Origin of the sequence: Chitinophaga niabensis (assembly GCF_900129465.1) — a bacterium.
Lineage (GTDB): Bacteria > Bacteroidota > Bacteroidia > Chitinophagales > Chitinophagaceae > Chitinophaga > Chitinophaga niabensis.
The window spans coordinates 2,361,767-2,417,527 of record NZ_FSRA01000002.1; the positions used below are offsets into that span (position 1 = coordinate 2,361,767).

Below are 55,761 nucleotides of genomic sequence, written 5' to 3' on the forward strand. Positions count from 1 at the left end.
GCCGCTGAATGGAGCTGTGCTGGGAACATTAAGCAGGTATGTTTCCTATTATGCTAACGTTGGATATAGCTATAACAAACGATACGACTTTACATTGAGTGGAAGAAAAGATGGGGCGAACCTGTTTGGTGTGAAAGCAAATGAGAAGATCACGCCACTTTGGTCTGTTGGTGCGGGATGGGAGATGAACAGGGAGATGTTCTACAGTATCACCTGGTTGCCCTATCTGAAGTTAAGGGCTTCTTATGGTTTCAACGGCAATGTTTACAATGGATCAGCTTACCTGACAGGAACTAATTTCACTAATCCTTTGACCGGGGCTTCTTCCATTATTGCACTGAGTCCGGCTAATGATCAATTAAGATGGGAGAAGGTGAAACTTTTGAATTTGGGGGTTGATTTTAGTACGAAGGGAGCCAGGCTTTCCGGTACAATTGAGTATTACAGGAAAAATGGAATTGATCTGGTTGAGAAAGCAACATTGGCGCCACAAACCGGATTTTCTTCAGTGAATAAGAACTCTGCAAGTACATTGACCAAAGGTTGGGATATATCTGTTACAGGAAGAATCATGAGAGGAGGCCTAAAATGGAATTCCACCTTGCTGCTGAATGTTTTGCATGATAAGATCACGGCATATTCTTTTAAGCCAACTATCAGTTCTGTGATCACGAAGGATCCGGAAATTTTATTGTATGTAGTTGGAAGACCATTGAGAGGTATTTTAAGCTATAGATGGGCAGGCTTAGATCCTAAAACAGGTGATCCACAGGGCATGCTCAATGGACAAATAAGCAAGGACTATAATGGGATCATAAGGAACGCCAGCCCGGATAGCCTGGTGTATCATGGATCTGCCACTCCAACCTATTTTGGTTCTCTCAGGAATGATCTGGCATACAAGAATTTCTCCTTGTCTTTTAACATTATATATAAGCTGGGGTATTATTTCAGAAGACCAAGTGCTAATCTGAATTATCTGATTACACTGAATGCTTATATGAATCGCGATTATGCAGAGAGTTGGAAGCAACCAGGTGATGAGCTTAGAACAAGCGTACCGTCCCTTAGCTACCCCACTAATACGCAACGAAATGATTTTTATCAATATTCTGAATTATTGGTAGAGCGGGCAGATCATGTGAGATTACAGGATGTTAGGATTGGATATACATTTGGGGATTCGGGGCCATTCAGGACCAGGTTTAAAAGGATCCAGATCTATTCTTACCTGAATAACCTGGGTATTATCTGGCGGGCGAATAAATTTAAGATTGATCCGGATGTATATCATATTCCCGGTAGCCATAACCTGCCTAATCCTTTTACTTTTTCCTTAGGCGTTCAAGCTAATTTTTAAAATGTGAGGAAATGAAACCTGTTTTAAGCGTATTTTTTGTTTGTGCACTTGCTTTTTGTGCTTGTAAGAAGCAAAATGAATGGTTGGATGCGAAAAGGCAAATAACCGATAATGTGCCCGAAACATTAAAGGATTTTCAGGCAATCCTTGATAACAGCATAATAATGAATGCAGGTTATCCCACACTGGGCCTATTGGGAGCAGATAATTATTATTTTCCAGATGCTGCCGTACAAGTAATAAATGCTATGGACAGGAATAGTTATCTATGGAATAAAGATATTTTTGGAGTTGAAGCTTCAATAGAGTATAACACAGCGTACAATATCATTGCCAGTGCCAATGTTGTACTTGAAGGGGTTGCAGCTATTGATATCGCTACTGACAAGCTTGCTGAATATAATAATGTCAAAGGGCAGGCATTGTTTTTCAGGTCAATGCTTTTCTCTGAACTCGCAGCAGTGTTTTGTAAGCATTATAATGCAAGTACCGCCGCCAATGATCTTGGTATTTGTATTAGAACAAAATCAGATGTTCATCATCTCGAGCCGCGATCTTCTATTGAGCAGACCTATAAACTAATCATCGATGATTTGAAACTTGCGGCTTCACTATTGCCAGTAACGGCTGTATATAAAACCCGCCCTTGCAAGTCTGCTGCATTTGCATTGTTGGCCAGAACCTATCTTCAAATGGGTAGCTATACAAACGCGAAGAGTTTCTCTGATTCTGCATTAACCTATTCTGCCAGATTATTGGATTTTAATGACGAAATTATTTCGATTACTAAACCCTATAGGTTTCCCGACTTTAAATTGGAGAATCCGGAGATTGTATTTTATGCAACCGGATATCCACATGCAGGAATTGCACCTAGCGCTTCGTTTAACAGGTCTTTTGTTGATAGTTTATTATTTCAGTCTTATGACGATAATGATCTTAGGAAAACATACTTCTTTGCTACTGATAATGTTGGAAGGGCCAAGTATAGAGGAGGCTACACAGGTAATGATCTGATCTTTGATGGTATAGGAATTAATGAGGTCTTTTTGATCAGAGCAGAGTGTAATGCAAGAATGAATAATATAGTTTCAGCAACGGATGATCTGAATAAATTGTTAAAGAACCGATACAAAAAGGGTGCCTATACCGATTTCGTGGCTACGGATGGTGATGTTGCATTAGTTAAAATACTTGAAGAGCGAAGGAAGGAATTACCTTTTACAGGACAGATCAGATGGCAGGATTTGAGGAGACTCAATAAAGAACCCCGTTTTGCGCGTGTTCTCAAGAGATTGTATAATGGCACTTTGTATGAAATTCAACCTAATGATAAAAGATACATCTATCCTTTCCCTCAGAACGAAATTGATCTAGCTGGTATACAGCAGAATGAACGATAATGAATCATAGTTTAGAAGGATTACTTCAAGGTTTTAACTTGAAGTAATCCTTCTTTTTTGTTGGCATTAATTGTACAGTGTAAAAACGACAGCTTCTGAAGCTGGAATGAATTGTCCTGAAGTGTAACCAAATGAAGCAACAACTGTGCAAACCAATTCAGCATTGCCAACACAGCCTTCGGAGGGAGGTGTTGATGCTACCATATAGCTTGTTGCCCACGGTGATGTGTTTGGTGCAATGTAATAAAGCGTATTATTCGCCTTGTAGTTCCCATAGGCGCCTACGGCGCTAATAAACATAACTAACGCTAATGATGCGAGCTTGAGCTTTTTCATAATAGTTGATTTTTAATAGAATTGGTCTAATGTATGGATTGGCCATTTGACCCAGGTATGGCCATTTCACCTGTCATAAATATAGTTTTGTGCTTTGCTTTAAGACAAACTCATTGTATTAAACTGCCGGGATTGCAGACCCCTTCTTTCCAGAAGGATCCCAACGATGCTAATACCCATGAAGAATAAATTGAAGAAAAGATGTTTCGTCCAGGTCAGATCTTTTAGTACTCCTCCGCAGGAACAAGGAATTGTTCCATAATAATTGAGCTTAACTAAAACGATGTAACCTGTGAATAAAGTAAGCAGAAATAAAGATGCCCACAGCCCCTTTAGCAGGGTTCTTTTGAAAATGAGCATACCGGCCACGATGAACTCAGCGATAGGTATCCCCAATACAAGAAAAGGGGTATACTTGTTGTCAAATGGCTGAGCATTCATTTGAAATACGGTGGCGTTGTAATTGATCAGCTTGCTCCCTGCAGTATAGATATATAGAATGAACAGCAGTAGCAGAATGGTCTCCATTATCCATTTACGACGTGACATAGTAATAAATTATTCTGATGACAGGATTTAGATATGGATTAACTAAAGGATGGAAAGCTACTTTTCTCGAACGAAAAAATAAATAAAGATGGAGTTTGGCGGATGAATAGTAGATGATGCGATACTCTTTCAGTTACAGGCCATGTAATGCACTCTCATATCAAATGTAAAAATTCTGCTGTAAAAATCGCGATCATTTTTTGAGCTTCCGTTGCCGTTATGAAAAGAATCTTTGCAAGGAAATTTTAACTCGCTTTTCTATATGATTTGCGGTAGTCCGTGGGAGATTGCCTAAAGGTAAAGGTAAATACCCGTGTAAATCCCGCAGCGGATTCATATCCTACTTCCCAGGCAATTTCATGTACCGGCATTTCTGTTTCCAACAGCAATACTGTTGCCCGGTGTAACCTTTCCGTACGTATATATTCCCACATCTGTTGTTTAAATACCTGCAAATAAGTTCTCCGCAACTGGGCTGGGGGAATAGCGAATTTCCGGGCCAGCATGGGAACAGAGAGTTTTTTATCGATATTCTCCTTGATGTATACCTGTACTTTTACCATCCGCTCGTAATCCGGATGCAGCTGGAATGGTTGTTCTTTTTGCAAAGGAATGCCTATCTCATCCAGCGATCTAAAGAACAGGTCAAGGATAAGTACTTCTCTTTTTAAACGCCATAGCTCCCCACCATAATTGTCACGCTGTACATCCTCAATCAATTGCTGGCAGGTTTGGTTAATGAGCTTGGCTTCTACTTTCGGCCGGATTGAATATTCCTCCGGAACTATCCTGAGGTCGGTTACCGGGGAAACATAAGGCGGATGGAAAAGCAGCAGGAGTACCTTGCAATAACCCGGGTCCATCACTAAGGTGTGCTGCCCTGGCTGAAGAGAGAGTGGGCTGTAGCTTTTTTCCTTCAGTTTCAACTGGTGAGACTTACAGATGCTAAGGGTAGATCTGCCGTTTAGGTTATAGAGCATAGCTGCAGATACCTTTGGCAGTATTACCGTTAATTCCTCTTCTTTGACCAATTCCATGTCATACACCCAAACGGTGTAGTTCTGGTCTGAGAAATACATCGGCCGAATGTTAATGAACTGGCCCTGATTGATGGTGGAGTCTGATCCTTTCAGAATAAGTGGTCCCGTTTCTCCAGGTGCGCTACGGACGTTTGTAAAGCATCCCCCCTGGAAAACACTACGCATGTTTTTCATTGACATTACGAAAAATTGAAGGTTTAATAATAGGTACTAAGCTAGTTGGCGATAATTAAGCTAGTTGGGATAAATGTTTGTTCTCGAACACAATGTAAAAGACTAATATAGAAACAAAATCTGGTAAGGTTTGTTCCATTTCTATGTGAATTTTCAACAACTCGTAGGTGCGTTTCCGTAGTCTTAAATACTCAATTTATTATGAACTGAGAAAGACGATTTTTCACGTTAAATGAATATATATTTTTTGAAAACCTAATATTAGGCGCGTTTGAGCTGTGTCATGATATTGTCATGTTGATTAGATGATTTTATGCCTTTCGATCTGAAAACCATTAAATGCTTGTTTAAAAACCCCGCCTTTTGTGTCATGGGAGAGGCTATTCATTCAGTAAGGGCTAATATTTTGTTATTGGAGGATAGTTGGGTGTCATGGTACTTTCACATTAAAAAGCAGGAGAAACGTTTAGCAAGCTACAGGCATTATCTTGTGCCTGTTGTGCGTATGCACATTTTACTCAACCCGAGTCTTTACTTTTTATTGTTTTGTTTCGTTTTTATTGTTTTGTATGTGATTTCATACTGTTTTCCAAACAACTATAATATTCGCGTGAGTATTATCAACAGCGTTTTGCTGAGGGATATCTGCGTAAAATATCTATTTGAATAGGTGTTACTCTTTATTGTATTGTATTTATACCCCCCGGAAAAGCAGCCTGAAAAGCACAGAAACAATCTGTCAACAGCCTTCGCACTTGCGGAGGCTGTTTTTTTATATTACATTTATATCAATATAAAAACAAACATACCAAAATGAAATGCAGAATATTCTCTTTCCTCTTGTTATTATTGGCTTCTTTTGCAAAGGCGCAGGATGTGAAGCTGGCTTCCGGAAAAATTGAAGGGTTGAAGGGAGTGGATACCTTTCATATTGTATTTGATTATACTAAACTTTCTGTGGGGGATGCCGGCCGGGAGGCAAATTATATCAGGCTGAAAAGGGCGGAGGCAGAGAAAAGGGCACCAGGCAGTGCATACGCATGGGAGGAGAAATGGACGAATGATAAAGCCAAACACTACGAACCGAAGTTTGTTGAACAGTTTAAAAAGGCTTCTGATATTCAGCTGGGAGATTTCCCTGATGCCCGCTACCAGCTTATCTTTAAACCGATGCTCCTGGAGCCGGGTTATAATATTGGCATTAAGAACAAACCTGCGAAGCTGGATGCAGAGGCATGGATCGTGGAAAGCAGCAATCCTAAAAAGGCGATCGTGAAGATCAGGATCGAGGATGCATCTGCCAAAGGGAAGTATGATGAAGATCCGGCACTCCGGATTGCAGATGCATATGGTGATGCGGCGAGAGGTTTGAGCAGGTTCCTGGGAACGGCGTTGAAGAAATAGTTTAAGTGATGCCTGAACAGCATTGCAGTAATGGTAGCTTTGAGAGGCTTAAGCCTTACACCAATTGCTTGAACTGGCTGCGGATCTTCTCGCGGTGCATGGTGCCCCATATCCTTAAGGCATCCACTACCTGGCCCAGCGAGTTGCTGTATTCCGTTAATTCGTATTCTATCATCACAGGGGTGGAAGTATATACATGGCGTACTACAAAACCATTCAGCTCCAGTTCTTTCAATTCATGGGATAATACTTTGGCAGCTATGCCCTTCACCGTTTTCTGCAATTCATTAAAACGTTTGTTGCCGCTGCTCAGCGCTACAATAATTGGCAGCTTCCATTTGCCATTTAAAACGTATAATGCATCCTGAACGGCACTGAGGGCTGTACAAGCTTCCCACTCTGCTGAAATAGTTTGTAACTTTAACATAGCATATCTTTATAAGGAATATATAACTTACCTTAAAGTAACCACTTACCTTCAGGTAACCGCTTACCAATTGTAAGCAAATGTACATAAGTTTGCAAACCTGTTAAAAATTAAACAAACAGATTTTATGAAAAAGATTACCCTCTTTATCTTCCTGCTGGCAGCATCCGCAACTAGCTTTGCTCAATCAGCCTGGAAAGTAGACAAAGCCCATGCACAACTGAAATTTGATGTGCAACATATGGGTCTTTCTACCGTTTCCGGTTCTTTCACTGACTTCGACGCTACGATCACATCTGATAAACCTGATTTCAGCGATGCAAAGTTTGAACTGACCGCTCAGGCAACTTCCATCAATACAGGTGTTGGCCAACGTGACGATCATTTGAGAAGTCCTGATTTCTTCGATGTTGCCACTAACCCTACTGTTTCTTTCAAAAGCACTTCTCTGCAAAAAGTAAGCGAGGGTAAATATAAAGTAACAGGCGACCTGACCCTGCATGGCGTAACTAAACCTGTGACCCTGGACCTCTGGTACCGTGGTACAGCTAACAGCCCAATGACTAAAAAGCCCGTAGCTGGTTTCCGCGTAACCGGTTCCATCAAACGCAGCGACTTTAACTTCGGTTCCAAGTTCCCTGCCGCCGCCCTGAGCGAAGAAGTGACCATTACTGCTGACGGCGAGTTCAATAAGCAATAATTTTAAACTTTTTTAAATAGAGAAACCCGCTCGCAGAGCGGGTTTTTTCGTTTATTTACATAAAGTCTACCGGATTAGTAGGATAATAGAAAAATATCCCTATCTTTACATCAGAATATCACCCGTTTTTAAGATCATTATACCAACAACATTAAAGAAAACATATGCGTACTACTAATCGATATGCGGACTTTTTGCCCCAATTCTACGAGATCAGGAACACTAAACCATTAGACAGAACAAAGATCAAACCGATTGTTACCGGAAGTACTTTTCCATTGTTCCACCTGCATAAGGATGATTTTGTAGTACCATTTTCTTTCCTGCGCCAGGAGAGCAGCTACATAGTAGGTAGCGAGTTACTGAACCAACCACTGGTATTGGCATTTTATTCCATTCACTGGAATGATTATGGTGTGAATTACCTGGAACAGCTGGAATCATTACATGCAGACATCCAGGTAATGGGTGGCCAGTTGCTGGTGGTTTCTGCAGATGACAGGAAAGAATTGGAAGCGGAGCTTGCCAAACATAATTATACTTTCCCCATAGCAATTGACCATAATCATCAGATTGCACGCGGTGCAGGCATTTATGCAGAAACAGATCCGCTTTGGGACCGTGTTTCAGGTATCGAAGAAAATGCACCATTACCTGCAGTATATGTGATCGGCCAGTCACAAAGATTAACCTATACTTTCATTGATCATTACTTTGAAAAAGAGATCAATGTGCGGGAATTATTATCAGAAGTGTATAGCGCAGGGCAGGCACAGGCTTTGAGCCGTGCGATCGCTTAAAGGAATTGCTTCATTTCGTCTTCAATATCCTTACGAAGGTCCATCAGCCGGTGGGCATATTTTTCCATACTCAGTTCATCTTCAGTTTGCGGCACCCATTTTGGGATGGGTATTGTTTTGCCCTGATCGTCGATAGCCGCAAATACCATGATGCAGTGCGTGGTTTTTACTTTCTCTGTTTGCCTTGGGTTACCTGCATATACATGGATAGAGATATGCATACTGGTATTACCGGTATAGATAATTGAAGCAGAGATCTCTACCAGGTCCCCGATAGAGATAGGTTTATAGAAACGAATTCCTCCTACATATACTGTTACACAATACTGGCCACTCCAATTTGCCGCACAGGTAAAACCAGCCTGGTCTATCCATTTCATCACGGAGCCACCGTGTACCTTTCCACCAAAATTCACATCAGAGGGTTCTGCCAAGAAGCGCAGTGTTACAGTATGTTGCGGTGTTTTCATACTGCTATATTAATACATTTCCGGGAATGCAGTATATTGTTGTATTCTTTATACCAATGGAAAGTTTCTATAAAAAGTTCCGCCTTGTATTTGTTCCTTACCTGGTTACGCTGGTGGTTTGCGCGGCAGCTTATTCTTTTTTCAACTGGCATTTTTATCTGCTTCATCCTTCAGGTTGAAGTGGACGATCACCGGAACCCTGATCACCATAGGATCCCTGTTATTGGTATTTGTGATCTTTGAATGGAATAAGGAACGTTTGGAGGCCTTCGAGAATAAGGACCGGATCTGGTAAGGCCAATTTATCTTTTGAATTTCTTTTTCCGCCAATCCCAGGGGGCTACGGGATGCGCATCTTTCCATAATCCATTTCCTTCCTTTTTTGCTTTCAACGCAGCAGCAGCCCATGTTTCATTTTTGGAGAAATTGGTATAGTGCCAGGCAAAACCAGCCTGCAACAACCGGTAATTGAGAGAGCTGTTATCCGGCAAAAATACTTCTGCCACTATACGCCGGTATTGGTCCCTGCTTTTTTGTACAGCTTTTACCACTTTCCCGAAACACTGATCTGCCGTGAACTGCCGGGATTTTTCCCCGAACGGTTGCCCTTTTTCCGGGGCATCTACTCCAAAGAGCCTTATCCTGATGGGTTTGCCGTTCACCAGCATTTCAATCGTATCCCCGTCCTTTACGGCGGTCACTTTTCCGGTATAGGTCTGGCTAATGGAAGCAGTAGATATAAAAAGGAGAAGGGTGGTCAGGAAAACTCGCATGGGCGCAAGTATAGAAAAAAATCCTTGCTTAATTCAATCCGTTTGGTATTTTTATCCTCTGTGATGCAAACGTTTGCATCCTAACCACGTTCACAGTCAATAAAATACAGTCTCCCATGAGATCCACATTAGGAAAACTAGCGCTAATCCTCGTTCTGCCATTCAGCGCAATGGCCCAGCAGCCCTCCAAAAAGCAAATGCAGCAGCTGATAGATGAGAACATGCAATTTGCCGTGAAGCAATATAAAGTACTGCAGGACAGTACGCCTGCCAACAGGATGCCCCGTACCTTTGCAAAAGGGCGGTCTGTTACTTCTGATACAGAATGGTGGTGCAGCGGTTTTTATCCCGGCACACTCTGGTACCTGTATGAGTATACAAAAGACGCCAATGTAAAAGCTGAAGCCGAGCGCAGGCTCGCCATCCTGGAAAAGGAAAAGCGCTACACGGGCAATCACGACATTGGCTTCATGATCTATTGCAGCTTTGGAAATGCTTACCGCATTACCGGGGACAAGAAATATAAAGAAGTGATCGACACGGCAGCTGTTTACCAGATCACCCGCTACAGGCCCTCCATTCATTCCATCCAATCCTGGAATAAAAGCAAGAACCTGAACTGCCCCGTGATCATCGATAACATGATGAACCTGGAGCAATTGCTCTGGACGGCTGAAAAGGGTGGGGATAAAAAGTTCCGTGAGATTGCGATCACCCATGCGAACACTACTTTAAAGAACCACTACCGCCCGGATCACAGTACTTTTCATATAGTGGATTACGATCTTTCCACCGGCGGCATCATTAAAAAGGTGAACGGACAGGGGGCACATGATACGTCTGCCTGGAGCAGAGGGCAGGCCTGGGGGCTTTATGGTTATACCATGATGTACCGTTTTACAAAAGACAAAACTTACCTGGACCAGGCTCAGGGTATTGCAGCATTTATCCTGAACCATCCTAATCTGCCAGCTGATAAGATCCCCTACTGGGATTACAATGCTCCCCAAATACCTACTTCCCGGGATGCTTCTGCGGGTGCTATCGCAGCGTCTGCTTTATTGGAACTGGGGCAGTATGTGGGTAAGGCAGATAAAGCGAAGTATGTGGATGCTGCTGTTGTGATGCTTCAGTCTTTGTCGTCTGATGCGTACAGGGCAAAACTGGGGGAGAACGGTGGTTTTCTGTTGAAGAACAGCGTGGGGCATTTCCTGGCGAACTCGGAAGTGGATGTGCCATTGACCTATGCGGATTATTATTTCCTGGAAGGGTTGCTTCGTTATAAGAAGTGGTATCTATAACCTTTGCTCAGAGGGTCAAATCATATACTTTGAGCCTATCTCAAGCCTATGTCAAGCCTATCTTAGATATATAAAAGAAGAGGGTGCCCTTATGGAGCACCCTCTTCTTTTTACAAGGAGGCGGCTACCCGGGGCAGCCGTTTTGTGGCAGGCTTTACCTGTTTGCCGGACTTCTTCTTTCGTTTGCCCCACCAGATATAGAACCCGGTGATGGGTAAACTGGCACAAATTAGGCTGGCAAAGAAAGCAATGAACTTGCCCGTCAGGCCCAAAACGGCACCAACGTGTATGTCGTAGTTCATCCGGTAGATCTTTTCTCCGGTAGAAGCGTCTGCAAATTTCTTTCCATAAATGCCGCCGCCTTTAAGTTCTGCTAAAGAATACCTGTCGAAATACCTGAACTCCCTTTTGTAGTAAGTTCCTTCTGCCGGATTATAGATCACGGCGATGGGATCAGTAGGTAAATACGCAAACTGTACCTGTGTGGTACCTGTTTGCTCAGGGTGTTCTTTTTGCATCTGTGCCCATACTTTGTCTTCCGGAGACACCAGTACTGCAGTCTTTGCCAATAAGGTATCTGAAACGCCTTTTTGGAATTTGGGGAGGGTTTTTCCTCCTGTGAGCGTATAATAATAAGATTTTGAAAACCACTGGAAGCCCCAGACAAGCCCTGTAAGCCCAATCACCAGTGCAATGACCATGGCATAAAAGCCCAGTACATTGTGCAGATCGTAATTGATCCTCTTGGGACCAGCGTTTGTTTTAATCTTGAAGCTTTTATTCCTGTTGGCTTTGTTCCATTTTTTAGGCCACCACATAATGAGACCGGTGATGAGCAGCACAACAAATATGAGTACACCTATAGCTACAATGGGTTGGCCGATCTTTCTGGGCAGCCACAACTGAAAATGCCCTTCCAGTATAAAACGGAAGAAATCATGCTTGAGGGCTGTTTTCTTCAGTACGTTACCATTGTAGGGGTTGATGTAGATCATGGTATATCCGTCTTTCTTATCCATGAAAGTAGCCAGGGCTGCTTTATCCGGACTGCCGTAGGATATGCCTGTGATCTTGTTGATGCCGGTATCTCTTCCGGCACCAAAGGCTTCTTTTGCAGCAATTGCTTTCAATTGAGAAGGAGAGAGGTAAGGTTTGGCCTCTGCTTCCACGAATTTGTAGCGTTGGGTGAGATCAGACAATTCGTGCTGGAAGGCATACAGGCAGCCTGTAATGCTTACAATAAATACGATGATCCCTGATGTGAGCCCCAGCCAAAGGTGCAGCCAGTTGTTGATACGGCGCCAGGTTGATTTACCTTTTTTCTTTTGAATGCTTTGCTGCATAATTAGAATTTATATGAAACGCTACCGATGATCTGTCTTGGATTCTGAGGATCGTTATTAATACCCCAGTATCTTTTGTCTGTTACGTTATTTAGTTTCAGACCGAGGCGAAACTTCTGATAGTCATAAAAAACAGTGGCATCAAACTTTGTGTATTCCGGAATGGTGAGCGCACCGGCTTCGTTCTTAGGGTAAACAGCACTCATGTGGTTACCGCCAAAACCAAGACCAAAACCTTTCAGGGCATTGCCGGAGAATTTATAGCTTACCCAGAAATTTCCCATATGCACCGGCAGGCCATTGCTGGTACCTTCCTGGTTCTTGTTCGCTTTCGTGTATTCGAAGTTGTTATATCCGTAACCGGCAACGATGTTTAACCCTGGCAGCGGGTTGGTGATGATGTCTACTTCTACTCCTTTGCTCACCTGGGTCCCATCCTGGATAGAGAAACCTAATCTATCCGGATCATTACGTACGGCGTTGTTGAGCTTGATGTTGTAATAGCTGATAGTACCGCTGAGTTTATGTTGAATGATATCCAGCTTGGTACCTACTTCAATCTGGTTACCATATTGTGGTTTGGGAGTAAGTATAGACTGATCCGGTTGTGTAACCGGGGCTACGTTCTGGAATCCATTCATATAATTAATGAAAACGGATACACGATCTTTCATTACCTGGTATACCAGGCCTAGTTTGGGAGACACGGATGTTTGACTGTATACTCCGGCAGCAGGAGCTTTGGCGCCATTGGTAGAAGTGCCTTTGTTATCGAAGCGGTCTATACGGAGGCTCAGCATCAGCAGCAACTGGTCTGTAATGTTCAGCACATCAGAAGCATATGCGCTGTAGCGGTATTGTTTGGCTAAGGTTTGGTTGGGAGAACCTATTCCCGCTACGATGTCATTAATACGGGCCAGGGACATCGGTTTGATGGGCTTGCGTACATTAATGGAATCATACAATAAGGTACCGTAGACATTGGTTTTGTTAGCCAGGTAGTATACTTCCACACCAGCTACCAGCCTGTTCCGCAGGTTACCGATCCTGAAGTCTCCCGTAAAGTTCTGCTGGAATTGGATAGAATTGCTGGTATTACCCCTGCCTGCTGAGAAACTGCGTACAACGCTGGAATCGTTGTACCATTTCATTGGCCAGAGGTAATTGGTGTTATCAAAAGTGGCAGAACCGATGGCATATTGCGTGGAGGAGGTCCATTTATCAGAGATCTTGTATTCCGCCTGGGCAAAGATGTTCATGTTACCCTGTTCCAGCAAAGGATCGCCGCTGCTCAGGCTTTGTTTGTAATCCAGTGGCAGGTCTGTTATCTTTTTGAAGGTAACGTTTTCAAATCCATAAGCCGGAAGGGTGCTGCGTTTAGTTTTGTACAGTTCTGCATCCAGGCTGAGGGTCAGGCGGTCATTCACTTTGTAGGACAGGCTGGGGGCGATGGCAAAACTGCGCAGGGAACCGAAGGTCTGGAAAGTGTTTTCTGAATGGAGGGCTGCGTTTACACGGAGCAGCAGGGATTTGTCCTTGTTTAAAGCCGTATTAACGTCTGCGGTTAAACGATTCATGTTCCAGCTGCCGGTAGCGTAGGAGATCTCCCCTTTGGTGGTTTCGAAAGGTTTCTTGGTTACGAGGTTGGAGAATCCGCCGAAAGAGATCAGGCTGGAACCGAACAGTGTGCCGGAAGGGCCTTTCAATACTTCTATCCTTTCTACATTTACCGGATCGATGCCACCACTTTGCATAGCGGCCATACCGTTCCTCATTTGGCTGGTTACCCAAAAACCTCTTAAGATCAGGTAAGTGATACCGTTATTTACACCGCCGAATCCAACAGCGGCGCCGGGGATATTGCGGAGTGCATTTTTATAGTCGATGGCGATCTGCTCCTGCATGAGTTCTTTGGAGATCACATTGTAGACCTGCGGATTTTCCAGGTTGTTCAATGGCAGGCGGGCAATGTAGTTACTTTCTCTTTGTGCGAATTTGTTCTTGTTGCCGGTTACGATCACTTCCTTTAACTCCTTATCGCTGGCTTGCAGCTGGAAGCTGAGGATGGTGGTTTTATTGGCTTCTACGGTGATGTTTTGCAGCAGGGGGGCATATCCTAACAGGGAAACCTGGATGATGTAATTGCCGGGTTTCACTTTGCGTAGAGTGAATTCACCATTTTCATTGGTGAGGGTACCTTTCAGTTTATCGCCTAACTGTACTGTTACGTCTGAGGCTGGTTTATTGTCTGATGTAATAATGGTTCCTTTGATGGTTCCGGTCCCGTCATTGTCTTCATTTGCAAACGACAAAACGGGCAGGCATAGCAGATAAAGTAAGGTTAAATATCTGTGCATGAATTTTTTTGTGCAAAGTTGCGGCAGGAGCAGGGAAACCGTCTTCGAAATCGGGAAAAGTATTTACGCAAAAGGGAATCTTTTTCGCAAATTCCCGCTTCCCGTCATAAAAATGTAAATTGTGGCTTATGATGACCTCCTTCAAAGTGACAGTAGACCGGGAAGAATTTGAAGTCCGTTCCGAATTAAGGAACAACATTGCCGTGTTTATTGCACATGTGCGGGGGGAGGACATTACGTTTGCGCTGGACAGGCAATATGACCTCCGTCCGTATCAGTATACGGGAAAAGTGCCCCCGCAATTACTAACCAAAATTGCAGATGCTATCCTCAACCTGGAGGAATTGGATGATTAAGGTTTTGTTTTCACATAGTCTTTCAGGTAACTGCATTGGCCGATGATGTCCCTGTAGAACGCCGTTTGGCTATAATCCTTTGCCAGAGAGGGGAAATAGGGGTTTTGGTAAATGGCCATCCTGGACCAGTCTTCTTCTTTTGCATTTATATGTTTCTGTGCACAGCGGGCTGCCATGAAGAGGGCTTTGGCCTTAAACTCCTTGTCCGTTGAAGCATCTGCCGCTTTCTTGTAATATTCTTCTGCGCGGTAGCATCCGAAATATTGTTTCAGGAAAGGGTTGTTTTCATGAGCAGGCTCATACCACCAGGTGCTGGGGCGGTAATTTACAGAAAACTGGTAGGCGTGCCCGTAGTAGGAAATACTGAACAGGCCGGTGGCATATTCATAGTATACATTTGGGTCTACATTCTTCCCTTTCATCTTCTTTTCAAGTTCCACCATTTTAATGGCATAATCCAGTTGGCTGATGCCGACTGTATCTGTTTCATATCCATAGTCCTGCAATTGATCTGTAAATACATTTTCTGAATGATTGGAACTCCCGCTGCGTTTGAACCAGGTGACTGCATTGCTAAAATCGTGCTGGCGCACATAATTGATGGCAATGATCTCTTCCAGTTCGTTGTCGCTCAACTTTAGTTGATCGTAGAGATATTGTTCGTAGGGCGTTTTGCGCTTCTGTTGTTTAAGGTCGTAGAGGGCGTGCAGCTGTGTAGTGTTCAGGCTGTCGGAGATAAAATCCTTTCCGGAGACGGTGCCATAGCGGAAAGCGTACTGCTCTACCTCATCTCTTTTCATGAGGATCAGGGCTTTTTTAACCAGATCATTCTGTTTGGTGTAACGGGGAGCAATGATGAAATCCAGCAGGTTACGGTACATCCGGGAAAAGAACATGTCGTTGATCTCCTTATTGGTCCCGGGGTACTGGAAATAATTGTCCCTTTTGACAGGTGTGATGCGGGAGTCCAGCCATTTGAAAGATTCCAGCAGTTTTGCTTCAAAATCTTTGTCGATACGGGGTTGCTCATTCACTGCTACCAATAGTTTTATGATTTCCCATTGGTCCTGAATAGCCGCGCGGCTGTTATTTGATCTACCGGCGGCAAGCCTTTTATTCGCCCCGGCATAATCTTTTAACATAAATGAGATGTAGGCTGAAGTAGTGTGCCACAATGCAGGCTCTTTTACTTTCCCGCCTGTAGCCATACTGTCTAACAATTGCTGTATGCCGGTTACCTTAGCCTCTGACGGTTTTTCCATAAACCCCCAGGAGTTTGCATCACCATCCAATACGGAATAAAGCAGTCCGTCTTCCAGTTTATTGATCTCCCGGCTGAGCAGTACGTCCAGCATGGGGGATTGGGGATTCAGTTGATATACTTCCCTTAATCCTTCGGGGTTAAGACCTGCTGCTCTGCAAGCGTACATGGCGGCCACAGTGGCTTTTTCGTTATTATTTGCGCATAATTTCATTACCTGTCTGGGATCCGCCGCGGCCCACCCTGTATTGAGATAGGCGAGTGTTCTTTGGGAGGGCGCGTTTTCAAAAACGCGGGAGAAATGATATACACTTTGTGCAGGCTGGCCTGTACGCAACAATGCGCCGGCTTTGAGTGCCAGGGCTTTGTAATGAATGAGGGAAGAAGAAGAGATGGGAGCAGCCAGTGAATCGTAGAGCTGGATGGCTTGTTTGAAGGCTTTGCTGTAGTGAGCCATGCGTACGGCCTGAAAGGCAAAACGTTCCTTAATGCGTTGATCTTTGCAGGCTTTATATAATTGAACGCCATTACGGGAAAGGCGGCTCATGGCAGCAGAGTCCGGAGCGGGAACATTCCAGGCATCGGTACTGCCGGTATGTGGTTCGCATTGTTTGGCATACATGAAGTAACCCAATGTTTCTTTGTCTTTGCTATCTATGAAATAACGGGTGAGGCCGTTCTTCATCATACTGTCTGGCAATTGTTGCGGTGTGCCTTTATCTATTAGTGTATATAGCGCGGCCATTTCCTGGCGGCTGTAGTTATAGATGAATTCTTTTAAGTCCTTTTCTTTTATTTTTTCCTGAAAGAAGGTACTCCATTCCTTAAGATTTACATTTTCTTCCGGTTCATCCATTCCATAATAAACAGAGAGGCTGGTATAATAGAAAGGTTCAAAGCCTTGCTGGGCGCCTATGCCGGGATTATAGAAGTTGGGGTAATAATCATATGGGTCCGGCTCCGGGCCACAGGAAATGGACTTTGCAAAGAAACAGAGCAGGAAGCTACTCAAAAATATGGTAAATCGTTTCCAGTTCATGCTGATCGTACTTTGAATCAAGATGATAAAAGATTATAGTTGGGTTATAATTTTGTCTTTGCCTTGACAGGTAACGGGCTGCTTTTTTCAGCAGGCCGGGGCTGCATGTCTCGAACCGGATCACATCTCCTCTGCGGATCATATAACCGTTGAGGGTAGTGTCCTGCAGGCTGGTGTATAATTGTTTGCCGTTACGTGTAAAGAGCGTTGTGTTTTCCAGTTGTGTGCTTTCGATATTACGGAGCAGGCCTGCGTATTGTTTATTCCGGAACAATACACTCCATTCAAACAGGGGCAAAGCCAGGTCCAAAGATAACGGATAATGGCGGATATGATCATCACCTGTATAGGCTTTCAATTCTTCCATATTGAGGATAGAATTATGGTCTCCCCATTTGCGGAGGTCGCCCATATTATAACACATCAGCAAACCTTTATCTGCAGGTGGGATGCCATTGCTGCGGGTATATTTTACCTGGTGCATGCGGATGGTGACCGATAATTGTTTGCCTGCCATGAAAGGCTGGTGGCGGATGTTCCGGAGGAAAGCAAAGTACGTTTCCTTGCTATTGCGCGTCCAGTCGCAATCCAGTTGTACTTCTTTGGCTTCTTTGCAGAGCTGTTCCAGTAATTTGCATACCCGTTGGGCCATTATGAGCGTATCTTCCTTTTGCCAGATCTCATTCATCAGGAATACTACCGGCACAATTTCTACGCTGTCGGGGAAGGGTGCCCGTTTGTCCAGTATCGCAACGGGGATGGCTTTTTCAGCTTTAGCGTCCCAAGTTACATCGAACATTTTCACGTAGAGCTTTTGGGCCAGTGGGTTGGTTTGCCCTTCGTAGCGTTGCTTCCAGAAATAAAATCCCCGTGTTATTTCGCGTGGTTTTGTGGTGCAGGCGGTGAGCAATATTACCAGAAAGCAGTACTTTAATTTATCCATGAAGCATAGATATTGGCTTTGCCATAAATGGATGGTTGTTCCTGCAGGCGGTGTACATTTTTAAAACCAGCTTCGAGCAGTATTCTTTTCAATGAAGAAAAGCTGGCAGGGAAGGGTACCCAATGGTTGGGGGTATCCGTATCGTATTCCACCAGTAACAGTGTACCGTTTGGTTTCAGGGCAGCTCTTACTTTTCTTAAAAAAGAGGGTTTATCTTCTACAAAATGCAGTGAATTTGCCATCAAGATCCCATCCAGCTTTGGGAAATCCCAGTCTTCTTTGATGAAGTCCATCTGCTTCAAGATCACAGCGGGATGATTGATCTTTACGGGATATTGATCTACGGCGTAAACAGTGCTTTTGGGATGAAGGAAACTCAGCAGGGCATTTGTAAAGAGGCCGCTGCCACAACCAAGATCGGCCCATGTGGCAATGGTGTCTTTATCAAAATCATCAGACCTGATGAGTTCTATGGCTTGTGATAGTTCCATTTATTTATTGATCGCAATTATTCTATATCCTTCCGGAACGGCGTTAAACCATATTTGTCCGCTTCCGATCATGGCACCCTGGTAATTCCGCCAGATCCTGTCCAGCCGCTGTGTTTCGACCACATTTTTCAGGCTGTCGTCGAACACTTTGGGATAAGCTTTTCTGAAGGCTTCCGGTGTTTTATAATTTTTTAATGGGAAGCGAATATACGCCGTAATACTATCCACCTGGTCTTTCTTCACCCAATCTTTAAAGGAAAGGAGGAATTCCTTGAAGCCTGCGGGATCATCAAAACCTGCATTCTGCCAGGTTGATGGGATGGAGCCGTCTTCGAAGGTAGTGTCCTGCGCAAGGATCTGTTCGGCCTGGGGATTTACAACAGGTGTGGGGGCTGGTTGAACGGGGAGGAGTTCTTTCGCGCCGTCCACGATGCTGCTGTCTTGTTTATTATTGGTGGCAGCAGTATTGCAGCTGTAACATAATACGAGGAGGAGGAGGTATCTCATATATGGTGTTTTGGCTCTCTTAAATTTACTTAATAAAAAGCAGGATATCGCAATTACCGGGCCGTAATGGAGGGTAATTTTGGTGAAAACATCATTTTTATGGTTTACTACATGATCAGTTATGACATCGACAATTGGGAGGGGTTTTCTCAATATGGGCCTGCTATAGCTCCTTTGTTTAAGAAATATGGGGCTGAAGTGCTGGCATCTGATACTTCGGGGATTGTAATGGAAGGAGAAGGGAGGATGATGAATGCGATAGTGCAGTTTCCTTCTGAGGAGGCGGCCCTGGGAATGTATTATGATCCTGAATATATATCCCTGAAGAAACTGCGGACAGATAATACGAGTAAGTGTACGATGGTTTTGGTGCGTGGGACTTAGGTTTCGGCGGGCAAAAAAAATATTTGCAGGTATGATTTATTTGTCCTTATCTTTGCAATCCCAAAACGGTAGGGCTGTAAGGCTCTGAGTGCTAGAGGGTAAGTTGGATCGGTAGTTCAGTTGGTTAGAATGCCGCCCTGTCACGGCGGAGGTCGCGGGTTCGAGTCCCGTCCGGTCCGCAGAAAGCGAAGAGGAATTATTCCTTTTCGCTTTTTTCGTTTTGGAATAGGGTTTGAGATTCGGGTTCAGTCATTTACCTTCTATAAAAAGATGGATCCATTCAGCTGAATTATTTTCTATATTATTCAGTGTTTCCTGAGCAACGAATTCCCCTGCTTTGTTAAGAAATAGCATTTGACAGTTGCAAATTGTATCCCCAGGCATTACCGGCCCTGTGTTTATCATATGCGTAAAGCTTATTATCTTTAGCAGGCAGCATTGAAGCCTTTTTTTGCAACTGGGGAGATTCATGAACACTATTCCTTATTATACCGATATCAACGAATTCTTAGCCTCTATCTCCATAGAGCAACGAACCACTAATCCCCTATTTTACTGCCTGCGGCTAAAAGAACATAAAGGGGATATCTACAAACCGCCCTTTAGAAGAGGATTTTATTTTTTGGCCCTTTTCACAGAAGCTGGTAATACTAAGGTCATCCATGGTACCACCAATGAAACTAACCTAAACTCCTTCCTGGTTTTTCAGTCACCGGAATTGATCTATAGTTTTTATCGGGATAGCGCCGCGCACGGATACCTTATTTACTTCAAACCCGAATGTTTTTCATTTTTCAAGCCAAACTTCCATAAAGAGTTTTCACTGTTTGACTTGTTGCACACCAATCTCTTTAAATTTGATCATACCAATTTCGAAAAACTGGCGCCTCATTTTGAGGAAGTATTTGCAACCTATGAAAGAACTGATAAAGAACATCATCTTGAAGCCCGGATCAAATTACTGGCCCTACTCTATCATTTAAATGAATTTGCTACCGAGCGGAGAAAAGAAATAAGATTGGCCACCCCGCAGCAGATCCTCCTGAGGAAATTTGTGCAGTTGGTAAATAACCACTACATCGATAAACGAACAGTGCAGGAGTATGCAGACCTTCTTGCCGTGACGCCGAATTACCTTTCTCAGTCCGTAAAGTCCGTTACGGGTAAAAATGCACTTTCCTATATTAGTGAAAGGTTGACTATTGAGGCCAAATCCCTGATCCGGCATACGGATTTTGAAATAGCTGAAATTGCCTATCAGTTGAACTTTTCAGACCCAGCCAACTTCGGTAAATTCTTCAAAAAACAGGAAGGTATGTCTCCCCTGGAGTTCAGGAAACTCAGCAAACCATAAAATTTACCAGCTTATCCAAGTTTTTGACCACGTGCCCGGATCCGGAACACGTTCCTTTGTAGTGTCAAAAAAATTAAATCATGGCTACAAAAGTTTTTATCAATCTCCCCGTAAAAGATCTGAACAGATCGAAGCTTTTCTTTGAAGGGCTTGGCTACAGTTTTAACCCGCAGTTCAGCGACGAAAATGCTGCCTGCATGGTTATCAGTGATGCCATCTATGCAATGCTAATCACAGAGCCCTTTTTTAGAACCTTCACTCCCAAAGAGATTGTGGATACCCAAAAGTACACGGAGGTATTGATCTGTTTAGATGCTGGATCCAAAGAAGAGGTAGAGGGTGTAGTGTCCAAAGCAAAAGAATTGGGCGCCGTTGTTTACAAAGAACCACAAGATCATGGCTGGATGTATCAGCATAGCTTCGCCGACCTCGATGGTCATCAATGGGAATTTATATACATGGATATGGCTCAGCTGCCAGGTTAACAACGCTGGTTATGAAGAAGAACAAGATTATTTTCTGGGTCGCAACAGTATTTATATTCCTGTTTGAAGGTGTAATGCCGGTATCAGCTTTAATTTTTGCCCCATCCTCCGCAACGGCAGGAACAGTTTACCTGGGCTATCCGATCTATTTTGCTTATATGCTGATTGCATTCAAAGCGCTTGGGGCTATTGCATTAATTATTACGAAATTGCCGAGACCCATCAAGGAATGGGCGTATGCAGGATTGGCGTTTAACTTTGTTGCTGCATGTATCAGTCATTTTGCTGTAGATGGAGCAAGTGGAGTGAGCTTTTTCCCACTCATTATTTTAACGATTTTAATTGTATCTTATATCTATTACTTTAAAACGTATCACCATGGCAAAAACGGATTATAAAACAATTGATGAATACCATAAGGTTCATCCGGCAGAAGTGCAGCAAAGAATGCAATCCATCCGTGAAATTGTTCACAAGGTAGTGCCTGAGGCTGAAGAGGTAATAAGTTATCAGATCCCTTGTTTTAAATATAAGGGATACCTGGTCTATTATTCTGCAGCCAGTAAACACATTTCCTTATCTAATCCATGGAGTGCCGGTCTGCTTAAAACATTTGAAAAAGACCTGAAAGGATATAAGGTATCTAAATCCGCTATCCAGTTCCCTAATCAGGACCCACTGCCTTTGGACCTGATAAAGAGGATCGTTGCATACAGGAAAAAGGAGAACGAAGGAAAGGCCTAATGTTGTAACGCCTCCCGCAACAGATCATCTGCCTCAGGGTAGCCGGAAGGTAAAGGAATGTTTGCAGGAGATGCACCGGCATCCAGTAATGCTTTTATTGAACCGGTTGAACGCCTGTATGTCCAGTAAGTATCTACGCAGGCCTTTACAGCCAATGCCAGTGGGGTATTGCCATTCTTATCCGGTATATCAATATATGCGCCACGTTCAATGAGTAATTGCACAGTAGCCGGCCAGCCAAGCCAGGTAGCTATATGAATAGGGAGGCTTCCCTCAGGGATATCCCAATATCCATCTCCGGCTTCATAGGGTGTGTTAACATCAATCCCCAAATCGAGCAATTGCTGAACACCGGCTTTGTTATTGTTCAAAGAGAACCTGGCCATCAATGTACTGCTCATACTTCTAAGTGTTGTCAGCTGCTGCGGCGATCGTTTAATAATGGTTTGCACAGCCTCCTTATCTCCCATAGCACAGGCCGCAATTAATTGATCAATGCCTTCTAATTCAATGGATACTCCTTTCTGTGCGAACAGGTTTAATACATCACCGCGGCCTTCTCTCGCGGCACGCTGAACTCCGGTCAGCCCATCATTGCTCAGATAGGGATCAGCGCCGTGGTCTATCAGCAATGTTATAATGGAGAGCGCGTTGCTCCTTGCCAACGCATGATGCAAAGGATACCAGCCACGGAACCATGCGGCATTAGGATCGGTGCCTTTTTCCAGTAAATATTTTACACCATCATGATCATGCCAGTCGTGTTTACGGATGAGCATGAGTGCCATGTTTTCGGGGGCCAGTTTGCCCGTTTCAACGAGCAGTTTCATAGCGTCGTTGTCGTCTGTTTCAGGAGAATGGTAAACGGCTTCGCCATCATTGGGGTCTGCGCCGTGTTCCAGCAGCAGTTTCGTTAAAGTGGCATGGTGAGCAACACCGGCTGCTCCGTATAAGGCAGTTTCAAATTCGGGGTATTGTCCTTCTGTCCAGAACCCGGAATTGACATCAGCACCTGCTTCCAGCAAGGCGGTTGCGATCTGCAAAAAGTTATCATTTCTGCTCTTATCCAGGCGCAGGTATTTGGACAGACACATGTATACAAGGGCTGTACCGCCATAAGGTTCTGAAATAGCGGTAGCATTCGCCGGATCTTCTGCCAGGAAACGGCGAACGGCTTCAACGTTGCCGGTGATCGCAGCTGTGTGAATATCGCCGGAGGATAATTCGGGATGAACAGCGAGATATTGATCCGCTTCCTCCAATGAACCATGCCAGATGGCAGCTTTGATAAATGTTGCGCGGAGAGACATCTTTAAATATGTTGGTCTAAAAGGATAGTATTACCATCAGGGCAGTAGTTGTAAAACTGGCAGGGCCGGTTGTTGACTCATCTGCTTCAGACACAAAGCCGGTCCCGGTTGTTTTCAAATGTTTTAGTATATCCCGGATATCGTTGTAAATGTTGAGCTTTGCTGCATTCTCGTCCCAGCCTGGAAACGGTGAATCCCAGGTTCTCATGGAATTGCCGGGAGGCGTGAATATCTTTAACACTCAGGCTAATTGAAAATGCTCCTGGTTTCATTATATAATAGTTTTTAACTACCAGATGCGGGCTACATTGCCGTAGAGTAACAGCTTCAGTACGTCTGAATCTCTCAGATGCCAGCTGCCCCAGGAAATAGGGGTGTCTCCATTAGCATCTTTTACGGATGGGTCTGCACCGGCGTCTATCAGCAACTTAATAATGGCTACGTTCCCATAGGCTGCTGCCCTGTGAAGTGGTGTTTCCGCTTTCAGGAAAGCATCCCGCATGAAGCAGAGGGTTTCAGCGCCTTTGATGGTTTTTTTGTTCACATCTGTACCAGCATTCACCAATAACCTTACAATTTCAGTTCTTTGATCTATTTCGCTGGTTTTGGAGATGGTATAATGAAGTGCGTTTTCTCCGGTATTAGTGAAAGTGAAGTTGGGGTCAGCGCCCTTTTCCAGGAACCATTTTACGGATGCCGTTTGGCCATTATAGGCGGCGTTACAAAGCAGGTTATTGCCTTCCAGGGTTATATTAGCGCCTAATTTGTAGTATAAGTCCAGGGCTTCAATATTGCCCTCCCAGGCGGCAGAAAATACTGCACAGTTTCCCCATTGATCACTGTAGTTAATGTTGGCTCCCTGGGAAGCTAATTTTTCTACAGTGGCCAGATCACCTTTCAGGGCAGCGTCCAGTAATTGCTGATCTGTATCTGACATGATACTGAAAGCTACGAAAAAAATAAGCTCCGGGAGTCCCGGAGCTTAAAAAACTATTTAGAAGAATAGATCAAAGGGTTCTGCAACTCATTCGCCAGCGGGTCTCCTACCTTTAACGTCTTTAAGTACTCATCTGGCAATACATTCGGTATCCCATTATAAGTATTCCCATCCGGCATGTAAGCACAGGTCATTGCCCGACGTTGCCCCGGAGTCATATTCGCATGTGCCCCATGAATAGTTAATCCGTTATGGAAAGAGCAACTACCTGCTTTCATGGGAGCAGCAACGGATTTGGAAGAGCGGAAGGAGGGATAGTTGGTGAAAATAGCATCCATGTTCTTGCCAATGCCCGGATTATCGAAACTGGTTTCTTTGTGAGAGCCTGGTATAAAAAAGAGACAGCCATTTTCAAGCGTAGCATCATCAAGGGCTACCCAGATGGATAATGCCTTCCTGTCAGAAAAAGACCAGAACGGGGTATCCAGGTGCCAGGAGGTAGGATTAGCCCAGGGTTTTTTGATCAGGGCCTGATCATGCCAGATGCGGATCCCATCAACCCCGGCCAGTTTAGCAGCCATTTCACCGATCTTAGGATCGAACATGAGTTGCTTAACCTTTTCATTCGTCTGCCAAAGATTGATCATCTGATCAAACACTTTGTTGAAATATTCTGCATCATTATTTATTCCGTCATCTTCTCCTACTTTAATCCCTTTACCCGGCATTTTCTGCCCCTTCCTTTGTTCAACTGCTTCTGTTACCGCTGCTCTCCATGCTTCGAGCTCTTCTGCATTCAGAAAGTTCTCAATAACGATGTATCCATCAGTTTGATAAGATGAAATTTGTTGTTGTGTGATAGTTGTATTCATGGAATTTATTTCTATCAAAATTATGCAAAGCTCTGGCTTACTGGTTTTACCAAAATCAGCTGTGTTTTACCTTTCTGATATTTTTTACTATCTTAAGTGCATGCGTTATGGAGAACTATCATAAATACTTAAACATCTCCGAGTTTGAAAAAAGCTGGGGATTTTACGTCAACACAGTAGGAGCTACAAGGGTTGGCCCTAATAAGAATTACCCGGATAACCGTGAGCATCCGAGTGATCACTCCTTTACCTGGAATAAAGGCAGGATATTAGATAGCTATTACATTGTTTATATCACAAAGGGAGAAGGCGTGCTGGAATCTGCGAAAACAAAACCGATCCCGATCAAAGCAGGCTCCTGCTTTTTCCTGTACCCTGGTGTATGGCATAGGTATAAACCGCATCCGCGTTCAGGGTGGGAAGAATACTGGGTTGGGTTTAATGGCAATTATCCGGCTGAGTTGATGCAGAAAGGCATTTTTACTGCCGGAGATCCTTGCCTTGATGTAGGGCTTCACGAAGAATTATTGCAGCTCTTTCATGCACTCATAAGACATGTAAGAGCGGCTGAAGTGGGATACAGGCAGGCGGTTACAGGTATTACGCTGCAGATCCTGGCTGTGCTCAATGCCATATCAAAATACAAAACACCTGATGTGGAGGATCAGCCATCGAAATTGATCTCCAAAGCAAAATTCCTGTTGCAGGAATCCATAGAAACACCGATCAGCCTGGAAGAAATGGTGAAGGAATTGCCCATGGGTTATTCGAAGTTTAGAAAGCTGTTCAAAGAGGTAACGGGTACTTCTCCCAATCAATACCATCTGGACCTGAGGTTGGACAAAGCAAAGGAGTTGATCTTATCTACCAGTCTAACCATTAATGAAGTGGCTTTTAAGACAGGCTTTAGCTCCATCTTTTATTTCTCCCGTTTGTTCAAGAAAAAGAATGGGTTGTCTCCTAAAGAATACAGGGATGCATCAGGCCTTTAATGATACAAGGAACCTGGTATCCGGTTTGCAATTACTTTTTATGTAAAGGCGCCCATCTTTATCTGCACGGATGTGCTGAAGCACATTATTGATGGAAACCTGGTAGCCTGAGCCCGGCTGTAATCCGTTCAGCATAAATTGGTAATCGCCGGAGGATTTAATGGTCCAGGAGAAGATATTGGTCACTACTATCGAAATGCCTTGGCCACTGATGGCAAGCGTTCTCGTTTCTTTATTTTGAGGATAATAGGTGAGTGTATTCCCCTTCATACCGGCACCAAAACTTTCTTTACTTCTGATGGAAAAACTACCTGTACTCATCATGTAATTATTTTCACTGAGCTCAAGTTTATAGACCGTATCGCGAAGGGTGTAAGAGAACTTGGCCCCATTCAGCGGCTTACTCATATTGGGCTCAATTCCCAACCTGTTCCATTTAGGACGGACCCCATAGATGTCAGTGTACAAAGCTGTTATGCTCGTACAAATACCAGCGAGGATATCATCTCCTAATCCCAGTTGCGTCGTTCTGCTGTACCGTTGTGAGGAGAGACCATCTTTCTTATACTGTTCAAGGATGTTGCGGATGTATTTGAGGGCAATGTCTTTGTTATATTTAGTGTAAGCCCTCACCCCAAGATATCCCCAGGTAGGGAATATATCCCCGTTTTCATATTTAGGGAAAGGCCAGTTGCCGCTGTGCACTTCTTCTCTTTTGAAGGAATCAAAACACAAGGGCCAGTGAAAGAGCTTTTCAGCTGCAGTTCTTTGTTCTATCTGATCAAGCACCAATGCGATCCGTTTGGGATCATCGCAGATGCCGAAAGCAATGGCTGCAAAGTTAACGGGCGTGACGAGGTTGTCGCCGTGAATGGAGCCATCTTTATCACGCCAGTATACGTATTGTTGTTTGGAGGCTGACCAGAAGCCACCTTCTTCTACCGGTTTATTGAAAGCAGTTTTTAACTTCAGTGCCACTGCTGTATAGTGATCTGCTTTTTCCTGGTTGCCCAAAATCTTTTCGCATGAAGACCAGCGCATCAAAGCTTCATACAACTGCGCATTCACAAAAGAATTCTCGAAACTTGCCCATACAATATCTATCCAATCGCTGGCTTTTTTGTCGGCAATGCCATCGTTCATCATTTCAAAGATGCCGTTCTTGTTGGAATCGCGTTGAATGAGCCAGTCTAATGCTTTCTCGCAGCTTAGCTGGTGGGAGCGTAGCCAGCTGACATCACCATTCAGTTCAAATTGTTCGCTGGTATTGATCACGTATCCGGTTTGGGAGTCGATGGTATATCCCCACATGGCTTCGTAGTACCCGGTTTGGGCATTATAGGTCCCGCGTATTTCATCTCCGGGAACATTATGCCAGCGGGAGAGAACACGGCCATTTTCCAGCATCGCCAGATCGCGTTCCTGATCGAGGGTTGCGGACATATTCCGGGTATAGTTCTCATCGTTCAGCGCCATTCCGATCTGGGCGAAGAAAGGTTCGTGAAGGCATTTCCAATTGGTAAGCCAGCCATTTGCCCCTACTATATTATTATCTACTACGCCGTACCGCCCGGTTGTGTTCAACAACTCTCTGACCGCTACGGCATCAATGCCGGGAAGTATTCCCCTTGAATATTGTTTATTATAATCCACATACTGTAACTCATAACTGGCGGTTACTGTTCCTTTCTTCACTTCAAAAGGCGCAAACACATCTGCCTTTTTAGCCACATAGCGGCTTAGATTATATCGTTGCTGCAGTGGGGCATCCGTTATGAATTGTGTACAGGTGAATTCATTTTGAGGACTGTGGGAATATTTAGCTGCGACCTTGCTGTCTGATACTGCAGTGATACGCAATGCATCTCCTGATTCAGCATTCCAGAAGGTAACACCTCCGGTATGAACGCCATAGGTGTCATTTACTTCTTTAAGATATTTACACCAGACCATGCCCCCGTTGTCCATAATACCACCCTTCCATACAGACAGGTCGGAAAAGTTCCACTGAGGGAATGCCATTTCTTCCAGCCTGGCAGCCTGATCATATTCCCTTGTAATGTCCCATTGTATTTTATCTTTTTTTACTTTAAAGACCCATTTTTCCTTTATGGTACTATAGTTTATGCCGCTTATAGTTACAGTCCCTGCATTTTTGGTTACTTTAATATCCTGTGAAGCAGCAGAAGAAAAGCTGCCGTCGGAGGTGCGAATACCTGTGTATACACCGGAAGAGGACAAAGTATTTTTGCCTTTTATACGCAGCTGCTTTATCCGGCAGCCGTTTGAATAATCGATCGTAATGGAAAGCTTCTTGTCAGGAACAGTGAGGGTAATTGTTTTATCCTGTCCTTTTCCGGTTGCATGAAAGAGGAATAGTATCGTGGAAAGGATCAGGGTGAATCTGGCCATCGGTTAGGATTATCCCTCAAATCTAGGCGAAATGGTTTTGCAGGAAGGGAGTTTTATTTACACTTTCTGATATTTTCACAATTTATAACTAACCCCCAGCCCCAGGAAAATATTATACATGTTAAACCCCACTCCCTTGAACGTAGAAGGGAATACAGGCTGTAATCCCCATTGAAGGTTCGCGGCAACAGCCAGTCTTTTTCCGACCTTTCTTTCAGCGCCGCCCTGAAGCCCCCAGTCAAACTTTCGTTCTTCTTTTGCAAAATCAAAATTTGCCTGATCAATGATCACCTTTTCACCAAACGAGTTGCCATTACGGATATAGCCGTTTGATACTGTACCATCAAAGGAAGCAGCCAGAAGGTAAGCGGCATAAAATCCCAGTTTGAAACGCCATTTTTCAGATGGCTGAAACACAGCATTTATCGGCAGCGTGAGGTATAGGTTATGCGCTTTGGTTTGGTTGGTGCCGGTAAAATCCCCTTCAAACTCGCTTTTTCCCGAACTGCTTTGTTGGGTGATGATGGTATGAAAATATTGCACGCTGTCTTTTACCCGCATGCCCTTATACTCAACTTTTAATCCGGCTCCGATACCCCATTTTCCTTTTATAACATATACGATCTCATAACCTATAGCCGGAGAAAATAGTGGTGAGTAGCTTTCTACTTTACGGATAGTATTGGGTAAGGATACGGGAGCGAGTGCTCCTATGTTAAACCCGGCATGCACATATTGGTGAATGTTCTTTTGAGCATTGGCCTTGAAGGCTATCAGCATGCATAGTGCGATCAGGATATTTTTGTTCATGTACATCGGTTATTGAGGAATAATACGGAGGCTGTCTACAACCAGTTTGCTTCCGATAGCACCACGGTAGTGATCCCCTTCGCTGCTGGAAGAAGCTACAATCGTCATACGCAGATCTTCAGGCAGGGGAACGTTGGAGAGGTATGTGAAGGGGATATCGAACTTTAAAAAGGTGCTGCTGGCTGCTCCGTTTGTTAAAACAGCGCTGGCTAATACCCGGTCTGATGTAAGGATGTTAGTGCCGTCCAGGTGTTCAGGACCTTTGAAGAGAACAGCATAAACAGAGCATTTATCCTGCTGGCCGGCAATAATATTGCCGTTTTGATCCTGAAAAGCTGCGCCGGGAGTGTATTTGTAATAACCGGTAAATCTTGCAGGTCTTCCTACATATGGCTGCCCGAATTCTGTAGCTGCCAGTGGATTCACGAACACGGCGGAGGTATTAAAATTACCCAGGAACAGGGAACCCGCAATGAGCCGGATACCTACTAATTCAGACAGTGGTGTACCTTTCAATGTTATCATCTCTGCACCTTTGCCCTGGTAACCCTCGGGCGTGGAATGCGTAGGATAAGCTTCCGGCTGTTTGGGGAAACCGGATAAGGCCAGTCCCGGATTGCCGGAAGACCATATGGTGCTGTTATCTGCCTCTAATGTATATTCATATTTATCGGTGGCATTGATGCCCCAGTTCTCAAAATTAAATGACCAATTACCCACGTTCACCACCTGTACCGTATATGTTTTTTTCCCTTCGCCATTCTGCGGAGTAACCACATATTGTACCGGTCCTTTTTTAGGAAAAATGGAGTCCCCTGAGGCTGGCACTACTGTTGCTCCGCCTGAGAGCTTCAGCACAGGGGCAATTCCACTGTTATATGCACTGGCCTGCAGATGTAGCATAATTCTCCGGTTGGATTGATCAATGAACACATTGCTGGTCAGTAAAGCGGGATCAACCGTGAACGTCTCTATATCAGCTTCAGGATTCAGCGGTGCTTTTTTGATGCAGGATTGGAAAAGCAGCAAAAAGGCCGTGAGCGCAGCACAGTGTTTTCTCATATGATGTGGGTTATTCTTAGTTAATGTAAGAAAAAACAGTTACTTCTTCTTAACAAATATACCATCTGGTATACTTCCTGTCCAGCATTTGGGCAGGTCCTTTTCTTTCACGCCGAATAACCTGGCAATTACCATTGCCGTATTCTTATTGCTGTTATACATGTTTGTTAAGCCGGATCTTTTAATCTCCGGACCTGTAATAGCCCATGGCACCTGCATTTCTTCCATACTGGTACCACCATGGCCGCTTTTGGGATGCCCGCCATGATCTGTGATCAACAGGAAGTGTGTATCGTCATATAACTTTTCCGCTCTTATTTTATCTAAAAAGATCCCAATAGCTGTATCGGCCTGCTCAATGGCAGTGATGTATTGCGGTGACATCCAGTTGTAACTATGCCCTGCATGGTCTGTATGCACGCTGTATAAGAAAACCAGCGTGGGTGAATGCCTGTTTTCTACGATGAAGTCAAATGCTCTTTGATAGTTACTATCGTATTTATCTTTCCATTCAAATGAAATTTCATCGAAGTATTTTTTATTCATCGAATTAGGTAATTCTGCCCAATTATAGTAAAAGGCTGTTTTAACACCGGGTACATGATCCTTCAGGATTTTAAAGATGGAAGGATAATATCCTTCTTTATCTGTTTCCAAAGGTTTCAGGCGTTGGTTCTCGAGGGTCCATTTATTATCAGTTACACCATGTTCTTCCGGGCCTGATCCTGTTAAATGGCTGGTCCAGTTTGGTAATGTTACGGATGGCATTACGGGGCGGGTGGTCAAAGACAATACGCCATCAGCTATCATTTTATCCAGGTTAGGATGCCTGGCTGTTTTGAAACCATCAACGCTGAAGCCATCAAGGCCAATAATAACAACCCGTTTCTGTGCAAAGACATGCTGTTTAGATAAATTCATTAAAACAGCTACCAGGCAGATTAATCTGATCACCTTCATATAGTATGATATTTTCCCATCAAAATAGTAAATGTTTCTTAATGGGAATAATATTTTCCTTTTAGGAAAACTATTACTTCAATGGATAATGGTAATCCCCGGAGTGAGAATGTCAGATTTTTTAGCAGAAATATTTGGAGGTTTGACATTAAAATTTCTATATTTGCAGCCCCTCAAAGGAATAAAGCAGGCCTTAAAAGCCCGCTGATATTGAGGATCGGTAGTTCAGTTGGTTAGAATGCCGCCCTGTCACGGCGGAGGTCGCGGGTTCGAGTCCCGTCCGGTCCGCATAGCAACTTCCTCAGTCAAGGATCACGAAAGTGATCCTTTCTTTATTTTACAGCATTTGCTTTACAGTCAAGGGTTTTGAAGGTTTCTTAACAACACTTCGGTATTTCATTTTAGTACCTTTACAAAGGTTGACAACATTTATTCTCGACTAAAAACTCGACTAAACTCGACTAAAATTTAGTGCAAAATGTTGTTACCAATTAAACCGATTTGCCCGGTAAGTAAAAAGCGGAGAGATGGCACCAGCCTAATATTTATTCAGTATTGTGCTGAAACTCCTAAATTATTGAATACCGAAATTGCCATACCTCCCCAATTCTGGAATAAAAAGACGGAAAGTGTTTCCTCTAAATTGCCTACTGAATATGGAGATTTTTCATTATTTAATGAAGAAATTGAAAGGCAGCTTAAAATAGCCACTGAAATAATTAAATGGGTAAATAAGAATGGGGTTACTGATAAGGGCCAATTCGTAAAGAAGGTTTTTAAACCCAATTTCGATGTTTCAACCCTGGATAAATTAGATTTATTGGGAGATCCTTTATCTGCGGATAACTCCGATCCCTTAAACATTTATTATCAAATTGAACAATATTGTAAGGATAAAAAAGGTACGGTTTCATCCGAAACAATAGCCATTTATGAAACGATGTCAGATCATCTAAAGGCATTTGAAGAATTTAGGGGTAAGCCTATTACGTTTCAGTGTCTGGATTTTGATTTTTATGATAGATTTACGCATTTCCTAACCTATACTTACCAACAACCTCGATTTAAAGAGCCCATAATCGGATTAAAACAAAACTCCATTAGTAAAGACATCAAACATTTGAAAGGATTTGTCAAAGACCGGGCAAAGCGGAAAATCATAGCTCCAATTAATATGGAGGATTTCAAAAGCCCAGAAGAGGATTCAGATGCTATTTACTTACCATTTTCTGAAATAGCTCAAATTTATAATACTGATTTATCCCAATTTCCAGAATTAATAAATGATCGTAATCGTTTAGTCCTTGCATGTCTAACAGGATTACGCTTTAGTGATTTTTCTACCTTAGAACCTGAAGATGTTCGGGACGGAAGAATTTATTTAAAACAAGAAAAATCAGATGGACGGGTTGTAATCCCTTTAAGGAGGGAAGCAGAACAAATTCTAATAGAATTATTTAAAGAAGGGATTACCTATGTTAGTAATTCAGAGTTTAACAAAAACATCAAATTAATTGGGAGACTTGCGGGATTAAATCAACCTATAACCTTTTCCTATAAAAAAGGAATAACCGTTAATAAAGTAACTCGACCAAAATCTGATTGGATAACTTCACATACAGGAAGGCGTTCATTTTGTACAAATGAATTCCTGGCAGGAACACCGGTTAAATTAATTATGCTGATTAGTGGCCATAAAAAGGAAAAGGATTTTTACAAATACATCAAAATAACTCAGGAAGAGGCTGCTAAAATATTAGAGAAATTATGGGCTGAGAAAAATGCGTTGCAACCCTTAGAGCTTTATTCTACGCAAATAATTTCAGCCTAAATATTCTCAAGCTAAAACTATGAATTTCTTGAAAACGTAGCCACAAAGCATTTATTCTTTGGCATAAAACTCGTCCAATACCATTTATTATTATCCTTTTCAAAATTTTTGTAACTTTTGTTAAATTGAAGTTGATTAAGCTTAAATGAAACACACAGTTAATTTTAACGAAATAAATGTTCTGGTAACATGGGAAGGTCCCCTGAGAGACGGAACTGATGTATATGTTCATACGGGTGATCCTGGTTTAGCCATGCATATTATAGTGCTTTTCCTTGATGACAAAGGTATGCGGAACCTTTGGTATGAACAATCTTGGACCGCTGACAATGAGGAGCAGGCAATGAGACTATGTAGAAGTGTTGAGAAAAATTGGAAAAACTGGTCTCGTAAAAAAGCCTTGGGGGCAAAAGAATAATGGAAAGATTGAAACTTCTCGCATTGTATCGGGGCAGTCCCAGATTGAATAACCGTTAATGGCTGTGTAGGAAATTTTTTCCCTTAATTATATTCTGTATATTTTAAGAATTATATTATATGAGTAAAAGGCAGTATTTGTATGTCCCAGTATGGAAAAAATACCAGTCCCAAATAACAAGAAGCGTTAATTGGGGCTTGGGGGAAGGCTTTTCAATTCCATCCAGTTATTTCATGAAAGTGAGCAACCGCAAGCATTTTGGTTTCAGGCTGGAAATTAAGAACGGCAATGTGGTCAATGATATTTCTGGATCTGCGATGGCCAGGGACTTGGCATTTCTTTTATTAGAAAGCCCTGTTAATAAAGAATTGTTGGCAAAGAAACATTTTTTCGTTAGAATGTCTAGGAATTTTTACCTAGAAATATTTCCAGTAAAATTATACAAGGGTATAATGGACGGTAAAATCAATTAACTCTGCTATAAACAGGTAGTAGAATGGATCAGATAATGTCATTGGGTGCCAAATTAATTTTTTAATCAGGCTAGATAATAACTGAAATAGCATTAAAATTAAATCCTATAGCTAATAATTTTTCTTTCCTATTAATTTCCAGTGTCCCTTTATAATATTCCTTTTGCTGTCTACTAGCCCATTCTAATAATACAGAACTCCTGCTACCCAATTTGTAATCCTCAAACTTTAATCGCCAACTTCGTTCTTTAACAGGTTTGTTCATAATGCCTAATGCATCGAGAGCATGTCTTTGTGCCGTAGAAAGCCTTCCTCTATTATACTTTGACCGCTGATTTGCAACCCAGTTTTTCAGCTCTTTGCTCATGGATGGCTCTGCAGGGTCATTTAGAAACTGTTTATATACTTCAAGATGCTCTTCAAAGCTTTTATGTGTATTGAAAGCACGAAATGGCACACTTGAAAAGTGGATACCTATTGATCTTAACAACTCAGTTTTTTCCTCTGATAAACAACCTTCCCTAAATCTTCTTCCTTGCTCGATGCGCCATTTTTTTAAAGCCTTTACTTCTTCCCATTTCGGATTATTTTTGATTAGTTCAAAAGTTTCTTCCCAGCTCGTGATTTTTGTAGGTGTAAAATCGAAACCAGCAGCTCGCAATTTTTCTTCTCTCCATGGTTTAAGAAATCCATCCTGAAATGCAACTTTCTGCCATCTAATCCATTCCAATATAGATTTATCGATGCTGCCGCAAGTATATTTGTTAAGGCTCAATTCCCATTGCCTGTCTTTGTCGGTATATCCTATAAATCCAACCTCATCTAGTTTTTGTTTATGCTCTGCTGAAATTCTGTTTTTAAAATAACCGTTTCTTTGATTTTTTGCCCAGTTCTTCAACTCTTTGTTCATGGGTGTAACACTAATATCAAGCCTGTATAATTTGTACTCACTAAGGTAATCATCAAATGATTTTTGTAGATTGGAATCTAAATCCAGTCCAGCATTCCGAAGTATAATAATTTCTTCTTCTGTTAGTTTACTTTGTAAAAATCTGCTACGCTGATGTTGCATCCAGTTAAAAAGTGGTGTTCCTGGTATATTCCACACCGCGCCATCTTTTATCATGCCCCATTTATTTTTGGAAACTACCTCAAGCCTGATGCCCAGATCCTGTACTCTTTTTGCTCTTTCTGGATCTAGTGAACCATACCTAAACTTTTGTCTATTGCTATTGATGAAACGAAAACAGGCAGTGTTCTCTTTCGATGTGATGGGTTGACCTTTTTTAATTGTTTCCTCGAGCAATGCAAACTGAGTTTCCCAAGGATCAAATTCACCGGAAAACTTGGCAAACAACTCCCTTATTTCCTTGGTTTCATCAAAAAAGGATACATTAATCAGGTCTTTATTCGTGGTCGCTCGTCCCAACCTCGCGTCAATTGGTATTTGTGGAAGCTCATTGGAATTCGAAAGAAACTCCTTTTCCAGTTCACCTTTAAACTGGCTATGTATAATTGAGTTAAAGTTATTCACAAGATCAAAAACAATGGGCTGGCGAAACTGGTTAACGGATAGGCATCTTCCTATCTGTTGATAATATATATTGGGGCTTGCTGTAAATCTTAATTGAATTACACCATCCACTCCCTTAATTCCGTCCAAGTGTATTGCTTCATTAAACATATCTACTGTGAAACATAAACAAGGACCATCATCATCAGAAAAATGTTTTAGTAAAACGTTGTTTTGGGCATATCCATTAGATGATATAATCGTATATGAATTTACCTTTCCTTTAATTGATTGAAATATAGAAGTCAGTTTTTTTCTTGCGGCCTCAATCTCTGAAACCTTCGAGCAAAATACTATGAATTTATTATCGTAAGAGCGTAAGTGTTTTGTAAAAATGCTTAAAAGGCCCGAAGCCTTCTCCCAATTTATAATGGCACTATGTATTTTTTCAGTGTAAATTTTATGGCTATTACTTCCGATTATTTTCTTTACTAAACTTCGATATTCATTGTCCACACTATAAATGGCTGAAACATATCGAGGTAGGGGTAAAATGTTAGCCTTAATTGCCTGAACCAGTGAAATGTAGCTAGCTATGTTCCCATCAAAGAATTCCTGAGCCATATCTCTGTTGTTATCCAGGTATCGGATAGGTGTAGCGGAAAATCCAATGAACTTTGATTTGATGTTATTAGATTCAATTTCTTTAATAATCCTATTCCATTCTTTTGCTCCTATTCTATGGAATTCATCAATAATTAAGTTGTCAAAAAACACATTGCTTATATCTTCATCACTCATCAATTCCAATGCCTTAAATGTATAGAAAATGAAATCTTTTTGTGTATGCTTTCTTATTTCCGTTTCAATCAGTGTTGTTGGGCCAATTACGATGTTTTTCCGGGTTGAAAAGTGATTTAGAAGTTGAGCAATAATTACTGCCTTACCAGTTCCTGTTGGATGAACAACACAAACCTTACTTTTACTATTCAGCAGGGCCAAGATATTATTAATAGCTAGTTGATTGTGTGGATAGACATTCATTTGGTGGGAAAATCTACTATTTTAGAATTACTAATTACTAAGGTTCCGAATGGAATTCTCTTTATTTTAAAGATAGGACAGATGTGAAATTTAAATGTTAACTATTTGCAAATGAAGAGGAGGTAAAGAGTTTGAGGAAATGAGTATTTTACGTAAATTTAGTATATACAATATTTCTCATTGCAACTAGAATAAAAAATGATAAAAGCAAACCTTATATTAATTGCGTGTCTAATGCTCCAGGCATGTAATGGGCAAAATCACAGGATTACCCAGGAAAGGTTAATAATTGATTCTCTTAATAGGGAATTAAGCTTTGCAAAAGCAGAGTTAGAACGAAGTTCAAGAAAACAGCCTTTGAATTCTTTTGTTATTTCTCAAATAGATAAGCATTTTGAACAAGTGTTCGTACAATATTATGGAAAAAGTGAAGGCTTGGCTCGTTTAAAGGTGATGAATAATATCATTGGTTCAGACCAGGTTAAAAAAGAACTTTACCATGTGTGGAAATAGTTGGCTATTGTAACTGTTTTAAAAAGACTGACAATTCGAACGGCAAATGTCCAAGTTTCTAGTTTCCGGATTTTTTTGCGTAATTTGAATGTATATAATATCTCCCTTTGCAACCAAACAAAAACATGAAAAGACTAAATTTTATTATCATGGCATGCTTCTTTCTTCAGGCCTGTAATGATAATAATAATGAAACTCTTCAATATAAGCTCACAATTGACTCGCTTCAAAGAGAATTAGTTGATGCTAAAGCTGAATTGGATCAATTGAGATCCACCCGAAAGCAACCCGTGGATTCTTCTAATATATCTCATTATGATAAACATATTGTAGATATTTTTATACAACGCTATGGAAAAAGTGAAGCAATGGTTCGTTTAAAGTTAATGGAAAAAGCCTACGTTTCTGAAAATATGAAAATGGATCTTTTTCAGAAATGGAGAAACTTTCTCGCTAGGCATGGTGAATAACACCTTTTTCTATTGATAATGTTTCATGAAAAGGCTTATTTTTGAATGAATAAATGATATTCTTTTAAGTATAATTGGACTAGGGTATCCCTGATCGGCATAAAGCCAGGCGAAAGCTTGGCTTTATGTTTTTAGGTATATCCTATATTCTAATTCCCCTCCACTTCTGCAATTTTTGAAATAATTCTTTCCGAGCCTCTGATCCTACTCTGAATTTTCGCTTTTTGTTGACCACATATTTGCATTAAGAATTAGTGCAGTATGGAAACAATGGCGAAAATGGGGGGACCGACAAAGCGATCTTTATCCAGGAATCAATGGGTAACCTGGGAGGATCTGCAAGTTTTTAAGCGGGATCTTCTTTTTTCCATCCAGGCCCTATTATCTAAAGCGGATGATAACCAGAACAAAAAGTGGTTAAAATCCTATGAAGTGCGAAAACTACTCAATATCTCCTATGGTACCCTCCAAACACTGAGAAGTAATGGAACATTGCCTTTTAGTAAAATTGGTGGAACTATCTATTATGATATTGATGATATCAATAGACTAATTGCTGATCATAAAAGGAATTTAAATAAATATTGGAAACCTGATAAGCAGTAAATAAATACCATCAATATGAAACCATTATCTATTTTATTACCTGGAAACCCACCACGGATAGAAGAAGTCCAAATTTATTTTAACCAGAAAGGTATGTCTTCTGCAGAAGCGGAATGCTTTTTTTTCTTTTATGAAATGAAATATTGGACAAGCCGAAAAGGTGGCCCTTTAAGAAACTGGAAAAGTACTGCTTATCAATGGATCGCTAGTCTATTGAAGAAGGAGCCCTGGCGTTTTAATAAAGATATTCATTAAATGTTTGGTTATGATAAGTCGAGAATATCAATTAAAGAAAGGCTTGCAGGCTCTTGGGTTTGATTACGATAAATTATCAAAAACCCCTTTTTTATCCGGAATAGATGTTCTGATTTATAAGGACAAGTGCAAGGTGTTTTCTCCTGATAAGATCCCTCATTTACTACAAACAACAATTTGGATATATGATAAAGGGGAAGAAAATCCATACATAATTGATAACCTAAGCATAAGTATAAATAAGATAGAAAAGGGCTGTGATCCCTCCAACAGCGAGATTTTATCTGAATGTTTTTTTAGTTCAATTGATGCTTTGCCGAAGAGATCTGAAATTATTAAAAAGGCTGAAGAAGTCCTTCATATAAGAAGTATTGGCGAAAAATTTAATATTGACCGATTAAAAAGGGTAGAGAGTTTGGGGATATCAAATTATAAAAAGCTCTAGTTATTATGGCTTGAAACACAAATTCGTTTTTATGAAATTGGATATTTTGGAAGAGCGCGAAATAACATTTAAAGACTTTGACGCTATAATGAGGAAAGTTACGGAAACTAACTTATTCCCTTCATACCTGGTACAAAACAACTTTAGAAAGATTAGAGAAGGATTATATGCCGGAAAAAAGGAAGAGTTAATAAATGTATTTTATAGTGAGGGTGAGGGCTGGCGATATAAAAATTTAAAACAACTCGAAGATCACGGATCTCTTATACAGTTTATTGCAAACCGGTTACATGAAAATAAAATTGGAATCAACAGAATCCCTAAAGATCTTATACAATCTGCCACTATTGCTAATAATCACTACAATCAAGTAGTGAAAACTGTAAAGAAGGAAAATAAGAATTTACCGTGGGAGCACTTTTCTTCTAGTAGTCAACAACGTAAACGGGTTAAATAGATTTTAAAGCAATTCTTTAAGACTAATGAAATGTGATATAAGTACATCGGATTTGCCGGATAGAATACAAAAGCAAATAACAGATACGGGATTTGATATCAACGATTTCACTATTGAAACATTTGGGCAATATGATAACGGCATTAAATTATGGGAAGAAAAGAGTACGCTTACTCTTCCTAATAACGAATATACCGAAATGCGTAGGTTTTGTTTTTTAATAAGTAATGCGACTGATGAGAATAAGGCAAAGGTAGAAATTTTAACCGCCCACCTAACCAGAACCTCCCTTGATGGAGAAAGAATGATTGAAAGAGCCCATGAGGCATTTTTTCAAGAGGATGGGAAATTTAGAAAGAAAGAGTTAATAATCGAAGATTTAGAGAGGCAGATGCGAGGGAGAGAGCGGATAACAAAATTGTACGAATTAGAGTTAGCTAAAAAAAATGAACAGGGGAGAAACATTAGACGATAGAAGTACCCCAATCAACTAAATAATAAATCTGAGCATATGTACTACATCTGCAAATTTTATGATAAATGGTCTGTCATGGATACTGAGGATAAAAGCAACCAGGATTTAACTAACGAAGAAATTGCCATGATTAAGAGAAGATTCCCTAAACTTTTGTCGGAAGGGTTTATGCACTTTATTGGGGTGGATGCTGTAAATCCTAAAAAATTGCTTGGTTCACCCAAAACTGCTGCCAAAGGAATTCCTACAAAAGTAGCTTCCAAAGGTGAAAAGGATAAAATCTAAAACTATGTATTATATAAAGAAATATTCCAACGGATGGGCGGTACACGATGATGTGACTGGAGCTGGCAGATTACTTAATGAGAATGAAGTTGCCAGAATTAAAAACGAATTCCCTTCTCTGGCTGACGAAAAGGTATTAACTGTTTTTTCAGATCACATAAGGAGTATACAAGCGCCACGACCAAAATTTGAACAAGAAAAGGCTTTTATAGAATGATACAGTGTGAGGATTTAAAGGAGAATTAGTCTTCGCGGTCATAGATCTAAAAGCGAAAGAGCGCTAACAACCACCAACTATTGTACAATATCCTTGGAGTCCGAAGGACGGTTCCACCCGTTCCTACGGAGAGGGTGAGGGCGCCATTTGTTGCGCCCAGCAAGATGTAGTGTTGTTGACAACATTGGGTTTTCTATGCCTTTCAATTATTAAAGATGAACAATGTGATTTATGAGAAAGGGGCAAACTAAAGGTGAAGATGGCTTGCAGCATTTGGTTTGGACGCGAGTTAACCAGTCAAAGTATAATGAAATAGAAAGACTGATAGCCGGAACAAAGAATGAAACGATCAGTAGCATTGTCAGAAAAATAATCTACAAAAATCCCATTAAGGTATATATCCATGATGAATCAATGGATTTACTATTAGAAGAGCTTGCTGTCATTCGCGGGGAAATTAAAGCAATTGGCGTCAATATTAACCAATTGGCAAAATTGTTTAATACCTATCCTGAAGAACAGAAAAAGGCTTTTTATGCAAAAATTGGCTATCAAGAGTATTTACGACTAGAAAGTAAAATAGATAGGACCCTGTTAATTATTTCAAAATTGGGAAAGAAATGGTTGTCAGAATGAGTTTTGGAAAATCTATAAGAAAAGCACTTTCCTATAATGAAGCAAAGTTAAGGAAGGATGATGCAGAATTAATTCTAGCCTCCAGGTTTTCTTGTGATGTTCCAGATCTGAATTTTACTGAGAAATTAACCAGGTTTGAACGCATTATTCAAAAGAATTCAAAAATTGAATACAATACTGCTCATATCATTTTGAGTTTTTCGCCTTATGATAAACTTGATAATGAGAAAATGCAAATGATTGCTTACGATTATTTGAAGAAGATTGGATTTGGTGATCAGCCCTATTTGGTTTACCTGCATAAGGACACTAACAATCCGCACTTACATATTGTGTCCCCTACAATACGGCCCAACGGAAGTTCTATTTATTTACATAATATAGGTAAAAGGTTATCTGAACCTGCTAGGAAGGACATTGAGAAAGAATATGGACTAATACCAGCGGAATCAATTAAGAATTCTAAGGAGTATAGTTACAGTGAACAAAATACTAAGGCTTTTATTTCAAACACTGTACGTGATGTTGTTTCTAAATATCATTTTTCATCTTTTGAAGAGTTTAATGCTATACTTAAGATTAAAGGTGTTATTGCTGATAAAGGACGACCTGGTTCAAGGTTACATATTAATGGTGGGATAGTTTATTCAAAATTAGATGCTTTTGGCAATAAAGATGGCATACCTATTAAAGCAAGTTCTATTTATACAAAGCCAACCTTATCGAGGCTGACAGAAACCTTCTCTACAGAATTTAAATATAATCCTAAATACACTGACTATACCAAAAATACTTTATCTGCTGTTTTCGCAAAATATAGAAAGTTAACATTCAATGGGTTCAAAAAATACCTAGCAGCAAAAAGAATTCAATTAGAGCTAAAGTTTAATGAACACGACAAACTTGAGAATATCTATTTTATCGACAATCTTAATAGGGCAGTATTCAACTGCAATGATCTTAATCTTTCTCTCGAATTTCTTGAAACTAAGATTCGCTTTGATAAAGCTGAATACATCAAAGTTTCGAATAAAAGTAGACTTTCAGAAAATTCCTACAATTTTTCAATGCTTGGCAGACTTGCGATAGATCTTTCGAAAAACCTGATTGGAAATAACGAAGGAGATTCTGGGGTATCTAATGAATTTATGAAAAAGAAACGAAAGAAGCGAAAACCCTGGTAGCAGTTACGTTTTTTTTTGAAAATGTGAAATTGATTATGTGCAGATGGAAACAGGAGAAAACATACAGGAGTTACGAAAAATATTAGATTTTATACGATTTGGCAGCATACTACTATTGTTAATTCATTTTTATAGTGTTTGCTTTCCGGTTGTATATGAATTAGGGTGGTCGTTAGAACTATTAAATAGGGTCATCTTTAATTTATCTAACAATTTCCCAATTCTTAGTGGCTTTTTTAAGCCTAAGTTGGCTATCCTTCTATTGCTTTGTATTTCACTACTTGGAGTAAAAGGAAGGAAAGATGAAAAGTTAACTATTCAAGCCATTGTTACTTATCTAGGCATAGGAATGCTGTTTTACCTTTCTTCTACCTGGTTATTGCAGATAACAGCCCCTCCAACTATCATAGCATGTTTATATGTATCACTTACGAGTACGGGCTATGTACTTATTTTAACGGGAGGAACTAAAGTTAGTAGATTCATAAAAAACAGGCTAGATAAAGATGTTTTTAATGATTGGGCAGAACAATTTCCACAGGAGGAACGATTGCTTTCTGATGAATATTCAGTAAATCTTCCCACAGAATACAAGTTTCGCGATAAGATAAGGAAGGGGTGGATAAATATTCAAACTTTTAGGGCATGCATTGTATCAGGTACTCCTGGATCAGGTAAGAGTTTTTGGGTCGTTCGCAATTATATCCAACAACTGGTTGAAAAACAGTTTTGCTTCTTTTTATACGATTTCAAATTTCCTGATTTAACTCTTATACTTTATAATCATGCATTAAAGCATGCTCATAAGTACCCCGTTAGGCCCCAATTCTTTGTTATCAATTTTGACGATTTATCGAGAACGCATAGATGCAATGTGTTGTATCCTGAAACAATGCTTGAATTAACCGATGCATCAGAAAGCAGCCAAACACTAATGTTAGCTCTTAATAGAGACTGGATAAAGAAAATTAGCGATTTTTTTGTGCAAAGTTGTATTCTTTTTGTTACTGCAATTTTCTGGTTTCTGAAGAAATATGATGGCGGAAGATATTGCACTCTACCTCATGCAATTGAGTTGGCCCAGATGGAATATGATGAACTTTTTCCTGTGCTTAGTATGGAGAGAGAAATTGAAGTTTTAATCAATCCATTCATATCTGCTTATTTAAGAGGTGCTAATGAGCAATTAGAGGGACAAATAGCCAGCGCGAAAATTTCGTTAGCACGATTAGTATCGCCTTCTATTTATTATGTATTAACAGGATCTGACTTTACTTTAAATGTTAATAACCCAGAATCTCCAAAAATTGTTTCTGTTGGAAATAATCCTGCCAAGCAAAGTACGTATGGTGCAGTTATTAGCCTTTACGTTGAACGTATGCATAAGCTGATAAATAAGAAAAACCAACAGCCATGTGCGCTAATATATGATGAGTATCCCACTTTGACAGCAAGTGTAGATTTAATTTCGACGGCGAGATCGAATCGTATAGCCGTTCTAGTTGGATTGCAAGACATGTCGCAGATGGTAAGGGATTATGGCAAGGAGCAAGCCGAAGTGATAATGAATATTTGCGGTAACATAATTAGTGGGCAGGTTTTGGGAGACAGTGCTAAAGCACTTAGTGAACGAATTGGAAGAATCAATCAATTAAAAGAATCATTTTCTATAAGTGCTAATGATACTTCAATAAGTAAGTCAACTCAGCTGGAAAGTGCTATTCCTGTATCCAGAATTTCAAATCTTAGCTCTGGTGAATTTGTAGGTGCAGTAGCAGATACTCCACAACAGCCAATAAAGAATAAAGTCTTCCATGCTAGGATCATTAATGATATCGAAGCTATTAAAAAAGAGGAAGCTGCATATAAACAACTTCCAATCATCAGAAATATTGATGAACATACAGTGATGGAAAATTTTTACCAGGTTAAAAGAGATGCGAGATATATTATAGATACTGAAATGAACAAAATTAGGAATAGCCCAACTATGAAGCATTTAATAAAAAAAAGTAAGAATAACCCACCCCCCCAGTCCAATATAAGTTTATGAGTTTTTATTCTATAATTTAAATTGAAGTTATGAAACAAGTAAATGTTGAAAATCATGATTATTTGTGTGTTGAAGTATTTCCACGACTTGGTTTAGAAGGGGTTTTTAATGATGCTCTTATGGCCGCAATGAAAAATGGAGAACCAACTATTATTCTTGAAGCATCTGCTAAATATGGTAAAAATAATGAAGATTTATTGGTTATTAAGCCACGGTTGGATTTAAACGAGGAAGACGGTCGGTATTATGCAAATGCAATTACAGCATCGTTAACGCAGCCTGGCAAAGAAAGCTTTTCCCTTCAATTTGATCTTTATGCGCAAAAGGGTTATTCGATAGATGATATGTATAAAATGATGGACGCAAAATATATTCATCAGGATATTAAAAGACGAGATGGGACTAGAACAGAACGATGGAGCAGAGTAGAATTCAAGAAAAATGAAGAAGGGAAGCTTGTACCTTATTTGCGCCATGAGTATAGTGATAGTACTAATTTTAACCTTATTAAGGAATTAGGCCGGCTTCCTTTAGGAATGACCCAGCAAGAAAAGGAGGATATGATCTTTGACATGAAACACGGTGATCCTGGTGTTGCAATGATTAGAAAACCAGATGGAAGCCGTGAACGAGTTACTTTAGTTCCTAATCCGAAAACTGCGCAAATTCACGTTTTTGATAGAAATGGTAATCGTTTAATGTTAAATGATAATAAGGTTAGAGTAGAAACTTCTCAAAAGTTTGTTGTTGTCGGTAGCGAGGATAATAACAACATTACACCTGCAGCAGCAAGAATGCTTGAAGGCGGAAACGATCAAGGTGAGGGTCAAGATCGGGGGAGAGGCCAGGGACAAGGGAGAGGGGGCAGAAGAGCCGGTTAGGTTTTTTATAGGTTTTAAGCCGGAGATATTTTCTCCGGTTTTTTTTATTAAATGAATGATATATAACTACTTACATAATTCATTTTTAAAGTACTAGATTAAACTATTTTCATCTTTCTCAGGAAGAAATAATTCAGAGGTACTAGTACCCAATGCCTCAGCTAACCTTACAATTGTTTCAAACTCGATGTTCCGTTTCCCATTTTCAATCCGGCTTATTTCAGATCTTTCAATATTGGTATGAAAAGAAAGATCATCCTGGGTCATTCCCAAAGCTGTCCTTTTTGTTCGCACGTTGTTACCAAAATTGATCAATTCTACTATATACCGGCTTGATTCCATGATTGTCATAAAAGTGACAAAAAATGGTAGAATTGTTTGTGTGATATATCACACATTTCATTATTTTTCGTAAATTACACCTGAACATAACAGTTAGTATGTAATAATTTCTACTTTTGCGACTTCTAAAATATTAAGGAGCTTTCGCTAAAAGATCTCGTCATTCGAAAACTGGTAATTTTCAATTGAATAAGCAGACGAGAGGCTGATAAAGTGAAGCACCCACGTAAAAGCGTGGGTCCACTTAGCCTGTCTGCTTAGGTATACCAGTACCTCGATGGCATGGTGAGGTGTGGCCTGCGTTTTTTTATTCCTTCCCACTAACTCTCCTCTAGGTTTAAATGCCCATTCGGGTTTTTGTAATTTTAAATGTTTTAATATGGCAAAGGTGCCAAGCCCAAAGCTAAGTTATTTAGGGTTTTTGTATTACCAGTTTCTAGACTTATCTCTTTCATTTAGAGAACGTGTTTGTACAGAATGTGGATGGAGTGAAGCAACTTTCTATCGTAAAGCAAAAAGTAAAAAAGGATTATCAAAAGCTGATAAGGAAAGAATTATGAACATCTTTCAACTATTGTTGGATAAGGTTATATCCAATATAAAGGATTATTCTGGTAATGATCTATAGTTAGTAAAGTTGCTTTGATCAGTATAGAAATGATATTATGAAAAGGGTTATTCTGATAGATGACAATTTGATTGATCAAACTATTTTAACTAAGCTTTTCTCTCATTATGGGGTTAAGCTTGAAACAGCTAATGATGGTGAAGAGGGTATTAAATTAACTAAACAAATTATACCAGCTTTAATTCTATTGGATATAAAGATGCCTGTAATGGATGGATTTGAAGCACTTGTTTATTTTAAAGCGGATATAATACTACAGAATATTCCCATTGTAATGCTTTCTGCTGACTTAATTTCTAAAGAAGTAGAAAATCTTTTATTAGTAAATGCAGTAGGTTTATTAAAAAAACCTGTTTTCCCAAAAGACATAAAAGCTTTGCTAGAAAAATATAAAATACTTGAAGTTAAATAGGGTTTTAATTTTTTGTCTTAAGCTTAAATTGGAATTTAAATGCCGCCCTGGACTATTAAGTCCGGGGCTTTTTATTATAGATTACTCTTCCAGAGCTGGTATTGTGATTCCTGACAGATGTGCTTATTTAAAATTAGTTATATTATGCAGCTTTTTCTTAAATCCCCCCTTGCTAATTCAATATATTATAGTATATTATTTTAAATAGATTATATGAGTACTTCCCATGAGAAGGGGCTAAGCCTCGAAAATGCACTCCAAAGATTGCAGGAATCAGTAATTTCAAAACTATACGATTGTAATAAAGCCAAAATTATTGTTGAACCGCGAAAGATATTAATTACACCTGAAGGAAATAAGGAGGAGATTGATCTTTATGTTGAGATTGAACATTCAGAGATTCACAAAACGATCTTAATTTTTGAATGCAAAAATTGGGATTCCAAAAGTGTAGATAAAGATATTGTTACAGTTTTTGCAGACAAGATAGATCTGTGTGGTGCTCAGGATGGATATGTAATTGCAAAGAGTTTCACTTCTGGGGCCTACGCTAAAGCAAATGCTTATCCAAGAGTAAAATTGTTAGTAGCTACTGAAGATTTGGAAGCCGTAAAAAAAGTAGCAGAAATTGATATATCCTATACTAAAGCTATTCCAACCCTATTAAAAGTTGATGTTTCCGGTTTTATGAATGAAGATGGAGTTTTTGTTGACCCATCTATGGAAATACCTCCAGATGTAACAATAATTCAACATGGAGTGGAGAGTTCTTTTAAAGAATATTTCGATAAGCGTTTCGATTTTGAGAACTTTATTAGAGATAGTATTAAACATGTTCAAGATATCGGGGATCAGAAAGCATTTTACGAGGTATCTAAAAACGAGCAGTGGGATTTCGAAGATAATTGTATCAAGTTTAGAGGTGAATTATTTCATAGTATGAAATTGAAGGTTGGTATGCAAGTGTATTTTTGTAGAGCAAAATTCAATTATGCTTTTGATATAGAAAAAAATGGACAATACTGTCAGCAAGAGTTTGAGGATGAGAACGGAAGATCTGTAGTCGTTGATATTATAAGACACTAGTGAATTAAATAACATTTGTTTTTTTTATGCAAATAAGCAATATTTGATTTAACATTTTTCAATTACTAGATTTTCATTTTTAAGTTTTTTGACTATGTATACACCAATCATTGTCCCCTGGATTTGCATAATTATTATTATTGTATTTACTGTAAGAGTAATAATAAGACTGTTTAAAAGACCTATTGGCTCACCTATTTTAAAAAATTTATTTATTCGATTACAAAATATTATCAAACTGAAACGTAATAGCTAGAATATCTACCTCATAAAAAATGGTTACCATATTAAGTCTTATAAAAAATACAAAACCTCCTTTGTGCTAAGGAGGTTTTGTATATGAAAAATGTAAAATTAGCTTCGCAGCTATTATTGCTAGTATAAATTTACTTAATTGTACTGCAATGTATTCGCATTAACTACTTGCAATGAATAGCACCGTCTTTTCTATACAAGGTTACTCTGCCTGTATTATTTAATATTTCCATCAAATTTTCTACAGGTTGATGCCGGTTAAATTTCCCCCTTAAGAGTAGTTTACTTATTGCTGGATTATCCATTATAACCTGCTCATTATAACAACGGTTGATCATTTCAGCTATTTCAGATAATGATTCATCCTCAAAAAAATAAACTCCCTGCCTCCAGGAAAGGGTCGTAAAAGGGTGGAAATCTTGAACAGTTGCTGTACCGGCACTTTCATTTATCCTCGCTTCTTTACCTGGTACAAGTTCATACAATTTGCCAGCATTTTCTACAGCTACCTTGCCTTTTACTAATGATGTAACAGTAGTGCCTGTTTTATATGTGTTGACGTTAAATTCAGTACCTAATACCCTTATTTCTGTTCCCTTACTATGTACAATGAATGGTTTATCCGGATCAGGTGCAATATTAAAATAGGCTTCCCCATCTATATATACTTCGCGCTTTTCATCTGTAAACTTTAATGGAAAACGAATACTTGACACGCTGTTAAGCCAAACTTCTGAACCATCCGCTAAAATCACTTTATAATCTAATTTGGGAGGTACTTTCAACGTGTTCCAACCTCCTGGATAGTCCTTATTATCAATACGAAGCACCCTATTCTGGTTGTTTAATTGAGCATCGCCTGCTACAATCTTTTGAGTGCCAGTATCTTGTAATAAAATTTGTTGACCGTTAGCCAATTGAAGCGTTAGTTCATTATTTTGAGCTAATTTATTAACCGAACTTTGAGTATTATTCTTGAAAGCAAAATATCCACCAACAACAAGTATTGGAATAAATACCGCAGCAGCTGCCCAACGTCTAATCTTGACTTTACGCTGATACACCTTATTGCGCTGCTTAACCAGCAACAAACTTTCCTCCACATTTATCTTCCCCATCATTTCCTTAGCTTGATCCTCTGGAACAGATTTTTTTATTTGTTTCTGCATCTCCTGTGCTTCAGGATCTTCGGCTAAAATAGCCTCCAGTTCAATACGCTCCTGATCAGTTATCTGATCATAATGCTCTCTTAGCAGTAATGTATAAAGATCAAGTCTATCCATACTTATATAAAACAAAAAAAGATGTAAAAGGGGTGAATCAAATGTAATTTATCTTGTTAAAATTGATTTTCTTAAGCTGGAAAGCCCAAGTTTAATGTGTGTTTTTAACGAATTTATTGAGATCCCCATCCGTCCTGCAGCCTGTTTGTACTGTAATTGCTGGAAAAAAACCAATTCCATAGCTTTTTGACGTTGAGGAGGTAGCGATTCCATCAATTTTTTCAGATTCTTTTGTTCCTCTTTTTCACCTGGATAAGAAAATGCTGTTTCATCTGATAAAAAAGTCATTATTTTAATTGAATTTCTCTTCCTTTTTCGGGCATTTATGGCATGCAAACATCTGTTATGGACTGCCTTATATAGGTATCCCTTCAAATTGCTTTCAGGTGGTGTTTCCCTGGCTAATAGGGAGATAAAGACGCTTTGTACTATATCTCTTGCTTCCTCCACATCTCCCAACATTTGATGGGCGTGCATGCAAAGCACAGGATAAGTACTCCTAAATGTAGCATCAAATAGTTCATTATCGATTGAACTTAATTCCTTCATTTATCAATAAATATCTGTAATTCAGTTAGTTAACAGCCAAATTTAGCTATTTCCAATGTTAATGACAACTTCTTTAACAGTATTAACAATACTCTCCTTGTTCACTACCTGAGTAGCCATTGTCCCTTTGGTGGTCTGTTATCGACTCCGCAAGTGCTGTACAGTCCCCGAATGATACTTTCCGCCGGGGGCCATTACATAAGATCACTAGCGGGACTACAGCTTCCGTGTGGTGGTCTGTTTATCGACCCCGCAGGAGTTAAAAGAGATTATTCGTGACACGTGAAAGGTCTCTTGGTTAGGACTCAGAATAATGATTTTAGAATAAAATTTTCACTGCTGTCGTTTTACAGTAGGTGATAGTAGTTTTGAGTTATCAAAGAGACACAGCAAAATTAGTAACCATTTAGCACAGACAGGACCTAGCCATTGAGACAGTTACCCAGATCCTTTATTTAGGGTTTTATCATTAGCATTTTCTCATTAAACCACGTATATATTAGCCTCATAATTTTACATAAATATTTATTTAGGAAAACCCAATACAAAATATTTAAGTCTTTATCCCAAGTTGGACTAAAACATATTTTATGATGCGCAAGATTATTATTGAAATCATTTGTATTTCTTTTATCCTTCTATTTGTTTACACGGCTGTCTCCAAATTTATTGATTACGATAATTTTAGAGGCATCATAGGCCAATCTCCGTTAATTACAAAGTTTGCCACTCCTTTATCTTTCATTGTTCCTATTGGAGAAATTGTAATTGCATTAATGCTGGCAATACCTCGCTATCGCTTAAAAGGTTTATATGCATCTTTTGCAGCTATGGTGCTTTTTACTACGTACATTATTGTACTAGTCACTTTATCTGAGAAAGTGCCTTGTTCATGCGGTGGAGTTATACAACGTATGTCCTGGACACAACACCTTTATTTTAATATATTCTTTGTTCTTGTTGCTTTAGTAGGAATTGTTCTACAAACAAAAGCAGAAGGGAATACACCTAATGGTCCTCGTTTTGCCAATGCTTAAATACTTATAAGCTTTATTAACTTTTTTAAGATGAAAATTAACAAAATAGCCAAGTTTGTAATTATTTGTATTGCTACATGTGGGGGGCTCGTACTTATTCTTTATGCATTTATGCCTAGACCGAATTCAATTAAGAACGGATTTGTACGAAATATAATCCCTGCAAAAGCAAAACTTGAAAAAGTACTTGATACTAAATATACAGCGTATTATTTCGCAGGTAATACTGATCACCATATTTATTTGGGAAATTATTCTTCAGCCATGCATATACTTGTGGTAAATAGTGATCTAACTGATACTACTACCTACACACAACACCTGGAAAAGAATGAAAAGGGTGCTTGGAAGCTTGCAAGACTAATTGTAGACTCCCCAACTGTATATATTTCTGATGGGATTACACCTGCAATTTACAGAAGTAATTTGCATGAACTAAGTCTTTCAAAGTATTTTGAGAGGTCTTGTTTTTTTACATCTGCTATTAACGTTTCTCCAAATTCATTTTTAGTAAAAGGGGTGAAGAATAAAGAGAATCTTCTATTAAAAGTAACTAATGATAGTCCTTATGTGAAACCTATGCCCAACGTTTTGGAAAAACAGGTTGATGGACTTTTTTGTACCGATGGAACTTTAATAATTGATCCTGAAACCAAAAATTTAATTTACCTCTATTATTACCGGAACGAATTTTTAAAGCTAGATACCAGCCTAAATATAATTTATAAGGGTCATTCCATAGATACTAATAGAGTAGCTCAAATTAAAATAGCTGATGTTACTTCGCACAGTAAAAGGATTATGTCTGCCCCACCTACATTTGTAAATAGGAGTGGTACAATTTATAAAAATCGCCTTTACATATCTTCTGCATTGAGGGCCGATAATGAACAATCAAAGGAATATAATAAAAATGAAACAATAGATGTATACTCCTTAGAGAATGGCGAATACATAAATAGTTTTTACATGCCAAAGTTTAAAGGAGCAAAAGCCGAACAATATAGAATAGTGAATAATCGAATTATAGCAATCTATGAACATACATTATGTATGTATTCTTTACCAGAAGAAATTAATGATCATATAAGTATCAAGTAATTCTTATTGCAATAAGGTCAGGAGTAGCTGAAAACCTGTATAAAAGAGTAGGCATTATTAATGATTCCAAATTAGTTTTATGAAAAAGAAACTGTTTTTAGCTGCTGCTGCATTTATGCTGGCAATTGGTGGCGCATTTGCATCTCAATTATTGCTTCCTGAACCAGGTTTCAGTAAAAAAGCTGATGTTTCCATCCCTACTGGTGTACAACAAGATCTTTGTGAAGTAAGGGAAGAATGTGATGGTGGAACTTTTGCTTGTACTGCAGATTTCCAAGAAGGTGCTATCATCTATACTAACGTTCAATTGTATGGACTTAGCAATCCTGCTGACGTAACTACCTGCACAGTTGCTCTTACAAGGTCAATCCCTTGATAGTCTCAATTTTACAAGTTGAACTGGTAGTTTTTCTACCAGTTCAACTTAGAATTATTGTTTATTATTTTTGATCCGAGATAACCAAAACTTTCATCTCTCTCTCTTCCTTAACAAGATCCAAACCATATTTCTGCAGTTCCCTTTTTACCTGGTGTATATCAGACATTAATGCATCAATTTTAAGGTCTACATTGCCTGTGATGCCTGTTTCGTCAATTAGTGTTACAAGGCTCATTTCATTTATATACCTATCTAACAAATAGGGTAATTGTGACCATTTAAAATTTCCAAATGTCACACCTGTTATCTCCCCTTTATACACTATTGGTCCTCCCTTTGTTTTAAGTCTTTCGTGTGAATAATTTTTAGCAGTTAATTTCCAGATTGGCATTTTCCGGTTTTCTACTGTTACCTTATATCCAAAATAGCCTTCTAAATCTCCTTGCATTCTTTTCATTAAGCCTTCCTTAGTTGCTAATTCTTTAGGAACATCTAAACTATAATTGTATAACCCTTTAAGTTGTCTATCACTCCAAATAAATAAGGACGTGTCTTTCAGGTTTAAAATGGGTTGTCTATACACCTTTTCGTATAAGCTATCTCCTCTAATCCAATGGTGTTTACCAAAGTAGGCCAGGTTGTAAAATAGGTTTAATGGAATTCCAGCTACTTTGTACCCTTTTCTAATATATATATCAGAGTTAAGTTGATAGTCAATGCTTTGGAGGAAAAAATCTTGGTTAGTGAATTTTGTCAGGCTGGATTGGAACAATATCAAAGAATCGGATGGCTTGGGATGCATATTATTAATGCCTGCAGAGAATTTTTCTCTATCTTTTGGATATAATAGTACTGATTTTCTATCTATTAGTTGCCGCATTTTCTCTTCAGTTAAATCTCGTCCATCTGTTATTGCAACTAATGTGCCCTCCGGATTTATAATAAAAACGCATGGGAAGGACCATACATTCCATTTTTTTATGATTATTGAATCATAAGCTGAAACTAAATTTTTAAGCTTTTTTTCTTTATTAAAATCGTCATAGACTTGCACTATTGAATTCCCTCCAACTCGATTTGCATTATATCCTACTAATAGGAATTGAACTTTGTCTTTGAATTTTTCTTGCAATTCATTTACATGGGGAAAGCTTTTTATGCAGACAACGCACCCTTTAAACCAAAGATCTAGGATTAACCATTTTCCCTTGAAATCATTCAAAGATGCTTTAGTGGTTTTGTAGTTTGTTATATAATCTAATGTGAAATCCGGCATAGGCTTTCCTATTTCTGGATTTTCAAGTTTTATTGTCCTGGACTCATAAGAATTATTCGTTGCCATTCCCACCTGGCCCATTACTAAATTTGTTATAGTTGTTAAACTGGCTACCAGAAATAATAACTTATGTTTTTTCATCTTCAAGTGTTAGTATGTGAATATCAATTTGTTTTAATATAACCTTACTGCGCCATTGCCGCAGTAAAAGTCTCTCACATAATAAGACCCGAATAAAGAGGTTAGGGGTGAAGAACTTCCCCTATTTTACTGAAAATATTGCCCCGTTGGTGCTCTGCAATGCGGCCCGGAGGCATTGTCCCTGTGGCGGTCTGTTTATCGACCCCGCAGTATATACCATTGACATCCATACAGTCCTTTTGGGCTCACTATGTTGACCCCGAATATTGCGTACAGCCGGGGTCCATTAGATGAGACCTCCAGCAAGACTAATGAGACCTCCAGCAAGACTAATGAGACCTCTAGCAAGACGAGATTCGCAGAAGTAATAACATAAAAGAGTGATACTGTATGCTAACAGCAGTATTGGTTGTTAACTTTACATTTAACAGCTCCAGTTTAAGTTCCGCAAATAGAACATCCACTAACATCTCATCTCATAAGACTAGCTACACTACAACAAATTATAAGGACATCTGAAAGCCTGATAAAAGAATTGGCATATCCTTTTACCTTTCAATTTAGTACCATGAAAAAGACATTTTTATTATCAGTTCTTGCATTTATAATGGCAACAGCAAGTGCATTTTCTTTCAAAAACGTAGATAGTGATTTATGTTATAGTAAGATAGTTGATGTCTCTACACCTAGTGGGGTTCAAGATTTTCCATGTGAACCAAGATTAGAGTGTGATGGTGGGCCATTTGCATGTACAGCAGACTTTCAAGAAGGAATGATCATTTATACAAATATCCAATTGTATAGGCTAAACAATCCAACCGATATGACAGATTGCACAGTTGCTTGTACTAGATCTATACCCTAATCCAGGTTAAAATTTTGATAACAACTTGACTTTCGGTGATGATGGATGAACCATACTAGTTATATACTCAATCACAATATTTAGTTTCTCCGAAAGAGCATTATGCCTTATTATTTCAGCTTTCCATTAATGATTTTATTGCAATAAACAGGGGCATCCGAAAACCTGTATAAAAGAGTAGGCATTTTAATTAATTTTCCAAATTAGTTTTATGAAAAAGAAACTGTTTTTAGCAGGTACAGCTTTCATGTTGGCCATTGGTGGTGCTTTTGCAACTCAATTATTACCACCGAATGGTTATTCAAAGCTTGTAGATGTGCCAAATCAGGGAGTACCTTGCAAAATTAGAAGCATTGAGTGTACAGGCGGTAATTTTGTTTGTAATGCAACATTCCAAGAAGGGGGAATTACCTACAATAACATTCCACTGTATGACTTAACTGCTACAGATGTTTGTGTTGAACTGCTGTCACAACCACTTCCTTAATTCTCTTTGTTAATAAACTATAGCCGCTAAAGTGCGGCTATAGTTTATTAAGATAACTTAGGAATTACTTATCCTTTATAACTAAAACTTCCATTTCTCTTTCGCCTTTTACGATGTCTAAATCGAATTCTTTTAAGTTCTTCCTGACAGCTTCAATATCCGACATAAGCGCATCTATTTTGATGTCAATGTTATAATTTAGGTTAGCCTCATCGAAAAAAGGAGTTAGAATCATTTGGTTAAGATATCTTTCTAATATTAAAATTAAAGTAACCCCTGGCGTATTTGTAAGCGTCACCCCCCCTGCACCTCCTGCTCCCGATTTATCGCTTGTATTAGGAGTTCCGCCTTTTGACTTTAATTTTTCAATAGCACCGGGCTTGGCTATCAATAACCATACTGGCATTTTTCGTTTTTCAATTGAAGCAGCATAACCGAAATATCGGGATAAATCTTGTCGAATCCAATTCATTAAATATTCTTTTGTTACTTTGGATGATGGTAAGGTTACTATATAATTATATAAGCCATGTATTGTTTTATCACTCCAATTAAATACACTTTGATCTTTTAATTCAAAGATTGGTTGACGATAAACTTTAGTGTATAACGAATCTCTTCTTGTCCAGTAGTGTTTTCCAAAATAGGCTAAATTATATAGAAATTGCAACGCAATTCCATTGGACTTGTAACCATTTCTTTTTTCTATACTATAATTTAATTGATAGTCTATTGGTTGTATGAAAAACCTACCTTCAGTAAATTTAGATAGCTTAGATTGAAATAATGTCGAAGAATCAATTTCTAT

General features: G+C 39.8%; 64 protein-coding genes and 2 tRNA genes (2 of these 66 only partly in view). 40 read left to right on the top strand and 26 right to left on the bottom strand.

From position 1 onward, the window contains the following. Positions 1-1,360, top strand: the end of a protein-coding gene (locus tag BUR42_RS26830; protein WP_159442353.1) for a SusC/RagA family TonB-linked outer membrane protein. Its footprint begins 2,207 nt before the window's first position; only the last 1,360 of its 3,567 coding nucleotides appear in the window; the start codon falls outside the window, past its left edge; the stop codon is at positions 1,358-1,360. Between the two features lie 11 nt (positions 1,361-1,371). Beyond that, a complete protein-coding gene (locus BUR42_RS26835) occupies positions 1,372-2,763 on the top strand; it encodes a RagB/SusD family nutrient uptake outer membrane protein (protein WP_074242616.1) in 1,392 nt (463 codons plus the stop codon). A gap of 66 nt (positions 2,764-2,829) precedes the next feature. On the opposite strand, the gene BUR42_RS29660 is transcribed toward BUR42_RS26835, so the two are convergent. The 3 genes from BUR42_RS29660 to BUR42_RS26845 all read right to left on the bottom strand — a co-directional run bounded on the left by BUR42_RS29660 (position 2,830) and on the right by BUR42_RS26845 (position 4,868). Beyond that, on the bottom strand, positions 2,830-3,099 hold the full coding sequence (locus BUR42_RS29660; protein WP_143197593.1) for a hypothetical protein: 270 nt from the start codon (positions 3,097-3,099) through the stop codon (positions 2,830-2,832). 99 nt (positions 3,100-3,198) lie between these two features. Then, positions 3,199-3,648, bottom strand: a complete 450-nt coding sequence (locus BUR42_RS26840; protein ID WP_074242617.1) for a MauE/DoxX family redox-associated membrane protein — start codon at positions 3,646-3,648, stop codon at positions 3,199-3,201. Between the two features lie 245 nt (positions 3,649-3,893). Then, the gene (locus BUR42_RS26845) at positions 3,894-4,868 is read right to left on the bottom strand and encodes a helix-turn-helix domain-containing protein (RefSeq protein ID WP_084185849.1); all 975 of its coding nucleotides are present in this window, start codon (positions 4,866-4,868) and stop codon (positions 3,894-3,896) included. 807 nt (positions 4,869-5,675) lie between these two features. On the opposite strand from BUR42_RS26845, the gene BUR42_RS26855 reads away from it, so the two are divergent. Then, on the top strand, positions 5,676-6,266 hold the full coding sequence (locus tag BUR42_RS26855; RefSeq protein ID WP_074242620.1) for a hypothetical protein: 591 nt from the start codon (positions 5,676-5,678) through the stop codon (positions 6,264-6,266). Positions 6,267-6,321: 55 nt separating this feature from the next. Here the strand turns inward: BUR42_RS26855 and BUR42_RS26860 are convergent, their stop codons facing one another. Next, positions 6,322-6,693: a winged helix-turn-helix transcriptional regulator gene (locus BUR42_RS26860; protein WP_074242621.1), complete on the bottom strand. Its 372-nt coding sequence runs from the start codon at positions 6,691-6,693 to the stop codon at positions 6,322-6,324. Positions 6,694-6,820: 127 nt separating this feature from the next. Here BUR42_RS26860 and BUR42_RS26865 point away from each other — a divergent pair, with 127 nt between their 5' ends. Both BUR42_RS26865 and BUR42_RS26870 read left to right on the top strand, forming a co-directional pair. Next, on the top strand, positions 6,821-7,393 hold the full coding sequence (locus BUR42_RS26865) for a YceI family protein (RefSeq protein ID WP_074242622.1): 573 nt from the start codon (positions 6,821-6,823) through the stop codon (positions 7,391-7,393). Between the two features lie 164 nt (positions 7,394-7,557). Further along, entirely contained in the window at positions 7,558-8,193 is a 636-nt protein-coding gene (locus tag BUR42_RS26870; RefSeq protein WP_074242623.1) for a peroxiredoxin family protein, read from the top strand. Here BUR42_RS26870 and BUR42_RS26875 read toward each other — a convergent pair. Continuing rightward, a complete protein-coding gene (locus BUR42_RS26875) occupies positions 8,190-8,663 on the bottom strand; it encodes an acyl-CoA thioesterase (RefSeq protein WP_074242624.1) in 474 nt (157 codons plus the stop codon). The genes BUR42_RS26870 and BUR42_RS26875 overlap by 4 nt on opposite strands. Before the next feature lie 118 nt (positions 8,664-8,781). Here BUR42_RS26875 and BUR42_RS29830 point away from each other — a divergent pair, with 118 nt between their 5' ends. Next, positions 8,782-8,958, top strand: coding sequence for a hypothetical protein (locus BUR42_RS29830; RefSeq protein ID WP_159442355.1), 177 nt, complete (start codon positions 8,782-8,784; stop codon positions 8,956-8,958). A 7-nt stretch (positions 8,959-8,965) separates the two neighbouring features. On the opposite strand, the gene BUR42_RS26880 is transcribed toward BUR42_RS29830, so the two are convergent. Then, positions 8,966-9,436, bottom strand: coding sequence for a thermonuclease family protein (locus BUR42_RS26880; protein WP_074242625.1), 471 nt, complete (start codon positions 9,434-9,436; stop codon positions 8,966-8,968). Positions 9,437-9,552: 116 nt separating this feature from the next. On the opposite strand from BUR42_RS26880, the gene BUR42_RS26885 reads away from it, so the two are divergent. Next, positions 9,553-10,737, top strand: coding sequence for a glycoside hydrolase family 88 protein (locus BUR42_RS26885; protein WP_074242626.1), 1,185 nt, complete (start codon positions 9,553-9,555; stop codon positions 10,735-10,737). Between the two features lie 110 nt (positions 10,738-10,847). Here the strand turns inward: BUR42_RS26885 and BUR42_RS26890 are convergent, their stop codons facing one another. Together BUR42_RS26890 and BUR42_RS26895 are read right to left on the bottom strand one after the other, a co-directional pair. Beyond that, positions 10,848-12,080: a PepSY-associated TM helix domain-containing protein gene (locus BUR42_RS26890; protein ID WP_074242627.1), complete on the bottom strand. Its 1,233-nt coding sequence runs from the start codon at positions 12,078-12,080 to the stop codon at positions 10,848-10,850. 2 nt (positions 12,081-12,082) lie between these two features. Further along, positions 12,083-14,437 carry a TonB-dependent receptor gene (locus BUR42_RS26895; protein WP_074242628.1) on the bottom strand — a complete coding sequence of 785 codons (2,355 nt, stop codon included), beginning with the start codon at positions 14,435-14,437 and terminating at the stop codon, positions 12,083-12,085. 128 nt (positions 14,438-14,565) lie between these two features. Between BUR42_RS26895 and BUR42_RS26900 the strand changes: the two genes are divergently transcribed. Further along, a complete protein-coding gene (locus BUR42_RS26900) occupies positions 14,566-14,793 on the top strand; it encodes a hypothetical protein (protein WP_143197594.1) in 228 nt (75 codons plus the stop codon). On the opposite strand, the gene BUR42_RS26905 is transcribed toward BUR42_RS26900, so the two are convergent. The 4 genes from BUR42_RS26905 to BUR42_RS26920 are packed head-to-tail and all read right to left on the bottom strand — an operon-like array spanning position 14,790 to position 19,034. After that, the gene (locus BUR42_RS26905; protein WP_074242630.1) at positions 14,790-17,093 is read right to left on the bottom strand and encodes a hypothetical protein; all 2,304 of its coding nucleotides are present in this window, start codon (positions 17,091-17,093) and stop codon (positions 14,790-14,792) included. The genes BUR42_RS26900 and BUR42_RS26905 overlap by 4 nt on opposite strands. Continuing rightward, positions 17,059-18,036, bottom strand: a complete 978-nt coding sequence (locus tag BUR42_RS26910; protein WP_074242631.1) for a hypothetical protein — start codon at positions 18,034-18,036, stop codon at positions 17,059-17,061. Before BUR42_RS26910 ends, BUR42_RS26905 begins: the two co-directional genes overlap by 35 nt. Then, positions 18,024-18,527: a class I SAM-dependent methyltransferase gene (locus BUR42_RS26915; protein WP_074242632.1), complete on the bottom strand. Its 504-nt coding sequence runs from the start codon at positions 18,525-18,527 to the stop codon at positions 18,024-18,026. The genes BUR42_RS26910 and BUR42_RS26915 overlap by 13 nt, the downstream gene beginning before the upstream one ends. After that, on the bottom strand, positions 18,528-19,034 hold the full coding sequence (locus tag BUR42_RS26920) for a hypothetical protein (protein ID WP_074242633.1): 507 nt from the start codon (positions 19,032-19,034) through the stop codon (positions 18,528-18,530). It abuts the gene before it with no gap. Positions 19,035-19,133: 99 nt separating this feature from the next. Between BUR42_RS26920 and BUR42_RS26925 the strand changes: the two genes are divergently transcribed. The 6 genes from BUR42_RS26925 to BUR42_RS26950 all read left to right on the top strand — a co-directional run bounded on the left by BUR42_RS26925 (position 19,134) and on the right by BUR42_RS26950 (position 22,001). Beyond that, on the top strand, positions 19,134-19,418 hold the full coding sequence (locus BUR42_RS26925; protein ID WP_159442356.1) for a DUF1330 domain-containing protein: 285 nt from the start codon (positions 19,134-19,136) through the stop codon (positions 19,416-19,418). Between the two features lie 105 nt (positions 19,419-19,523). Continuing rightward, a tRNA-Asp gene (locus BUR42_RS26930) sits at positions 19,524-19,597 on the top strand. A gap of 290 nt (positions 19,598-19,887) precedes the next feature. Beyond that, a complete protein-coding gene (locus BUR42_RS26935) occupies positions 19,888-20,772 on the top strand; it encodes a helix-turn-helix domain-containing protein (protein WP_074242635.1) in 885 nt (294 codons plus the stop codon). 80 nt (positions 20,773-20,852) lie between these two features. Continuing rightward, on the top strand, positions 20,853-21,257 hold the full coding sequence (locus BUR42_RS26940) for a VOC family protein (RefSeq protein WP_074242636.1): 405 nt from the start codon (positions 20,853-20,855) through the stop codon (positions 21,255-21,257). 11 nt (positions 21,258-21,268) lie between these two features. Continuing rightward, positions 21,269-21,655: a DoxX family protein gene (locus BUR42_RS26945; protein WP_074242637.1), complete on the top strand. Its 387-nt coding sequence runs from the start codon at positions 21,269-21,271 to the stop codon at positions 21,653-21,655. Further along, entirely contained in the window at positions 21,636-22,001 is a 366-nt protein-coding gene (locus BUR42_RS26950; RefSeq protein ID WP_074242638.1) for an iron chaperone, read from the top strand. Before BUR42_RS26945 ends, BUR42_RS26950 begins: the two co-directional genes overlap by 20 nt. Here BUR42_RS26950 and BUR42_RS26955 read toward each other — a convergent pair. The 4 genes from BUR42_RS26955 to BUR42_RS26970 are packed head-to-tail and all read right to left on the bottom strand — an operon-like array spanning position 21,998 to position 25,120. Further along, a complete protein-coding gene (locus tag BUR42_RS26955; protein ID WP_074242639.1) occupies positions 21,998-23,311 on the bottom strand; it encodes an ankyrin repeat domain-containing protein in 1,314 nt (437 codons plus the stop codon). The genes BUR42_RS26950 and BUR42_RS26955 overlap by 4 nt on opposite strands. A 16-nt stretch (positions 23,312-23,327) precedes the next feature. Next, on the bottom strand, positions 23,328-23,552 hold the full coding sequence (locus BUR42_RS26960; RefSeq protein ID WP_200798367.1) for a hypothetical protein: 225 nt from the start codon (positions 23,550-23,552) through the stop codon (positions 23,328-23,330). Positions 23,553-23,600: 48 nt separating this feature from the next. Further along, positions 23,601-24,248 carry an ankyrin repeat domain-containing protein gene (locus BUR42_RS26965; RefSeq protein ID WP_074242640.1) on the bottom strand — a complete coding sequence of 216 codons (648 nt, stop codon included), beginning with the start codon at positions 24,246-24,248 and terminating at the stop codon, positions 23,601-23,603. Positions 24,249-24,301: 53 nt separating this feature from the next. Continuing rightward, positions 24,302-25,120, bottom strand: coding sequence for a phytanoyl-CoA dioxygenase family protein (locus BUR42_RS26970; protein WP_074242641.1), 819 nt, complete (start codon positions 25,118-25,120; stop codon positions 24,302-24,304). 107 nt (positions 25,121-25,227) lie between these two features. Between BUR42_RS26970 and BUR42_RS26975 the strand changes: the two genes are divergently transcribed. Then, positions 25,228-26,112 (top strand): AraC family transcriptional regulator, encoded by an 885-nt coding sequence (locus BUR42_RS26975; protein ID WP_074242642.1) that lies wholly within the window; start codon positions 25,228-25,230, stop codon positions 26,110-26,112. On the opposite strand, the gene BUR42_RS26980 is transcribed toward BUR42_RS26975, so the two are convergent. The 4 genes from BUR42_RS26980 to BUR42_RS26995 form a co-directional block, all read right to left on the bottom strand. Continuing rightward, positions 26,101-28,524, bottom strand: coding sequence for an alpha-L-rhamnosidase-related protein (locus BUR42_RS26980; protein WP_074242643.1), 2,424 nt, complete (start codon positions 28,522-28,524; stop codon positions 26,101-26,103). The genes BUR42_RS26975 and BUR42_RS26980 overlap by 12 nt on opposite strands. 75 nt (positions 28,525-28,599) lie before the next feature. Then, positions 28,600-29,334: a porin family protein gene (locus tag BUR42_RS26985; RefSeq protein ID WP_159442357.1), complete on the bottom strand. Its 735-nt coding sequence runs from the start codon at positions 29,332-29,334 to the stop codon at positions 28,600-28,602. Between the two features lie 9 nt (positions 29,335-29,343). Then, complete coding sequence (locus BUR42_RS26990) at positions 29,344-30,396, bottom strand: PCMD domain-containing protein (RefSeq protein WP_074242645.1); 1,053 nt, start codon at positions 30,394-30,396, stop codon at positions 29,344-29,346. 39 nt (positions 30,397-30,435) lie between these two features. Further along, a complete protein-coding gene (locus BUR42_RS26995; RefSeq protein ID WP_074242646.1) occupies positions 30,436-31,356 on the bottom strand; it encodes an alkaline phosphatase family protein in 921 nt (306 codons plus the stop codon). Positions 31,357-31,570: 214 nt separating this feature from the next. On the opposite strand from BUR42_RS26995, the gene BUR42_RS27000 reads away from it, so the two are divergent. The 4 genes from BUR42_RS27000 to BUR42_RS27015 all read left to right on the top strand — a co-directional run bounded on the left by BUR42_RS27000 (position 31,571) and on the right by BUR42_RS27015 (position 34,078). After that, positions 31,571-31,644 (top strand) — tRNA-Asp (locus BUR42_RS27000). 190 nt (positions 31,645-31,834) lie between these two features. Beyond that, positions 31,835-33,187, top strand: coding sequence for a tyrosine-type recombinase/integrase (locus BUR42_RS27005; protein WP_074242647.1), 1,353 nt, complete (start codon positions 31,835-31,837; stop codon positions 33,185-33,187). A gap of 145 nt (positions 33,188-33,332) precedes the next feature. Beyond that, complete coding sequence (locus BUR42_RS27010) at positions 33,333-33,605, top strand: hypothetical protein (protein WP_074242648.1); 273 nt, start codon at positions 33,333-33,335, stop codon at positions 33,603-33,605. A gap of 119 nt (positions 33,606-33,724) precedes the next feature. Then, a complete protein-coding gene (locus BUR42_RS27015; protein WP_074242649.1) occupies positions 33,725-34,078 on the top strand; it encodes a hypothetical protein in 354 nt (117 codons plus the stop codon). 70 nt (positions 34,079-34,148) lie between these two features. Here the strand turns inward: BUR42_RS27015 and BUR42_RS27020 are convergent, their stop codons facing one another. Further along, positions 34,149-36,635, bottom strand: a complete 2,487-nt coding sequence (locus BUR42_RS27020; RefSeq protein WP_074242650.1) for a Helicase associated domain protein — start codon at positions 36,633-36,635, stop codon at positions 34,149-34,151. Positions 36,636-36,833: 198 nt separating this feature from the next. On the opposite strand from BUR42_RS27020, the gene BUR42_RS27025 reads away from it, so the two are divergent. From BUR42_RS27025 to BUR42_RS27085, 13 genes are all read left to right on the top strand, one after another. Further along, entirely contained in the window at positions 36,834-37,148 is a 315-nt protein-coding gene (locus BUR42_RS27025; RefSeq protein WP_074242651.1) for a hypothetical protein, read from the top strand. Between the two features lie 125 nt (positions 37,149-37,273). Then, positions 37,274-37,618, top strand: coding sequence for a hypothetical protein (locus tag BUR42_RS27030; RefSeq protein WP_074242652.1), 345 nt, complete (start codon positions 37,274-37,276; stop codon positions 37,616-37,618). A 261-nt stretch (positions 37,619-37,879) separates the two neighbouring features. After that, the gene (locus BUR42_RS27035; RefSeq protein ID WP_200798368.1) at positions 37,880-38,224 is read left to right on the top strand and encodes a helix-turn-helix domain-containing protein; all 345 of its coding nucleotides are present in this window, start codon (positions 37,880-37,882) and stop codon (positions 38,222-38,224) included. A 15-nt stretch (positions 38,225-38,239) separates the two neighbouring features. Beyond that, positions 38,240-38,479, top strand: a complete 240-nt coding sequence (locus BUR42_RS27040) for a hypothetical protein (protein ID WP_074242653.1) — start codon at positions 38,240-38,242, stop codon at positions 38,477-38,479. Between the two features lie 10 nt (positions 38,480-38,489). Next, entirely contained in the window at positions 38,490-38,924 is a 435-nt protein-coding gene (locus tag BUR42_RS27045) for a hypothetical protein (protein WP_074242654.1), read from the top strand. 31 nt (positions 38,925-38,955) lie between these two features. Then, the gene (locus BUR42_RS27050; RefSeq protein WP_074242655.1) at positions 38,956-39,381 is read left to right on the top strand and encodes a hypothetical protein; all 426 of its coding nucleotides are present in this window, start codon (positions 38,956-38,958) and stop codon (positions 39,379-39,381) included. A 25-nt stretch (positions 39,382-39,406) separates the two neighbouring features. After that, positions 39,407-39,856 carry a hypothetical protein gene (locus BUR42_RS27055; RefSeq protein WP_074242656.1) on the top strand — a complete coding sequence of 150 codons (450 nt, stop codon included), beginning with the start codon at positions 39,407-39,409 and terminating at the stop codon, positions 39,854-39,856. Between the two features lie 36 nt (positions 39,857-39,892). Then, positions 39,893-40,141 carry a hypothetical protein gene (locus tag BUR42_RS27060; RefSeq protein ID WP_143197595.1) on the top strand — a complete coding sequence of 83 codons (249 nt, stop codon included), beginning with the start codon at positions 39,893-39,895 and terminating at the stop codon, positions 40,139-40,141. Between the two features lie 4 nt (positions 40,142-40,145). Continuing rightward, positions 40,146-40,358 (top strand): hypothetical protein, encoded by a 213-nt coding sequence (locus BUR42_RS27065; protein WP_074242658.1) that lies wholly within the window; start codon positions 40,146-40,148, stop codon positions 40,356-40,358. A 231-nt stretch (positions 40,359-40,589) separates the two neighbouring features. Continuing rightward, positions 40,590-40,994: a plasmid mobilization protein gene (locus BUR42_RS27070; RefSeq protein WP_074242659.1), complete on the top strand. Its 405-nt coding sequence runs from the start codon at positions 40,590-40,592 to the stop codon at positions 40,992-40,994. Continuing rightward, on the top strand, positions 40,991-42,178 hold the full coding sequence (locus BUR42_RS27075) for a relaxase/mobilization nuclease domain-containing protein (RefSeq protein WP_074242660.1): 1,188 nt from the start codon (positions 40,991-40,993) through the stop codon (positions 42,176-42,178). The genes BUR42_RS27070 and BUR42_RS27075 overlap by 4 nt, the downstream gene beginning before the upstream one ends. A gap of 43 nt (positions 42,179-42,221) precedes the next feature. Beyond that, positions 42,222-44,231 carry a conjugal transfer protein MobC gene (gene mobC / locus BUR42_RS27080; protein WP_074242661.1) on the top strand — a complete coding sequence of 670 codons (2,010 nt, stop codon included), beginning with the start codon at positions 42,222-42,224 and terminating at the stop codon, positions 44,229-44,231. 29 nt (positions 44,232-44,260) lie between these two features. Then, positions 44,261-45,112: a hypothetical protein gene (locus tag BUR42_RS27085; protein ID WP_074242662.1), complete on the top strand. Its 852-nt coding sequence runs from the start codon at positions 44,261-44,263 to the stop codon at positions 45,110-45,112. A gap of 93 nt (positions 45,113-45,205) precedes the next feature. On the opposite strand, the gene BUR42_RS27090 is transcribed toward BUR42_RS27085, so the two are convergent. Beyond that, the gene (locus BUR42_RS27090; RefSeq protein WP_084185851.1) at positions 45,206-45,463 is read right to left on the bottom strand and encodes a helix-turn-helix domain-containing protein; all 258 of its coding nucleotides are present in this window, start codon (positions 45,461-45,463) and stop codon (positions 45,206-45,208) included. A 370-nt stretch (positions 45,464-45,833) separates the two neighbouring features. On the opposite strand from BUR42_RS27090, the gene BUR42_RS27095 reads away from it, so the two are divergent. The 3 genes from BUR42_RS27095 to BUR42_RS27105 all read left to right on the top strand — a co-directional run bounded on the left by BUR42_RS27095 (position 45,834) and on the right by BUR42_RS27105 (position 47,580). Next, on the top strand, positions 45,834-46,082 hold the full coding sequence (locus BUR42_RS27095; RefSeq protein ID WP_074242663.1) for a hypothetical protein: 249 nt from the start codon (positions 45,834-45,836) through the stop codon (positions 46,080-46,082). Between the two features lie 37 nt (positions 46,083-46,119). Further along, complete coding sequence (locus BUR42_RS27100) at positions 46,120-46,494, top strand: response regulator (RefSeq protein WP_074242664.1); 375 nt, start codon at positions 46,120-46,122, stop codon at positions 46,492-46,494. 213 nt (positions 46,495-46,707) lie between these two features. Next, entirely contained in the window at positions 46,708-47,580 is an 873-nt protein-coding gene (locus BUR42_RS27105; RefSeq protein WP_074242665.1) for a restriction endonuclease, read from the top strand. A 419-nt stretch (positions 47,581-47,999) separates the two neighbouring features. Here BUR42_RS27105 and BUR42_RS27115 read toward each other — a convergent pair whose 3' ends face one another. Then, positions 48,000-49,118 (bottom strand): FecR family protein, encoded by a 1,119-nt coding sequence (locus BUR42_RS27115; RefSeq protein WP_074242667.1) that lies wholly within the window; start codon positions 49,116-49,118, stop codon positions 48,000-48,002. Between the two features lie 48 nt (positions 49,119-49,166). Next, positions 49,167-49,667 carry a sigma-70 family RNA polymerase sigma factor gene (locus BUR42_RS27120; protein WP_074242668.1) on the bottom strand — a complete coding sequence of 167 codons (501 nt, stop codon included), beginning with the start codon at positions 49,665-49,667 and terminating at the stop codon, positions 49,167-49,169. Positions 49,668-50,257: 590 nt separating this feature from the next. Here BUR42_RS27120 and BUR42_RS27125 point away from each other — a divergent pair. The 3 genes from BUR42_RS27125 to BUR42_RS27135 all read left to right on the top strand — a co-directional run bounded on the left by BUR42_RS27125 (position 50,258) and on the right by BUR42_RS27135 (position 52,181). After that, a complete protein-coding gene (locus BUR42_RS27125; protein ID WP_074242669.1) occupies positions 50,258-50,704 on the top strand; it encodes a MauE/DoxX family redox-associated membrane protein in 447 nt (148 codons plus the stop codon). A 30-nt stretch (positions 50,705-50,734) separates the two neighbouring features. Next, positions 50,735-51,805, top strand: coding sequence for a hypothetical protein (locus BUR42_RS27130; protein ID WP_074242670.1), 1,071 nt, complete (start codon positions 50,735-50,737; stop codon positions 51,803-51,805). Between the two features lie 79 nt (positions 51,806-51,884). Continuing rightward, positions 51,885-52,181 (top strand): DUF6520 family protein, encoded by a 297-nt coding sequence (locus tag BUR42_RS27135; RefSeq protein ID WP_074242671.1) that lies wholly within the window; start codon positions 51,885-51,887, stop codon positions 52,179-52,181. A 64-nt stretch (positions 52,182-52,245) separates the two neighbouring features. On the opposite strand, the gene BUR42_RS27140 is transcribed toward BUR42_RS27135, so the two are convergent. After that, the gene (locus BUR42_RS27140; protein WP_074242672.1) at positions 52,246-53,601 is read right to left on the bottom strand and encodes a TlpA family protein disulfide reductase; all 1,356 of its coding nucleotides are present in this window, start codon (positions 53,599-53,601) and stop codon (positions 52,246-52,248) included. Positions 53,602-54,169: 568 nt separating this feature from the next. Between BUR42_RS27140 and BUR42_RS29665 the strand changes: the two genes are divergently transcribed. Both BUR42_RS29665 and BUR42_RS27145 read left to right on the top strand, forming a co-directional pair. Beyond that, the gene (locus tag BUR42_RS29665; protein WP_143197596.1) at positions 54,170-54,466 is read left to right on the top strand and encodes a DUF6520 family protein; all 297 of its coding nucleotides are present in this window, start codon (positions 54,170-54,172) and stop codon (positions 54,464-54,466) included. A gap of 211 nt (positions 54,467-54,677) precedes the next feature. Continuing rightward, a complete protein-coding gene (locus BUR42_RS27145; protein ID WP_074242673.1) occupies positions 54,678-54,953 on the top strand; it encodes a DUF6520 family protein in 276 nt (91 codons plus the stop codon). Positions 54,954-55,017: 64 nt separating this feature from the next. Here the strand turns inward: BUR42_RS27145 and BUR42_RS27150 are convergent, their stop codons facing one another. Then, positions 55,018-55,761, bottom strand: the 3' portion of a protein-coding gene (locus BUR42_RS27150; protein WP_074242674.1) for a TlpA family protein disulfide reductase. Its footprint extends 612 nt past the window's final position; the window shows 744 of its 1,356 coding nt (coding positions 613-1,356); the start codon falls outside the window, past its right edge — the gene reads right to left on this strand; the stop codon is at positions 55,018-55,020.

Bases quoted from the DNA above. Each gene is read 5' to 3' on its own strand.
- BUR42_RS26835 (WP_074242616.1), top strand. From the start codon at position 1,372: ATGAAACCTGTTTTAAGCGTATTTTTTGTTTGTGCACTTGCTTTTTGT.
- BUR42_RS29660 (WP_143197593.1), bottom strand. From the start codon at position 3,099: ATGAAAAAGCTCAAGCTCGCATCATTAGCGTTAGTTATGTTTATTAGC.
- BUR42_RS26840 (WP_074242617.1), bottom strand. From the start codon at position 3,648: ATGTCACGTCGTAAATGGATAATGGAGACCATTCTGCTACTGCTGTTC.
- BUR42_RS26845 (WP_084185849.1), bottom strand. From the start codon at position 4,868: ATGTCAATGAAAAACATGCGTAGTGTTTTCCAGGGGGGATGCTTTACA.
- BUR42_RS26855 (WP_074242620.1), top strand. From the start codon at position 5,676: ATGAAATGCAGAATATTCTCTTTCCTCTTGTTATTATTGGCTTCTTTT.
- BUR42_RS26860 (WP_074242621.1), bottom strand. From the start codon at position 6,693: ATGTTAAAGTTACAAACTATTTCAGCAGAGTGGGAAGCTTGTACAGCC.
- BUR42_RS26865 (WP_074242622.1), top strand. From the start codon at position 6,821: ATGAAAAAGATTACCCTCTTTATCTTCCTGCTGGCAGCATCCGCAACT.
- BUR42_RS26870 (WP_074242623.1), top strand. From the start codon at position 7,558: ATGCGTACTACTAATCGATATGCGGACTTTTTGCCCCAATTCTACGAG.
- BUR42_RS26875 (WP_074242624.1), bottom strand. From the start codon at position 8,663: ATGAAAACACCGCAACATACTGTAACACTGCGCTTCTTGGCAGAACCC.
- BUR42_RS26880 (WP_074242625.1), bottom strand. From the start codon at position 9,436: ATGCGAGTTTTCCTGACCACCCTTCTCCTTTTTATATCTACTGCTTCC.
- BUR42_RS26885 (WP_074242626.1), top strand. From the start codon at position 9,553: ATGAGATCCACATTAGGAAAACTAGCGCTAATCCTCGTTCTGCCATTC.
- BUR42_RS26890 (WP_074242627.1), bottom strand. From the start codon at position 12,080: ATGCAGCAAAGCATTCAAAAGAAAAAAGGTAAATCAACCTGGCGCCGT.
- BUR42_RS26895 (WP_074242628.1), bottom strand. From the start codon at position 14,437: ATGCACAGATATTTAACCTTACTTTATCTGCTATGCCTGCCCGTTTTG.
- BUR42_RS26900 (WP_143197594.1), top strand. From the start codon at position 14,566: ATGATGACCTCCTTCAAAGTGACAGTAGACCGGGAAGAATTTGAAGTC.
- BUR42_RS26905 (WP_074242630.1), bottom strand. From the start codon at position 17,093: ATGAACTGGAAACGATTTACCATATTTTTGAGTAGCTTCCTGCTCTGT.
- BUR42_RS26910 (WP_074242631.1), bottom strand. From the start codon at position 18,036: ATGGATAAATTAAAGTACTGCTTTCTGGTAATATTGCTCACCGCCTGC.
- BUR42_RS26915 (WP_074242632.1), bottom strand. From the start codon at position 18,527: ATGGAACTATCACAAGCCATAGAACTCATCAGGTCTGATGATTTTGAT.
- BUR42_RS26920 (WP_074242633.1), bottom strand. From the start codon at position 19,034: ATGAGATACCTCCTCCTCCTCGTATTATGTTACAGCTGCAATACTGCT.
- BUR42_RS26925 (WP_159442356.1), top strand. From the start codon at position 19,134: ATGGTTTACTACATGATCAGTTATGACATCGACAATTGGGAGGGGTTT.
- BUR42_RS26935 (WP_074242635.1), top strand. From the start codon at position 19,888: ATGAACACTATTCCTTATTATACCGATATCAACGAATTCTTAGCCTCT.
- BUR42_RS26940 (WP_074242636.1), top strand. From the start codon at position 20,853: ATGGCTACAAAAGTTTTTATCAATCTCCCCGTAAAAGATCTGAACAGA.
- BUR42_RS26945 (WP_074242637.1), top strand. From the start codon at position 21,269: ATGAAGAAGAACAAGATTATTTTCTGGGTCGCAACAGTATTTATATTC.
- BUR42_RS26950 (WP_074242638.1), top strand. From the start codon at position 21,636: ATGGCAAAAACGGATTATAAAACAATTGATGAATACCATAAGGTTCAT.
- BUR42_RS26955 (WP_074242639.1), bottom strand. From the start codon at position 23,311: ATGTCTCTCCGCGCAACATTTATCAAAGCTGCCATCTGGCATGGTTCA.
- BUR42_RS26965 (WP_074242640.1), bottom strand. From the start codon at position 24,248: ATGTCAGATACAGATCAGCAATTACTGGACGCTGCCCTGAAAGGTGAT.
- BUR42_RS26970 (WP_074242641.1), bottom strand. From the start codon at position 25,120: ATGAATACAACTATCACACAACAACAAATTTCATCTTATCAAACTGAT.
- BUR42_RS26975 (WP_074242642.1), top strand. From the start codon at position 25,228: ATGGAGAACTATCATAAATACTTAAACATCTCCGAGTTTGAAAAAAGC.
- BUR42_RS26980 (WP_074242643.1), bottom strand. From the start codon at position 28,524: ATGGCCAGATTCACCCTGATCCTTTCCACGATACTATTCCTCTTTCAT.
- BUR42_RS26985 (WP_159442357.1), bottom strand. From the start codon at position 29,334: ATGAACAAAAATATCCTGATCGCACTATGCATGCTGATAGCCTTCAAG.
- BUR42_RS26990 (WP_074242645.1), bottom strand. From the start codon at position 30,396: ATGAGAAAACACTGTGCTGCGCTCACGGCCTTTTTGCTGCTTTTCCAA.
- BUR42_RS26995 (WP_074242646.1), bottom strand. From the start codon at position 31,356: ATGAAGGTGATCAGATTAATCTGCCTGGTAGCTGTTTTAATGAATTTA.
- BUR42_RS27005 (WP_074242647.1), top strand. From the start codon at position 31,835: ATGTTGTTACCAATTAAACCGATTTGCCCGGTAAGTAAAAAGCGGAGA.
- BUR42_RS27010 (WP_074242648.1), top strand. From the start codon at position 33,333: ATGAAACACACAGTTAATTTTAACGAAATAAATGTTCTGGTAACATGG.
- BUR42_RS27015 (WP_074242649.1), top strand. From the start codon at position 33,725: ATGAGTAAAAGGCAGTATTTGTATGTCCCAGTATGGAAAAAATACCAG.
- BUR42_RS27020 (WP_074242650.1), bottom strand. From the start codon at position 36,635: ATGAATGTCTATCCACACAATCAACTAGCTATTAATAATATCTTGGCC.
- BUR42_RS27025 (WP_074242651.1), top strand. From the start codon at position 36,834: ATGATAAAAGCAAACCTTATATTAATTGCGTGTCTAATGCTCCAGGCA.
- BUR42_RS27030 (WP_074242652.1), top strand. From the start codon at position 37,274: ATGAAAAGACTAAATTTTATTATCATGGCATGCTTCTTTCTTCAGGCC.
- BUR42_RS27035 (WP_200798368.1), top strand. From the start codon at position 37,880: ATGGAAACAATGGCGAAAATGGGGGGACCGACAAAGCGATCTTTATCC.
- BUR42_RS27040 (WP_074242653.1), top strand. From the start codon at position 38,240: ATGAAACCATTATCTATTTTATTACCTGGAAACCCACCACGGATAGAA.
- BUR42_RS27045 (WP_074242654.1), top strand. From the start codon at position 38,490: ATGATAAGTCGAGAATATCAATTAAAGAAAGGCTTGCAGGCTCTTGGG.
- BUR42_RS27050 (WP_074242655.1), top strand. From the start codon at position 38,956: ATGAAATTGGATATTTTGGAAGAGCGCGAAATAACATTTAAAGACTTT.
- BUR42_RS27055 (WP_074242656.1), top strand. From the start codon at position 39,407: ATGAAATGTGATATAAGTACATCGGATTTGCCGGATAGAATACAAAAG.
- BUR42_RS27060 (WP_143197595.1), top strand. From the start codon at position 39,893: ATGTACTACATCTGCAAATTTTATGATAAATGGTCTGTCATGGATACT.
- BUR42_RS27065 (WP_074242658.1), top strand. From the start codon at position 40,146: ATGTATTATATAAAGAAATATTCCAACGGATGGGCGGTACACGATGAT.
- BUR42_RS27070 (WP_074242659.1), top strand. From the start codon at position 40,590: ATGAGAAAGGGGCAAACTAAAGGTGAAGATGGCTTGCAGCATTTGGTT.
- BUR42_RS27075 (WP_074242660.1), top strand. From the start codon at position 40,991: ATGAGTTTTGGAAAATCTATAAGAAAAGCACTTTCCTATAATGAAGCA.
- mobC (WP_074242661.1), top strand. From the start codon at position 42,222: ATGGAAACAGGAGAAAACATACAGGAGTTACGAAAAATATTAGATTTT.
- BUR42_RS27085 (WP_074242662.1), top strand. From the start codon at position 44,261: ATGAAACAAGTAAATGTTGAAAATCATGATTATTTGTGTGTTGAAGTA.
- BUR42_RS27090 (WP_084185851.1), bottom strand. From the start codon at position 45,463: ATGACAATCATGGAATCAAGCCGGTATATAGTAGAATTGATCAATTTT.
- BUR42_RS27095 (WP_074242663.1), top strand. From the start codon at position 45,834: ATGGCAAAGGTGCCAAGCCCAAAGCTAAGTTATTTAGGGTTTTTGTAT.
- BUR42_RS27100 (WP_074242664.1), top strand. From the start codon at position 46,120: ATGAAAAGGGTTATTCTGATAGATGACAATTTGATTGATCAAACTATT.
- BUR42_RS27105 (WP_074242665.1), top strand. From the start codon at position 46,708: ATGAGTACTTCCCATGAGAAGGGGCTAAGCCTCGAAAATGCACTCCAA.
- BUR42_RS27115 (WP_074242667.1), bottom strand. From the start codon at position 49,118: ATGGATAGACTTGATCTTTATACATTACTGCTAAGAGAGCATTATGAT.
- BUR42_RS27120 (WP_074242668.1), bottom strand. From the start codon at position 49,667: ATGAAGGAATTAAGTTCAATCGATAATGAACTATTTGATGCTACATTT.
- BUR42_RS27125 (WP_074242669.1), top strand. From the start codon at position 50,258: ATGATGCGCAAGATTATTATTGAAATCATTTGTATTTCTTTTATCCTT.
- BUR42_RS27130 (WP_074242670.1), top strand. From the start codon at position 50,735: ATGAAAATTAACAAAATAGCCAAGTTTGTAATTATTTGTATTGCTACA.
- BUR42_RS27135 (WP_074242671.1), top strand. From the start codon at position 51,885: ATGAAAAAGAAACTGTTTTTAGCTGCTGCTGCATTTATGCTGGCAATT.
- BUR42_RS27140 (WP_074242672.1), bottom strand. From the start codon at position 53,601: ATGAAAAAACATAAGTTATTATTTCTGGTAGCCAGTTTAACAACTATA.
- BUR42_RS29665 (WP_143197596.1), top strand. From the start codon at position 54,170: ATGAAAAAGACATTTTTATTATCAGTTCTTGCATTTATAATGGCAACA.
- BUR42_RS27145 (WP_074242673.1), top strand. From the start codon at position 54,678: ATGAAAAAGAAACTGTTTTTAGCAGGTACAGCTTTCATGTTGGCCATT.